This is a genomic window from Microcoleus sp. T2B6 (assembly GCF_036700475.1).
In the GTDB taxonomy this organism is placed as follows: domain Bacteria; phylum Cyanobacteriota; class Cyanobacteriia; order Cyanobacteriales; family Microcoleaceae; genus Microcoleus.
Window position 1 is genome coordinate 1 of record NZ_JAUBOZ010000001.1, and the last position, 57,671, is coordinate 57,671.

47 protein-coding genes are annotated in these 57,671 nt (G+C 45.5%); 17 read left to right on the forward strand and 30 right to left on the reverse strand.

Annotated elements, in window-relative coordinates:
* Nucleotides 1-268 precede the first annotated feature (268 nt).
* Nucleotides 269-1,180 carry a GTPase Era gene (gene era / locus QUA00_RS00005; protein WP_293354472.1) on the reverse strand — a complete coding sequence of 304 codons (912 nt, stop codon included), beginning with the start codon at nucleotides 1,178-1,180 and terminating at the stop codon, nucleotides 269-271.
* A gap of 510 nt (nucleotides 1,181-1,690) precedes the next feature.
* On the opposite strand from era, the gene QUA00_RS00010 reads away from it, so the two are divergent.
* Nucleotides 1,691-2,122, forward strand: a complete 432-nt coding sequence (locus QUA00_RS00010) for a hypothetical protein (RefSeq protein WP_333145306.1) — start codon at nucleotides 1,691-1,693, stop codon at nucleotides 2,120-2,122.
* A gap of 676 nt (nucleotides 2,123-2,798) precedes the next feature.
* Here the strand turns inward: QUA00_RS00010 and QUA00_RS00015 are convergent.
* Complete coding sequence (locus QUA00_RS00015; protein WP_333290507.1) at nucleotides 2,799-3,071, reverse strand: hypothetical protein; 273 nt, start codon at nucleotides 3,069-3,071, stop codon at nucleotides 2,799-2,801.
* Between the two features lie 252 nt (nucleotides 3,072-3,323).
* Here QUA00_RS00015 and QUA00_RS00020 point away from each other — a divergent pair, with 252 nt between their 5' ends.
* The 3 genes from QUA00_RS00020 (at nucleotide 3,324) to QUA00_RS00030 (ending at nucleotide 5,609) form a co-directional block, all read left to right on the forward strand.
* The gene (locus QUA00_RS00020) at nucleotides 3,324-3,881 is read left to right on the forward strand and encodes an NUDIX hydrolase (RefSeq protein WP_333408297.1); all 558 of its coding nucleotides are present in this window, start codon (nucleotides 3,324-3,326) and stop codon (nucleotides 3,879-3,881) included.
* Between the two features lie 184 nt (nucleotides 3,882-4,065).
* Nucleotides 4,066-4,821 (forward strand): ATP-binding cassette domain-containing protein, encoded by a 756-nt coding sequence (locus QUA00_RS00025; RefSeq protein ID WP_333408298.1) that lies wholly within the window; start codon nucleotides 4,066-4,068, stop codon nucleotides 4,819-4,821.
* A gap of 137 nt (nucleotides 4,822-4,958) precedes the next feature.
* A complete protein-coding gene (locus tag QUA00_RS00030; protein WP_333408299.1) occupies nucleotides 4,959-5,609 on the forward strand; it encodes an ABC transporter permease in 651 nt (216 codons plus the stop codon).
* On the opposite strand, the gene QUA00_RS00035 is transcribed toward QUA00_RS00030, so the two are convergent.
* The 9 genes from QUA00_RS00035 to QUA00_RS00075 form a co-directional block, all read right to left on the reverse strand.
* Entirely contained in the window at nucleotides 5,596-6,231 is a 636-nt protein-coding gene (locus QUA00_RS00035) for a DUF1802 family protein (RefSeq protein ID WP_333408300.1), read from the reverse strand. The genes QUA00_RS00030 and QUA00_RS00035 overlap by 14 nt on opposite strands.
* Before the next feature lie 116 nt (nucleotides 6,232-6,347).
* Nucleotides 6,348-7,628, reverse strand: a complete 1,281-nt coding sequence (locus tag QUA00_RS00040) for a glycosyltransferase family 4 protein (protein WP_333101594.1) — start codon at nucleotides 7,626-7,628, stop codon at nucleotides 6,348-6,350.
* Nucleotides 7,629-7,850: 222 nt separating this feature from the next.
* On the reverse strand, nucleotides 7,851-8,567 hold the full coding sequence (locus QUA00_RS00045) for a class I SAM-dependent methyltransferase (RefSeq protein ID WP_333141155.1): 717 nt from the start codon (nucleotides 8,565-8,567) through the stop codon (nucleotides 7,851-7,853).
* The gene (locus QUA00_RS00050; protein ID WP_333408301.1) at nucleotides 8,558-9,571 is read right to left on the reverse strand and encodes a class I SAM-dependent methyltransferase; all 1,014 of its coding nucleotides are present in this window, start codon (nucleotides 9,569-9,571) and stop codon (nucleotides 8,558-8,560) included. Before QUA00_RS00050 ends, QUA00_RS00045 begins: the two co-directional genes overlap by 10 nt.
* Nucleotides 9,528-14,888, reverse strand: coding sequence for a glycosyltransferase (locus tag QUA00_RS00055; protein WP_333408302.1), 5,361 nt, complete (start codon nucleotides 14,886-14,888; stop codon nucleotides 9,528-9,530). The genes QUA00_RS00050 and QUA00_RS00055 overlap by 44 nt, the downstream gene beginning before the upstream one ends.
* Before the next feature lie 42 nt (nucleotides 14,889-14,930).
* Nucleotides 14,931-16,430, reverse strand: coding sequence for a methyltransferase (locus QUA00_RS00060; protein ID WP_333141161.1), 1,500 nt, complete (start codon nucleotides 16,428-16,430; stop codon nucleotides 14,931-14,933).
* A 360-nt stretch (nucleotides 16,431-16,790) separates the two neighbouring features.
* Nucleotides 16,791-18,203: an ABC transporter ATP-binding protein gene (locus tag QUA00_RS00065; protein WP_333408303.1), complete on the reverse strand. Its 1,413-nt coding sequence runs from the start codon at nucleotides 18,201-18,203 to the stop codon at nucleotides 16,791-16,793.
* Between the two features lie 176 nt (nucleotides 18,204-18,379).
* Nucleotides 18,380-19,231, reverse strand: coding sequence for an ABC transporter permease (locus QUA00_RS00070; RefSeq protein WP_445305712.1), 852 nt, complete (start codon nucleotides 19,229-19,231; stop codon nucleotides 18,380-18,382).
* Between the two features lie 181 nt (nucleotides 19,232-19,412).
* Nucleotides 19,413-19,952 carry a hypothetical protein gene (locus tag QUA00_RS00075; RefSeq protein WP_333408304.1) on the reverse strand — a complete coding sequence of 180 codons (540 nt, stop codon included), beginning with the start codon at nucleotides 19,950-19,952 and terminating at the stop codon, nucleotides 19,413-19,415.
* Between the two features lie 71 nt (nucleotides 19,953-20,023).
* On the opposite strand from QUA00_RS00075, the gene ruvB reads away from it, so the two are divergent.
* The gene (gene ruvB / locus QUA00_RS00080; protein ID WP_333290496.1) at nucleotides 20,024-21,112 is read left to right on the forward strand and encodes a Holliday junction branch migration DNA helicase RuvB; all 1,089 of its coding nucleotides are present in this window, start codon (nucleotides 20,024-20,026) and stop codon (nucleotides 21,110-21,112) included.
* 198 nt (nucleotides 21,113-21,310) lie between these two features.
* Here the strand turns inward: ruvB and QUA00_RS00085 are convergent, their stop codons facing one another.
* Nucleotides 21,311-22,642, reverse strand: coding sequence for a TAXI family TRAP transporter solute-binding subunit (locus tag QUA00_RS00085; RefSeq protein ID WP_333408305.1), 1,332 nt, complete (start codon nucleotides 22,640-22,642; stop codon nucleotides 21,311-21,313).
* Nucleotides 22,643-22,927: 285 nt separating this feature from the next.
* Between QUA00_RS00085 and recN the strand changes: the two genes are divergently transcribed.
* From recN to QUA00_RS00125, 8 genes are all read left to right on the forward strand, one after another.
* Nucleotides 22,928-24,682, forward strand: a complete 1,755-nt coding sequence (gene recN, locus QUA00_RS00090; RefSeq protein ID WP_333408399.1) for a DNA repair protein RecN — start codon at nucleotides 22,928-22,930, stop codon at nucleotides 24,680-24,682.
* A gap of 600 nt (nucleotides 24,683-25,282) precedes the next feature.
* The gene (locus QUA00_RS00095; RefSeq protein ID WP_333408306.1) at nucleotides 25,283-28,483 is read left to right on the forward strand and encodes a GAF domain-containing protein; all 3,201 of its coding nucleotides are present in this window, start codon (nucleotides 25,283-25,285) and stop codon (nucleotides 28,481-28,483) included.
* 744 nt (nucleotides 28,484-29,227) lie between these two features.
* Complete coding sequence (locus QUA00_RS00100) at nucleotides 29,228-29,776, forward strand: inorganic pyrophosphatase (RefSeq protein WP_333101576.1); 549 nt, start codon at nucleotides 29,228-29,230, stop codon at nucleotides 29,774-29,776.
* A gap of 161 nt (nucleotides 29,777-29,937) precedes the next feature.
* A complete protein-coding gene (locus QUA00_RS00105) occupies nucleotides 29,938-31,281 on the forward strand; it encodes a serine/threonine-protein kinase (RefSeq protein WP_333408307.1) in 1,344 nt (447 codons plus the stop codon).
* Between the two features lie 149 nt (nucleotides 31,282-31,430).
* A complete protein-coding gene (locus QUA00_RS00110; protein WP_333408308.1) occupies nucleotides 31,431-32,807 on the forward strand; it encodes a serine/threonine-protein kinase in 1,377 nt (458 codons plus the stop codon).
* Nucleotides 32,808-33,072: 265 nt separating this feature from the next.
* Nucleotides 33,073-33,585 carry an inorganic diphosphatase gene (locus QUA00_RS00115; RefSeq protein ID WP_006634582.1) on the forward strand — a complete coding sequence of 171 codons (513 nt, stop codon included), beginning with the start codon at nucleotides 33,073-33,075 and terminating at the stop codon, nucleotides 33,583-33,585.
* Nucleotides 33,586-34,103: 518 nt separating this feature from the next.
* On the forward strand, nucleotides 34,104-35,012 hold the full coding sequence (locus QUA00_RS00120; protein ID WP_333408309.1) for an MBL fold metallo-hydrolase: 909 nt from the start codon (nucleotides 34,104-34,106) through the stop codon (nucleotides 35,010-35,012).
* A gap of 20 nt (nucleotides 35,013-35,032) precedes the next feature.
* Nucleotides 35,033-35,599, forward strand: a complete 567-nt coding sequence (locus tag QUA00_RS00125; RefSeq protein ID WP_333408310.1) for a diheme cytochrome C — start codon at nucleotides 35,033-35,035, stop codon at nucleotides 35,597-35,599.
* Nucleotides 35,600-35,716: 117 nt separating this feature from the next.
* Here the strand turns inward: QUA00_RS00125 and QUA00_RS00130 are convergent, their stop codons facing one another.
* On the reverse strand, nucleotides 35,717-36,397 hold the full coding sequence (locus tag QUA00_RS00130; RefSeq protein WP_333408311.1) for a hypothetical protein: 681 nt from the start codon (nucleotides 36,395-36,397) through the stop codon (nucleotides 35,717-35,719).
* A 134-nt stretch (nucleotides 36,398-36,531) separates the two neighbouring features.
* A complete protein-coding gene (locus QUA00_RS00135) occupies nucleotides 36,532-36,855 on the reverse strand; it encodes a hypothetical protein (protein WP_333408312.1) in 324 nt (107 codons plus the stop codon).
* Between the two features lie 145 nt (nucleotides 36,856-37,000).
* Between QUA00_RS00135 and QUA00_RS00140 the strand changes: the two genes are divergently transcribed.
* On the forward strand, nucleotides 37,001-37,711 hold the full coding sequence (locus tag QUA00_RS00140; protein ID WP_333408313.1) for a Uma2 family endonuclease: 711 nt from the start codon (nucleotides 37,001-37,003) through the stop codon (nucleotides 37,709-37,711).
* 239 nt (nucleotides 37,712-37,950) lie between these two features.
* Here QUA00_RS00140 and QUA00_RS00145 read toward each other — a convergent pair whose 3' ends face one another.
* The 3 genes from QUA00_RS00145 to QUA00_RS00155 are packed head-to-tail and all read right to left on the reverse strand — an operon-like array spanning nucleotide 37,951 to nucleotide 39,060.
* Complete coding sequence (locus QUA00_RS00145) at nucleotides 37,951-38,163, reverse strand: hypothetical protein (RefSeq protein WP_333408314.1); 213 nt, start codon at nucleotides 38,161-38,163, stop codon at nucleotides 37,951-37,953.
* A gap of 44 nt (nucleotides 38,164-38,207) precedes the next feature.
* Nucleotides 38,208-38,768 (reverse strand): Uma2 family endonuclease, encoded by a 561-nt coding sequence (locus QUA00_RS00150; protein WP_333408315.1) that lies wholly within the window; start codon nucleotides 38,766-38,768, stop codon nucleotides 38,208-38,210.
* A gap of 46 nt (nucleotides 38,769-38,814) precedes the next feature.
* The gene (locus tag QUA00_RS00155) at nucleotides 38,815-39,060 is read right to left on the reverse strand and encodes a hypothetical protein (RefSeq protein WP_333408316.1); all 246 of its coding nucleotides are present in this window, start codon (nucleotides 39,058-39,060) and stop codon (nucleotides 38,815-38,817) included.
* A 471-nt stretch (nucleotides 39,061-39,531) separates the two neighbouring features.
* Here QUA00_RS00155 and QUA00_RS00160 point away from each other — a divergent pair, with 471 nt between their 5' ends.
* The gene (locus QUA00_RS00160) at nucleotides 39,532-40,011 is read left to right on the forward strand and encodes an HPP family protein (RefSeq protein ID WP_333408317.1); all 480 of its coding nucleotides are present in this window, start codon (nucleotides 39,532-39,534) and stop codon (nucleotides 40,009-40,011) included.
* A gap of 143 nt (nucleotides 40,012-40,154) precedes the next feature.
* On the opposite strand, the gene QUA00_RS00165 is transcribed toward QUA00_RS00160, so the two are convergent.
* Nucleotides 40,155-40,364: a hypothetical protein gene (locus QUA00_RS00165; protein WP_333408318.1), complete on the reverse strand. Its 210-nt coding sequence runs from the start codon at nucleotides 40,362-40,364 to the stop codon at nucleotides 40,155-40,157.
* Nucleotides 40,365-40,576: 212 nt separating this feature from the next.
* On the opposite strand from QUA00_RS00165, the gene QUA00_RS00170 reads away from it, so the two are divergent.
* Nucleotides 40,577-42,286 (forward strand): ABC transporter ATP-binding protein/permease, encoded by a 1,710-nt coding sequence (locus QUA00_RS00170; protein ID WP_333408319.1) that lies wholly within the window; start codon nucleotides 40,577-40,579, stop codon nucleotides 42,284-42,286.
* 772 nt (nucleotides 42,287-43,058) lie between these two features.
* Here QUA00_RS00170 and QUA00_RS00175 read toward each other — a convergent pair.
* The gene (locus QUA00_RS00175) at nucleotides 43,059-43,397 is read right to left on the reverse strand and encodes a transposase (RefSeq protein WP_333141200.1); all 339 of its coding nucleotides are present in this window, start codon (nucleotides 43,395-43,397) and stop codon (nucleotides 43,059-43,061) included.
* A gap of 45 nt (nucleotides 43,398-43,442) precedes the next feature.
* Between QUA00_RS00175 and QUA00_RS00180 the strand changes: the two genes are divergently transcribed.
* Nucleotides 43,443-43,565: a hypothetical protein gene (locus QUA00_RS00180; protein WP_333408320.1), complete on the forward strand. Its 123-nt coding sequence runs from the start codon at nucleotides 43,443-43,445 to the stop codon at nucleotides 43,563-43,565.
* Nucleotides 43,566-43,781: 216 nt separating this feature from the next.
* Here the strand turns inward: QUA00_RS00180 and QUA00_RS00185 are convergent, their stop codons facing one another.
* From QUA00_RS00185 to QUA00_RS00235, 11 genes are all read right to left on the reverse strand, one after another.
* Nucleotides 43,782-44,822, reverse strand: a complete 1,041-nt coding sequence (locus tag QUA00_RS00185; protein WP_333408321.1) for a phosphodiester glycosidase family protein — start codon at nucleotides 44,820-44,822, stop codon at nucleotides 43,782-43,784.
* 34 nt (nucleotides 44,823-44,856) lie between these two features.
* A complete protein-coding gene (locus tag QUA00_RS00190; RefSeq protein WP_333408400.1) occupies nucleotides 44,857-46,014 on the reverse strand; it encodes a transposase in 1,158 nt (385 codons plus the stop codon).
* Complete coding sequence (locus QUA00_RS00195; protein ID WP_333135348.1) at nucleotides 45,938-46,555, reverse strand: IS607 family transposase; 618 nt, start codon at nucleotides 46,553-46,555, stop codon at nucleotides 45,938-45,940. The genes QUA00_RS00190 and QUA00_RS00195 overlap by 77 nt, the downstream gene beginning before the upstream one ends.
* A 325-nt stretch (nucleotides 46,556-46,880) precedes the next feature.
* On the reverse strand, nucleotides 46,881-50,006 hold the full coding sequence (ppc, locus tag QUA00_RS00200; protein WP_333408322.1) for a phosphoenolpyruvate carboxylase: 3,126 nt from the start codon (nucleotides 50,004-50,006) through the stop codon (nucleotides 46,881-46,883).
* Nucleotides 50,007-50,425: 419 nt separating this feature from the next.
* Nucleotides 50,426-50,650 carry a hypothetical protein gene (locus QUA00_RS00205; RefSeq protein ID WP_333053485.1) on the reverse strand — a complete coding sequence of 75 codons (225 nt, stop codon included), beginning with the start codon at nucleotides 50,648-50,650 and terminating at the stop codon, nucleotides 50,426-50,428.
* Nucleotides 50,651-51,094: 444 nt separating this feature from the next.
* Nucleotides 51,095-51,952 carry a hypothetical protein gene (locus tag QUA00_RS00210; protein ID WP_333408323.1) on the reverse strand — a complete coding sequence of 286 codons (858 nt, stop codon included), beginning with the start codon at nucleotides 51,950-51,952 and terminating at the stop codon, nucleotides 51,095-51,097.
* Between the two features lie 15 nt (nucleotides 51,953-51,967).
* Nucleotides 51,968-53,014 (reverse strand): hypothetical protein, encoded by a 1,047-nt coding sequence (locus tag QUA00_RS00215; RefSeq protein ID WP_333408324.1) that lies wholly within the window; start codon nucleotides 53,012-53,014, stop codon nucleotides 51,968-51,970.
* An 88-nt stretch (nucleotides 53,015-53,102) separates the two neighbouring features.
* The gene (locus tag QUA00_RS00220; protein ID WP_333408325.1) at nucleotides 53,103-53,561 is read right to left on the reverse strand and encodes a hypothetical protein; all 459 of its coding nucleotides are present in this window, start codon (nucleotides 53,559-53,561) and stop codon (nucleotides 53,103-53,105) included.
* Nucleotides 53,562-53,584: 23 nt separating this feature from the next.
* On the reverse strand, nucleotides 53,585-54,730 hold the full coding sequence (locus QUA00_RS00225; RefSeq protein WP_333408326.1) for a hypothetical protein: 1,146 nt from the start codon (nucleotides 54,728-54,730) through the stop codon (nucleotides 53,585-53,587).
* A 603-nt stretch (nucleotides 54,731-55,333) separates the two neighbouring features.
* Nucleotides 55,334-55,957 carry a hypothetical protein gene (locus tag QUA00_RS00230; RefSeq protein ID WP_333408327.1) on the reverse strand — a complete coding sequence of 208 codons (624 nt, stop codon included), beginning with the start codon at nucleotides 55,955-55,957 and terminating at the stop codon, nucleotides 55,334-55,336.
* Nucleotides 55,958-56,034: 77 nt separating this feature from the next.
* Nucleotides 56,035-57,183 carry a hypothetical protein gene (locus QUA00_RS00235; protein WP_333408328.1) on the reverse strand — a complete coding sequence of 383 codons (1,149 nt, stop codon included), beginning with the start codon at nucleotides 57,181-57,183 and terminating at the stop codon, nucleotides 56,035-56,037.
* Between the last annotated feature and the right edge of the window lie 488 nt (nucleotides 57,184-57,671).

Sequence of the window (57,671 nt, forward strand, 5' to 3'; positions counted from 1 at the left end):
GTCCAAAAAGGACGGGCGGGACGCCCATCCCACAATAACAATTAAAATTGTAAGTTATTTAATTCGCGATCCTATGAGCGAAAGTCGTGCTCGATTCTTGATTCAAAAGACCTCTTACAAAAATAATTAGGACGGGCAAGATGCCCATCCCACAAGATTTATTTTTTCTTGTGGGATGGGCCTCTTGCCCGTCCTATCAATTGATGAAAAGGATTTTTTGCAAGAGGTCTAAAGAACGGAAGAACCCCAACTGCCAACTGCCAAAGTTTCACTCTTCCACGCGATAGCCCAATTCCGCCAAACGAGTACGCGACTGCCGCCACTTCGGCTGCACCTTGACAAATAACTCCAAATACACTTTACCTTCAATTAACTTTTGAATCTGTTCTCGCGCCGCACTGCCGATCGACTTAAGCATACTGCCGCTTTTACCGATTAAAATACCTTTTTGGGAGTCCCGTTCGACGTGAATCGTCGCCAGAATCCTAGTAATTTTTGCTTCTTCTTGAACTATGTCGATCGCGATTGCTACGGAATGCGGTACTTCTTCCCGCGTCAGCAGCAAAATCTGTTCCCGAATCAATTCACCCATAATAAAGCGTTCCGGCTGGTCAGTCACCAAATCTGGCGGATAATAATAAGGCCCAACCTCCAAATGTTCGATTAACAATTGTTGCAGCGGCTCGACACCCTCGCCCGTGAGAGCGGAAAATTTCACTACAGGCCACTCAGGATTGACTATTTGCTCGTAAGTTCGATCGATCAACACGGAATCCTCCGGTTGTTCGTCCAACTTATTCATCCCCAAAATCACCGGAACTTTGCAATTGCTGAGAATTTCGATAATATATCGATCGCCCCCTCCCGATTCCACCGAACCATCCACCACAAACAGCACCACATCCACCGACTGAATCGCGGTGCGGGCATTCTGCACCAAAACCTTGCCCAATTGGTGATGCGGCTTGTGAATTCCGGGAGTATCTACAAAAATAATTTGTGCTTCCGGTGTCGTTAGGATGCCCCGCAGCCTGTTACGTGTCGTCTGAGACACCGGCGAAGTAATAGCAATTTTCTGCCCCACCAACTGATTCATCAGCGTTGATTTTCCGACATTCGGGCGTCCGATAATACCCACAAAGCCCGATTTGTAACCCGCCGGAGCCGCGGGAACACCCATAATGTCCGATACGTCGATAAATTTACTATCTTCCACTAAAATCACCTATTTTCAAGCCCCTTCTCTGTCTATTGTCGCCTGAAAATACTCAAACGGCCATCGATGCACTGTAGCATCTTTCTCGCCCTGGTATAGCGCGCAACACTCAAACCTCGATCGAGCCGCTTTCCCAGTGTTAAAACAGGATACGCGATCGGCAAAACTTGATATCTGAGACAAAATTTGATAAAGTTCCAATGACATCGCTCAAAAATGAATCATTCTGGTAAAACCGACTCCCCAATGCTGTAACAACTTCAGATGTGTAAATATCTAACTCAACTGAAACTCTTCTACAGTTTGTCAGGCCAACCAGTTTTAACATTTTTGAAGATGTTTGGTAATAAATTAGGTAAGTTGAACTCAAACTCAAAAGCTCAATATCATGAGGCGCTTTCTCAATAAAAGCTAGTGTCTTTTGAGCATACCTAAATTAGTGCTAATCGTCATAAAGTTGAGGAGATGAATCGAATGAAATCGAAATTATTTTGGAGTGCCTGCACCGTTTTGGTAGCAAGCTTGCCTGTTCCCGCATTGGCTCAAACCAGCCCTCCCACCAGCCCTCAAGCAGGTATTGACTACAAGGGTGGCTCGAAGAATTACCAATTGGTACCGGGCAGAATCCAAGACAGAACCTTGCCCAGAGCATTTGACTTTCCAATTATTACCAATGTTGGTACTGACACTAGCATTACCTCGGATTTCCTAATTACCGATCAGTTTCGCGCCCCAGCGGGTCGTACAGAATACACCGGAGCTCTCACCTCCTGGGCAGCATCAATCAGAGAATGTCTGGCCAAACAACCACTCTTGATTCGAGCCAGCACTAAGAACCCGATTCAGATTAATGGTAGAGTAGGCACGATTGTCAGAAACGCAAATAACCGTGCAGTTTGCAAATAAGCCAGCAATATCACAGGCGCTAAATTGACCGTAATTGCTGTAAGGGCGGGTTCACCAATATCTCCCATGCAAGCATCGATACAGTAAACCCGTCACCGCAGCGATATTGGGGTCAATCGAGGTCAGTTGATATAACTTCCGCTATCTTAAAGATAAAAACTAGAGAGTGTTTTTGAACAAAAAGAGCAATAGAAAACCTATTGCTCTTTTTGTTGGCGAAATTTCAATTAATATCTATTAGGACTTCTATGATATCGGCGGAAACGACATCATATATAGCAATCCTAAATCATTTGTGAATTTCTTACTCCCTCCCCTTAGTAAGGGGAGGGTTGGGGTGGGGTAAAAAGTTTACGACTCATTTAGGATTGCTATAGCAATCCTAAATGATTCAGATACATTTGTAGGGGTAGTGCTACCCCTACTCCCCGTGCCTACCCCCTATCTATCGGGCAACCACGGGGGGATTGCCCCTACAATAATTATGCAAATGATTTAGGATTGCTATATCAGAGGTTTGTAGTGAGGAATGCAAGTCCTTATCAAAGTTTAAGGACTTGCATTCCTCACTGCAAACGAGATAATTACGCAGAAACCAGCTTGTTTCCAAAAAATCCCGTGGAACGCGAGGGATATGGATTTTAACACCTGGTTTATGAAAGTTGGTCTGCGTAATTCACGATTTAGGAGCGCAAAATTCATGTGTACTCAGTAAAATTTCGCCATAATCAGGAATCCAAGCTAGCCACTGTTCTTCCGAAGATTCACACAACAGCCACGCTTCGTCAAAGCTGAATGCGGTTGGCGGATTGAACAATTTAACCCACATAGAAGGAGTCAATTTTGGTGCAGGTACGGCGCAGCCAAATCTTTCCCAGTCGCGGACACTGGCGAAGCTTCCGGGGGTTGGTTGGGATTGCCAAGTACGAATATCTGTTTGCAGTTGCATAATTACTCCTGTCTAGCTAAGAGTCTGCACCAGGGCGCGGTTGAAACAACCCAGAGCGAAGGCGCAGATAAATTTTGATTATGTAGTCTATGTTACGGAATTATCTAGGCGAATGTGTAAGGTTGTAGCAAAAATTTACAATCGAGAGGAAAAAACTGGCTCAAAGCTGAAAAGGTCGATCGGCTATTGTTCAGCTCGGCAACGATCGGCTACCATAGCAAAAAATATCTAATTTATTTCAAAAATTCCGACATGAACCAAACTGCAAAATCCCAGTGGAAAACTCTAGACCGCTTTGTAGAAATCAATTCTCCTTGGGTAAAACTAATCGCCGAACATCTCGAAACAACCGAAGGAAAAACAGTAGAATATTGGCGAGTAGAAAGAGCAGATTCAGTTGTAATCTTGACAATTCAAGCTGACAAATTGCTGTTTCCCACACCGATGTATCGCCCCGGCGTGGCAGAAGCAACCCTCGATTTTCCTGGCGGTCGCGTACCAGCAGAAGCCACGCCAGCAGCAGCCGTGCCAGCTATAATTAAGAGGGAACTAGGCGTGACAGAAAGTGCGATCGCCCGCATCGAACCGATCAACACCATTGGCTGGGCAATAAACAGTTCCTTCTCCAATCAAAAACTCTACGGTTTTGTTGCAGAATTGCTCCCTACAGCAACAGTAAGCCCCGAACTGATCGGTGCTGCATATCCTGTAACCCCAGACGGAATTCGCGACTTGCTAAAAAAATTAACTTGCCTCCAATGTCGAGCCTTACTGCTAGAATGGCAAAATCAAGTCGATTTTAGATTTTAGATTTTAGAATTGGGAATTGTCCCCCGATGCTCGCTGATTTGAATTTTAGGACTTACGCTCATAAACCAGGTTTATCTGACAAATCTTGGGTTAAGCAGCAAATTATCTCAGAAAAAAACCGGGTTTCTAGCCCCTTGTCTGTAAGTTCTAAAATTCCTGAAAACCCAAATCACCGGAACTAATCATGCCTCTCAATAATGAAGTTGCTGTCGAATGCCTCGACGTGACATATCGCCTCAACCGCAGGCATTTAGTAGACAAACTCAATTTCAAAGTGCTACAAGGAGAAGTTTTAGTATTGCTGGGACGCAGCGGAAGTGGCAAAACTACTACCATGAAATTGATTAACAATTTACTAAGGCCCAGCAGCGGCGAAGTTCTTGTCATGGGAAAACCGACAACTCAGTGGAACCCAATTCAACTGCGCCGAAAAATTGGTTATGTGATTCAAGAAATTGGTTTGTTTCCCCATTTTACCGTTGAGCAAAACGTCGGTTTAGTGCCGAAATTGGAAGGTTGGGAGGGCGATCGTATTCAATCTCGCGTCCGCCAACTGTTAGAATTAGTCAACCTCGACCCCCAGCACTTCGCCAAACGCTATCCCCATCAGTTATCCGGCGGACAGCGGCAGCGGGTAGGCGTCGCTAGAGCACTGGCGGCTGACCCTCCGATATTGTTAATGGACGAACCGTTTGGTGCTTTAGACCCGATTACTCGTCTGGAATTACAGCGGGAATTCGGTCAATTGCAGCAGCAACTTGGCAAAACTGTGATTTTTGTGACTCACGGCATTCAAGAAGCTTTTTTGTTAGCTTCTAGAATTGGTTTGATGCAAGACGGACGGTTGGTTGAATTGGGATCGCCCGATGATTTTATGAAATCTCAGCATTCAGAAGCTCAGGCATTTCTTGAATGTTTGCAATTACCCGGGACGGGGTAATAATATGATGTGCGATCGCATCATTGGTTTATGGGTATGGGCGGGGCGGGTTTTTGAAGCTGATGGTTGGGAATTAAAGATATTGGTGAACCCGCCCCTACGAAATTTTTAATTATACCACAATTGCCAATTACCAAATGATAGAATTTTTAAATCGGTATGGTGCGGAGATAATTCGGCGCGCCAGTGAACACTTATATTTAGTAACTGTTGCAATTTTTATCGCTATTATTGTGGGGATTCCCCTGGGGATTTTAGCTACGAGAAAACCAAAATTGAAAAAGCCAATTTTGGGATTTGCTAATATTATGCAAACAATTCCCAGTTTAGCTTTGTTTGGCTTGCTAATCCCGGTGCCGGTATTGGGTGGAATAGGCGATCGCACGGCAATTATCGCCCTCACTCTGTATTCTTTACTGCCAATTATCCGCAATACTTATACTGGTATTGTCGGCGTCGATCCAGCGATTACGGAAGCGGGAAGAGGCATGGGAATGACTGATATGCAACTGTTATGGCAAGTGGAAATTCCCCTGGCGCTGGGCGTGATTCTGGCGGGCGTGCGAGTTGCTGCGGTAATTGCGATCGGACTCGCTACAATCGCCGCTGCAATTGGCGCGGGTGGCTTGGGGGTGTTTATTTTCCGGGGCGTTGCTACCGTTAACAATCAGCTACTTTTGGCTGGGGCAATTCCGGCCGCTTTAATGGCCTTAGCTGCGGATTTTGGGCTGGGTTTCGTAGAAGCGCGCCTCTCGAAAAGTACCTTAAAAACTATTAATGAGGACTAAAATCCTGACTACCTTCCGTCAGCGTTGTCACTCTCTGCGAACCAGAAGCATTCGCAGGATTTGCTATCAGATTGCGGATTTCATTTGAGCGTTCAATGTACTCTCGATCGCTCAAAACAGCTTGGCTTCCCTCCAGGGAAATAGCATCGGCCAAATCGATCCAAGAACGGCAACCGCCGTATTCAGAAATGTAGGGAATTTCGCGGATTTCTGCAAGGCGATAAGCCCGCAGCAATAAAATATAAATTGGCTGAGTTTGTTTCCATTTCAGGCGATCGCTGACAAAATTTTCATTCCAAATATGGTACGGAAATAGCGCAGTAATTGCCGGTTCCCAAGCTACCAAAAAAACATCAGTAATCTCCGCCCAACTACCAATTCTAATAACTTCAGGATGCCAACCAGATTCGACAGTCTTGACTTGATGTGCAAACTCCGGCTTTAATAAATCCGGCTGTTGGTGTTCAAAAGTTGGATACAGCAAAACCTGTTTGTCAGTGACATTGAACTGTCCTGCTTGCTCGCGAATTCCCCCCTTCCGCAACAGCACAATGGTTTGACCTTGTTCCAAAGCATTAACTGCTACATTCCATTCTTTCAGCGCCCTAGTAGTTGATTTCATGGGAATTTAGTTGGGTTTTAACAATAGTAACAAAAATCGGTACTTTCAAGCAAGTACAGCCACTTTTTCCTGTTAAAATTGGCGTAGTCCTGACTATGCAGGACTACCCTTTATTGCTAAATTCTCACTGCAAAAGATGCTGCTAATTCGCGTTCTGGTTCCATACCAACTGTAGGCGGCATGGAACGATTTGCTACTTGCTCGATCAGTTGTAGATGTTGCGGCAGCATTTTAGCTAAACTGTAGCGTTCTAGGGCGGTTTGACGGGCTTTGATGCGAATGTCGGCCATGCGGGTAGGATGGTCTAAAACTTCATCAATGCGATCGGCTACTTGTTTTGGTGAGAAGTAATCGACTAGCAAACCGTTTTCTCCGTCGCGGATAACTTCTCTGACTGGCCCTGTGTCGGAACCGATTACTAAACATCCGGTTGATAGAGATTCAATCATCGACCAAGATAGTACAAAAGGTCTGGTCAAATAAACGTGTACGTCAGATGCTTGAATTACTTTTAGATACAGTCCGTAAGGTAGGGGCCCGACAAAGTGAACTCGCGACAAATCTAGGGGTACTTTTTTGAGCATATAGTCTTTGTAAGACTCGCCGTTGGGTAAAGAACGCCCATAACAAACTCTTTCTGAACCAACGATTACGACGTGACAGTTGGGGCGGCGTTCTTGTACATAGGCGATCGACTCAATGAATTCGGGAAAACCCCGGTAAGGTTCCATTCCCCGCGATACGTAGGTGACAATTTCATCAACGCCAGACAAGTCTAAGTTAGGCAAAATTAGTTTAGCACCGGGGTCGGGTTTGAAGTAATCGGTATCTACGCCGTCGTGGAGTGTGGATAATTTTTGTTGTAATTCGGGCGGAAATTGCGATCGCTGCCAATAAGTTGGTGATAAACCCCAATCGCAAGAGTATAAATCGATCAAAATCGGCGCATTTTTGATTCTAATTCTGGCCATATCGTCAACTGTTAAAGGTTCCGCTGGGTCGAAATCTGCGTCGGAACCAATAGCATGATAAAACCACTCGAAATAGCACAAAAGCGGTGTATTTGGAAAAGCTTCTTTGACAAATAATGTCGGCCCCCAACCGGAATGTCCGCAGATAATATCGGGTACGAAACCGTCTGCTTTGAGTTGTTCTGCCATTCTAAATACGGCTTGTCCGTAGATGACGGCACTTTCTAAAGGGCGGACGTATTGGTGAGTCTGCGCGTGGGGTTCCCGGCTGGGGGTAAATGCTGCTTTCCGCACGCCGGGAATGTTCCACTCTGGGCGCTCGTTTTTAGTGCCGAAAACAATTTGATTTTTGGGATCTGCGCCTAAAGCCGTGATAATGTGGCGGTATTGGGCGGGGAAGTTGGGATGGAGAAATAATGCTTTCATTGTCTGTTGACTGTTGACTGTTGACTGTTGACTGTTGACTGTTGACTGTTGTCTGTTGACTGATAACAATCTAAAATCTAAAATCGATTGACTGTTGACTGTTGACTGTTGACTGTTGACTGATAACAATCTAAAATCTAAAATCTAAAATCTAAAATCGATTGACTGTTGTCTGTTGTTAGTTGGAATAAAATATTTTGAGGCGGCTAAAAAGCTTTGGTTTTATTGATTGGGGGTTGGTGCTTTGCAGATCCAGACACAATCTCGCGGTACTGAAGATGTATTTTTCAGGATAATTTCATAGTTTAAATGATGGAGAAATTTTTCCATAATTGTATCAGTCATAACTGAAAATGCAGTGCCGTCTCTGCGTCCCAGCAGGTTTTTGTCCCACTCGCTGGCGAATTTTTGCCACCCTAATTCGCTGAGAATATTCCCGTGGTGAAAGACGCAAATTCGATCGCCCCGCAGCAGTTTGGGAATTCGAGTCAGGTAGTTGAATATATCTACTGGCTCTACGTGTACCATTGTATCGTAACAAAAGCAGACATCGGCTGAACCTGGAGCGATGCCGTCTAATGTTAAACCGTCGAGTTTGACGTAAGAAACGCGATCGTCTCCCAAGCGCGATCGGGCGGCTTGCAGCATTTGACTGGAAATGTCGGCACAAATTAGTCGATCGCAATATTTCAGCAACAGCGAACCTGTTTTTCCGCCACCGATACCAATTTCTAAAACCCTATGTTCTTTTTTGATGTACGGTGCAATAAATTGCTGTTCTATCAAGGATTCATATTCTGCTAGGGAGTTAGCGGCACCGGCCGCTTTCCCTATCCATTCGTCGCCAATATGGGCAAGTTCGGTATTACTTTTTTGCCACTGTTGGGCGTAACTGTCCCACGCCGTTTCATAATCTACTTTAGGCGGTATTATTTCCATTGTTTTTTTTTCTGTCTCAGAATACACAAACAAAAGTCGCTTGATAGTCCTCCCGGCTGATCCATTAAGATTTGTTCAATCTCCAGCAATAACCTGACGATCGTTTCACTCTTTGGTTCTCCGTCTGAAAGTCGAGCGTGATCTAAAAAAGGGTAAAGTTCGTGAAGTAACCCCCCACCGGCTAGATTCAAGACTTCCACATCAAAGTAGAATTCTAAAAACGGAAGTATCAGCTTTGACCGGACTGCTTCTGAAGGGTCTCTCGCCAATACTTTCTCAATACTTGGACTAGAAAATTTTTCAGTTGTTCCCGACCTTAGCGTGTCGGGAAAACATTTGTAAATGCGATTAATCACATCCACTTGAGCTTGATTATATATATTGTAGCAATCTCCTATGTATTCATTGACAATAAAATATCCATCGGGTTTTAAACATTTCTGAACAATTGATAGACATCGTTCTAGTTCTTTGACGTGATGCAGCGAACCAGAGCAAAAAACTACATCGTATTTTTTATTATCATCAACCGCAAACAAATTAAAGTCATCTTGATAAAAATTAATCTCTACTCCCGCTGCGGCGGCATCTTGTCTAGCAATTTCTAAAGAATTTTCGGAAAAGTCAAAGGCATCAATTTGAGTTGCTAATCCTAATTTAGCCATGAGAATCTCGTGATTTCCCACACCGCAACCAATAGACAAAAGACGATCGAACCGTCGATTTTTGAAATATTTTTTGACTAACCAGGTTAGCCAGTAACCTTGAGTATTACCACCTGACAGCCGATGGTTGATAGTTTTTTCGATAATCGGATTAGACAACCAGTAACCCTGCTTCCCAATTGCGGCTGTTGGGTTAGTCTCCCAGTAATTTTTAGCTGTTAATTCATTGGAGGTGTTCTCTTCCGTGATGCTGGAAATTTGACGCCATACTTTTTTACCATTGAATCTTGAACGATTACTTTTTAGTAGTAAAATAACCTTCTCTAAAAATTTGACCATAAGCTTGAGTCATTTCTGCAAAACTATTCAAAGACTCTAACACATATTTAGCATTTTCTGCTAACCGCTGGCGCAAAGATTTATCTTCCAATAAACTATGCAGTGAGGCCGCTAGTTCTTCTGGGCGATCGGGCGTGTAAAACAAACCATTAATTCCAGGTCGCACTTGTTCTTTAATCCCAAAAACTGGCGTTGTAATAATTGGCAAATCGCAGGCCATCGCCTCCAAAATCACTCTTGGAAAACTTTCGACGCGAGAAGTGCAAACAAAAATATCAGCGGCTTTGTAATATTTTCCCGTCTCCCCAGTTTCCGGGACTACTGTTACCCTTGGCCGCAACTCTGCTGGCAATTCCCCCACCAACTCGGCTAATTTATTGCTGTAAATACTAGGGCGATCGCCCACAATAAAACACCTAATTTTATTGTGCCATTTGTCAGGCAAAAGAGAAAGTGCCTTAACTAAATCCTGCTGTCCTTTGCGTTCGCATACCGTTCCCAGCAGCAAAATCACCACATCTTCCGCTGCAACACCTAAAGTTTTTCTAGCCAATTCAGAGTTCTCCGAATTTTCCAGTTTGCTCAAATCTAAGCCGTTGTGAATCACGGTAAAATTGTGGTGGCTGTTGAGAGGCAAATACCTGTCCCGCGTTGCATCTGCCACAAAAATCACTTTGTAAGGAAAGCGAAAACACTCTAAAGCTCTCGCCGCAATCTCCGAACCAAACCTGTTAAAATAAGTTTGCCAAGGTTCGCTTTCGTGCACGTTCCACACCGCCGGAATTCCGATTTGCCGCGCGGCATCAACTACAAAAAAGTTTTCTAAAGTATTGGCATAAATTGCATCTACTTTTAAACTGGCAATTTCTGTGCTAAAACTGCGGATGGCTTCATCATAAGCATCGCGCTGGTAGATGTGTTCGAGAGGATTGTCGCGCACAATTACTTCAATTCCCTGCTGTTCGTAAGCTTGACGCAGGGGCCCGTCTGTTACGCAAAGTACGATCGGCTTAATCACACCCTCAGCCGCTAATTGCACTGCAATTTCGTACTGATGCAGCGGCGCCCCCGTAAAATCCAGCGAATTGCTGCACATCAAAACTCTGATAGGATGAATCAAATTCTCTGCTTCTGCTACCAACAAACCAGAATCATTAAATTTTACTTCTTCCTTATCTATTACATCCGTTACATCCGTTACATCCGTTACAAAATCCGTTGCCGAACCTTCTTCCTTCATAAAAACCCGTCGAGGTTGAATATGAAAATACTCATCTTCTAAAGACAAGTGAGGACTGTAAAAACTGTCATTTTTGCCCGCATACTTGCGCCGAAAAGCTGCCACTTCTTGAGGATTGTCGGTAAAACCCCTAGAAGTTCCCTCTTTGTGCAACAACTCCGCATCGGGACAATATACGCACCGATAACCCCGTTCTAACAGTCGGTATCCGTAATCTGCATCATTGTAAGCAACAGCAAAATTCTCCTCATCAAAACCGCCCAATTCTAAGAACAATTGACGTGGAGTAATCGTGCAAGCGGCTGTTACCGCAGAGTAATTTCGCGTCACCATCGCTTGAGAAAGATAGCCTCGGTTTTCGCTGTTCATCAGCTTAAAAGCGTGACCCGCCAAACCGTGATGCAGCCCGTGAATTACGCCCGCGTGCTGAATTCTGCCGTCTGGATATAAAAGCCGCGCGCCAACTGCACCCACTGCGGGAATTTGAGCATATCCCACCATTTGACTCAGCCAGCGGGGGTTAATTACTTCAGTATCGTTGTTCAAAAACAAAACATATTCGCTATCAACTTGTTCGACAGCGCGATTGTTAATTGCTGCAAAACTAAACTTGCCCCCAGGATTTTTTATATGCAAAACTTGGCAATTTAATTCCTTTAAGTATTCCAGAGTTTTAGGGTCGTCGCTTTCGTTGTCGATAACGGCAACTTGATAATTTTTGTAGGTTGTAGTTTCTAGAGAATCCAGACAGGCTTTCAGCAATTTTAGCTGATTTTTAGTAGGAATAATTACCGTTACTGATGGGCCGTTATCCGGGAAATCCTGGGCAAATATGCCCAGATTTTCTTTAATCGCCCATGCGTGCTGAGCGACATTGCCGTTAATTTTTCGGCGGTTTAGTGCGTCTTGAATGGCTTTTTGACCTGCGGCAAAACTGGCGGGTTTTGCTGCCCCAGATATGGCTGTAGAACCGGGTGCGGTTCGCCAGTGATACAGCACTAGCGGCAGGTGCGCGACGTGGCGAGAAATTTCGGTGGCTCTCAAGGCAAAATCGTAATCTTGCGAGCCTTCAAAACCGATCCGCAAACCGCCTATTTGTTCAAAAATGTGTTTTCTCACGGCGCACAAATGACCGAGATACATATAGGAAAGCAGCAGTTCCGGCGACCATTCCGGTTTGAATTGCGGGGCGAATCTGCGACCTTTAGTGTCGATTTTGTCGTCGTCGGAATAGAGAAAATCGGTGGCTGGATGCGAGGCAAAATATAAGGCGACTTCGCCTAATGCGTCGGGAGTTAGTTCGTCGTCGTTGTCTAAAAACAGGATGATGTCGCCTGTTGCGAGGGCGGCGGCGCTGTTGGTTGCGGCACTGATGTTGCCGTTTTCTGTACGAAATGTGATGCGGATACGATCGTCCTTTTGGGCCCAGCTTTTCAAATTTTCAGCAACAGTAAATTCGGTGCTGCAATCATCGGCAATGCAGAGTTCCCAGTTTGAATAAACTTGATTGATTACGCTGTCGATCGCACTTTCTAAAAAATCTATCTGGGGGTTGTAAACTGGCATTACTACCGAAATTTTTGGCAGGGGTTCCCGGCAGGATTTTAACCGAGAAATCAAGTAATCGCGCGCGCGATCGTTCCACTGATTCACCTCCAGCCAAGCGTCATACCTATCAATGGGTTGAGCCACCACAAAACCCGCAGGTGGCAGTAATTCCCCAGGCGCACTAAACTGTTTTTGCTGCCGATAAATCTTCCCCAACTGGCGCAGCACTTTCACAATTTCCCAGGGCAGAGGCCAAATTCTACCAAGACGCTGTTTTCTTTCCTTCGCCCGCTGCTGAATTGCCGCTGTAAACCTTGATAACTCCTCAAACTTATCAGCACTTCGCTGCCAGATATGGTAGCGCCGCACTGTCAATATTTTAGGCGCTTGAAAAGACAAAATTTCCCCGGTTTCTAACTCAGCTTGCAGAGAAACGTGCCATTCCCCTGGCGGCAAATCCACAAGGGCCTCAAAACCGCTTTCCGAACTGTTAACCCAGTCGGGAAACACTTCGCCGACATCTTTTCGCCGTAAACCGTAGGCGCATTCTACAGAAGTATCACCGCACAATAAGCTTAATTTAGCAATTTTGCGATCGTGGTGGCAGCACCAACCTGCAAACAAAATTTGACCCTGACGCTGTTCCCACACCACCGGTACATCTAACGATGCTTGAATCGTTGAAACTAACAACGGATAAGCTGCCAACAAATGCCATTTACCTCGCTCGTCTTGCGCTTCCAGTAGCACTTCGTGCCGTCCGGCAGGCGCTTCCAATTGAATTGTAAAACCTGATTTCTGCGCCGCCGGAATATTAGAGTGTGCTAGCGCTATATCACTTCTCTCTATGCCGTAAACGCCTGGGAAACTCTGGTCTTTAATTCGGGCGCGGACTGCTGTAGTCTCTCTTTTTTGGTTGAAAACCCAGCCCACAATTAGCAGGTTGGAATCACAAACTTGCCAAGTAGTGGGTCGATCTAACGAAAAAATAAATTTAGGGAACAAGTCGCGGATTTTGCGCTGAACTTCCCACAACTTTTCTCTCACTTGCCACCATATTGAATACTTGATTATAGCAAGTTCTGCCCGAAAATTTTCATTTTCCTGGCGGTACTGTTCTAATTTTTCCTGAGTTTCCTTTAATTTTTCCTGATTTTGACTTTGTGCTGTTTCTAACTGAAGTAACTCAGCTAACTTCTGCTGCAATATAAATTCAGTTTCTTCAAATTGTACCTGAGTTTGCCCTAATTCGGCTTCTAATTCTAATACTTTCGCTAAAGCTGTTTGAAATTGCGATTCTTTGCCTGCAAGCTGTACCTGAGTTTGTCCTAATTCTGTTTCTAATCCGAGGAGTTTCGCTAACGCTTCTTGAAATTGCGATTCTTTGCCTGCAAGCTGTACCTGAGTTTCCCCTAATTCTGCTTCTAATTTTAAGACTTTTGTTAAAGCTTCTTGAAAGTGCGATTCTTTGCCTGCAAGCTGTACCTGAGTTTGTCCTAATTCTGTTTCTAATACGAGGAGTTTTGCTAAAGCTTCTTGAAAATTTGATTCTTTGCCTGCAAGCTGTACTTGAGTTGCTCCTAATTCTGTCTCTAATCCCAACACTTTCGCCTGGGCCTGGTGAAATTGTTCTTGCCACTGTTTGAGTTCGGAAGAGCTAGTTTTTTGCTGTTTTTCCAGCAAGCGGATTTTTAGCCAATCTTCAAATGGCCAGACTGGAGATGCTGGGAAATTAATAACTTGATCGATCGCATCTTTCGATTCGCTGCTGAGATTGCCAGCTTGGGTTTCCAAAAGTTCATAGAGTTCTAATGCTTCGGGAAAATATTTTTCTATTAAACTCGGTCTGTGACTTTTGACAATATCGTTGACTAATAAAGATTCTTCAAAATTGTCGCCCGGTATCGCACCTAAGTTAACATTAAATTTTTCGTTGACTTGATGGAGGAAAAGTTCAGGAGTGTTGCCGATGGGGTAAACGTTGGCTAGGAGACAGCGATGGGGGAAACGTTCGTAAAGTTCTAAAACTTTTTGATTGTAGTGAATCCACATTTTTACTGCCTTTTCGGGATTTTGCAGCAAGCTGACATCGGTTCCCCGGCGGTAAAGGGAATCGACTACTTCCCAGGGCGATCGATAAACACAGATAAAATTAGCTTCGGGGAGCAAAGTCAGCCAAAAATCCCAAAAAAGGGCTGTTCGCGGGTCTTTCCAACCCCAATGTTTGTGAGGAAGTTGATTTTGGTCGATCGCCCTTTTGGCGATTTCGACGTATTCTGGTGCTACCGGAATCGTTTTTTCCAACGTACATCCGAGTTCATCAATACCGTGCGATCGCAACACACTTTTGTGAAACTCCACAAAATCAACATTCTCGAAATGACCTTTCACATTTCCGTCAGCGGGGCCCACTAACTTTTTGCCAATATCAACCCCGACTTTCTGAAACAAAGAAGCTGTTAAAGACGTACCGGAACGGTGCATTCCGGTAACAATAAAAACCGACGGTTTGCTGTCATTTGTACTCACAATTTCTCTCCCTCGCCCTAATTCCCACACCCAATTTACTCGCTACTCTCCCGCTAAGCCCAGGGATCGCCTGACTTGAAACCACGCGCTTCTCAGCTTCCAAAACTTGCTGGTTTCCATTGCCAAAATCCGACACTTCGCTTGCTCTAGTTCTTGCTTGAGATTAATTAGCTGATTTTCTTTTTTCTCCAACTGTGTTTGCACAGATACTAACTGATTTTGAGTTTGCTCCAATTGCCTTTGAGCAGAAACTAATTTAGTTTGAGTGTCTTGCAACTCCGTTTGAGTAATCATTAACTTACTTTGACTTTGCTCCCCTTCTATCCTAGCCGACTCTAACTGAGTCTCAAGTAATTTGAGTTTAGTCTGACTAGAACCCAATAAAGACTGGGCTTGTTTTTGGTTAATCAGGGAGTTAACAGTGCAAGTTTCCAGAATCCATTCCCCACCGTAGTTATTGATTGCTTTGACGATTAACACATCCTGTGGCGTCACAGTATTTTTGGGTACATAACAGTTCCAACCCGATTGCAAAATCGCATCTTTTTGAAAATATGCAGCCACATCCGGGCGATCGTAAAAAGGCTCGCACCTCTGCACAACCTCACCGTTTACCAGCACTTGCACCTCCTCAATTCGCCCGTCGAGATTCACATCAGCCGCCCATCCTTCCAAATATAAACTACCTTTACTCGTAAAAGCAGCCACATCAATATATCCTCCCGGCTGGTGATTAAATTCCAACTCCGAAAAATCTCTCACTAGCTGATTTGTGACAACATACAAATCCTGAAACCTGCAGATGCCTTTTTTGAGGCGGTGAACAAAAGCTTTGCCTCCGCTAACTTCCTCAACAATTTCTCTCACAAACTTTTCTGTTACATAAGTTGTGCCGTATTCCTCCTTATCTAAAGACTGACTTTCGCTTTGGGGACTAAACAAAATACCGTTGGCAGGCATTTCTATGTGAGACGGCAGCAAACACTGATCGTGAACGCTGAACATTAAAATGCCGCTAGGAGTCAACAAATCATACAAATTTTGGAGCCAATTCGTAAAAGTTCTTTCCGGCATATGGCTGAAAAAAGAATTAGCCAGAATGCAGTCAAACTTTCGGTCAATTAAATAATTTTCTGGTTTTCCCGTCGAGACAATACCGCTGACGCCCAAATATTCACTTTGAAACTTGACCGCGTTAGCATAAATATCAGAAACCCAAATTTTTTCCGGCGGCATTTCCTGAATCAAATACCGCGTAAATCGACCGTAACCGCAGGCAAAATCTAGAAAAGACGGTACATTTTCAAAACTGCCAAAATGCCATTCCACAACTTGTTTAACCGTAGCCAGGACGCTGCGCCCGATCGCATAATAGCGCACCAAAGCCTGATCGAGATCGTCTTTGACGTTGTTCAAGCTGAACAAATACATTTCATCGTCTTCGCAGATATTCAGTTTAAAATTTTCGGGAAACTTAGCTTGATCTTGAATAAATGCTTTGATTACGGGATTTTCTACTAAATCTAAATTGATCTCGCTCATCAGAAATATGGGTTAGAAACCCCGTCCTTTTAGGACGGCTTTACATTGAGTTAAAACTTTTGTGGGGTGGAGGGGTATGGTTGCCCCTCCGGCGAGGTATGGTTGCCTCAATCTCATGAAGGAGTAAAGTTAGCACGCGCCTTTGTTTAGTGAGCTTGTTAGGCCCAAAGCACTGTAAAGCGTGACCTTAGAACTGTTTAACCTTCAGCGACAGAGCAAGGAACTAGCTACGCATTCTCCCGGTGTCGTGACTCAAAAAACGTAGTCAGTTAAGACTTAGGCCCGTCAGAACGGCTTGTCAGATTTCTCTTTCAAGCCTCATGCCTTCAGGCTGAGGTTCCTGACTGTTTTTACAGAATTTTAGATAACCTCTGTTGACTGCTCTTTCACTAGAGTATCAGCATTAACAACAGTTAAACACGGTTCGATCAGCAAGTCAACGATGCCGTTACCGCAGGACTCAGTACAAGACTGAACTCTAAACATCGCCACATCAACGCAGCGATCCAGATAAGTTAAATCTCCATCTACCGTTCCCACAACCCCAGCATTCAGAAAATAAACACCGGGATTCAGCAAACATTTAAAATGAAACTTCACTACAATTGTCGTTCCCGCTTCCACATACCTAACTGACTGAGTAGAAGCCTTCAAAGAAGCACCCGCCAACTCAAAACCGCTAATTGTTTTAATCAACATTCCAAACCTAACTTTGGAAGTTGACCGCGAGAAAGTGACAGAGTAAGTATAAATATAATCTTGACGGCCGATCAAGTGATTTACCACCTTTCCCTTCAGCGTCTCGATGTGGGGGTTGATAATTTCCGCTCCGCGAGACGGATACCTTACCGTATTCGACGGTATCATCCCCGGATCGTAAAATTCATCGTAATATTCCTTGGGTTTAGAGAGATGTTGCTCCGGTTTAACTTCCCTCTTTGTGCTTTCTAAATTAGCATCCTGAAGCTGGTCTTGACTTTCCTGTTTTGTCAGTTGGTTCAGAGTGCGAATATCTGACTTCAACCCCAGAACCTGATCCGGATCGGCATAAATCAGCTTTTGATACTTAGAAATTACCACCTTCGGCGTGTGAGCGAGCAGCAATTCACCGCTATCCATTAAAATCGCCGACGTACAAAGTTGCACCACCGAAGTAGCAGCGTGAGAAACAAATAAAATTGTTCCGCCACCTTCCTGAATGCTTTGCAAGCGGGCAAAACACTTGCGTTGAAAAGCTTCGTCGCCCACCGAAAGCGCCTCGTCTACCACCAAAATATCTGGCTCGACGCTAGTCGCAACGGCAAAAGCTAGCCTGACAAACATACCGCTAGAATAAGTTTTGACGGGCTGTTCGATGAAATCGCCAATATCAGCAAAAGCAGCGATATCGTCAAACTTTTCTTCAGTTTCTTTTTGATTGAATCCCAGTAACTGAGCGTTAAAAAACACATTTTGTCGCCCGGTAAATTCCGGGTTAAACCCGCTTCCGAGTTCCAACAAAGCGGAGACTCGCCCTTTAACCTCGACGCTTCCTGTGGTAGGAGTCAGCGTACCCACAATTATTTGCAGGAGAGTGCTTTTTCCCGAACCGTTGCGACCGACGATTCCCAGAGTTTGTCCTTGAGGAATTTCCAGATTGATGTCGTGCAGGGCCCAAAATTCGTCAGCAAGTTTTTTGCTGGGGTAAATAATTTCCTTTAAGCGGTCTCCGGGACGATCGTACCGCTTAAAGCATTTGGAAACATTTTTTAGTGAAATTACATTTTCTGTCATCCGATTTTAGATTTTAGATTTTAGATTTTAGATTGATATTATGTCCGCTCGAACTAAAAATAGGTTTGTAGTGAGTACGACCGTCCTCGGATTTTTATGAGGACTTGCATTCCGATGCTGCAAACACCTTTATGGGGATTTTAGATTGAAGAATTGACTTTAGCTCTAAAACAAATTTACAGCACGTCAGCAAAAGCGGGACGCAAACGCCGGTAAACCGCCAAACCTCCACCAAATATAGCAGCAGAAATTAGCGTGGCGACACCCCATTCGCCCCAATGCTTAACTTCTCCAAGCAGTATGAGGTCTCGATAAACCTCCGAGATGGCGGCCATTGGATTGAGCCAAAATATCCACGCTCGCCACTCTTGGGGGATGATGGATGCTGGGTAGACGATCGGCGTCAAATAAAACCAAAAATTTAGAATAACACCTAATGTCTGAGGAATGTCTCGCAAAAATACAGTCAAGCCCGCTGTCAAATATCCCAAACCAGCAGTTATCAGCAACTGAGGTATCCACACCAGCGGCAGCAAGCATAAAGTAGCGTTGAGCTTTTGCGACGACACTGCTACTATCACAATCAAAGCTGCTAAACCCAGAGAACTTTCAAGAAAAGCTGTAAAAATCGGCACTAGGGGCAGCAAACCGAGAGGAAATACCACTTTTTTTACTAAATTCGGCTGCCCCACCACCGATACTGCCGACTTGATCAAACCGCTGGTGAAGGCAGTCCAAGGCAGCAAACCTGCAAACAACCAGACTCCAAATGTAATGTCGCTGTTTTCTGGGAAGCCTGCAAGGCTGAGCTTTACCTTGAGGACGATCGAAAATACGTATGTGTAAATCACCAATTGGGATAGCTGATTCAGCAGCGGCCACAAATTGCCCAGAATCGAGCCTTTGTATTGAGATTCCAAGTCCCGGCGCACCAAGGTTGCCAGCAGATTCAGCTTCGCCCACCGCCGGGGCGTACTTGTCGGCCGCCGGCCACCCAGCCTTCGGGCCTTTTGGGCAACTCCTTTCACAGTTCTCTGCAATTTTTTCGCCCTCGTTCACTAGCTTCACACCTAAATCAACTCAAGCTACAATTGTGCAGCTTTTGCTAAACCGCAATTATTCCACAGCCCCGCCGCTTTGATCAAGCATCTGCCACCCTGGCTTGGGCTTCTTCCTTCTTTCTTCTTTCCCCTTCCTTCGGAGGTTATTTTAGCCGATCGCACCCCGCACTGCCGAACCCATCGCCCGTTTTTGCTCGTCATCGTAGCCCCACCGCCGGAAAAATTTTTCATACTCGCCGTTGGCACTCTGCAAACTTTCTAGCATTTGCGACGCTATAGTTTGACAGGCTGGCATTTGCAGGATTTGAATTAAATTGCGCGATCGCTCCTGCACTCTAGCAGAATCGGCCGCCATTTCCTCCTTTTGCTGGCGCGAATGATGTACAACCATTGCCGCCGACATCGCCAAATTTTTCACCAGCAGTTCTGCTACGATCTCAGGAGCCGATCGCAGCGCCTCGACTACTCCGGGTGACGGGTGATCTGCCTCCGGTCCATCGTCCGTTAGATAGGTGACAAAAAACCCCCTAGCACCGTTCTGTGTTTTCACCAGAGATGTAACAGCTTGCTGGATGTCGGCTTGTAAGAGTCGATCGGCCTCCATGAACGACAGTAAAGATTGAGTCAGCTCGATCGCCCCCTCAAAAGTTATGCTTTCCGATGCTAATAAAGAAGATGGAATACTCATAACGAACTCAATAATTGTAAAGATTCTGCTAACAATTGTAAACACTTCCCGCTGCCCGAACGCAGATAAATATGGCTATTATATCCTCCAAACAACAGCCCCCCGACCCAAATCTACCCGAAGACATAGCCCCAGCCCGTCGCAAAAAAGCCGCCAAACCCCAGGCGGAATCATTGCTAGAATCGCAAGAACTACCCGACGAAATTAACAGCAAACAAGACGACAAAATCCGGCCCCAACGGCTAGCTGAATACATCGGGCAAAAAGACTTGAGAGAAGTTTTGGCGATCGCAATTGCAGCAGCCAAATCTCGCGGCGAACCTATGGATCACCTGTTATTATACGGGCCTCCAGGATTGGGAAAAACCACAATGTCGCTAATTCTAGCAGCAGAAATGGAAGTTGAATGCAAAATCACCACCGCCCCAGCCTTAGAAAAACCGCGAGATATTGTCGGATTGCTGATCAACCTCAAAGCAGGCGACGTGCTGTTTATCGACGAAATTCACCGCTTATCTAAAGTTACAGAAGAAATCCTCTATCCGGCGATGGAAGACTGTCGGTTAGATATTACGATCGGGCAAGGAAAAACCGCAAAAATCCGCAGCATACCCCTGAAACCATTTACCTTAGTAGGAGCAACTACAAAAGTCGGATCGCTGACATCTCCATTGCGCGATCGCTTCGGCTTGATCCAAAGATTGCGCTACTACGAAATAGACGAACTTAGTCTAATTGTCCAAAGAACCGCCCAAGTTCTTGACACTCAAATCACCCCAGAAGGAGCCACAGAAATTGCCCGCAGAGCTCGCGGAACCCCCCGGATAGCTAACCGCTTGCTGCGACGAGTTAGAGACTACAGCGAAGTCAAAAATTTAAAGCCAATTGATGCCGAAGTTGCCTCACTCGCCCTGGAATTATTCAACGTCGATCCGCTAGGTTTAGATTGGACAGATCGGCGAATTTTGACAGCAATGATTGAGAACTTTAACGGCGGCCCAGTGGGCTTAGAAACCCTCGCAGCTTCTACAGGAGAAGATACTCAAACCATTGAGGATGTATACGAACCGTACTTAATGCAAATCGGATTTTTGCAGCGGACAAATCGCGGGAGAATGGTAACGGTTGCTGCTAGAAAACACTTGAATTTTATTGAATGAAAAATGGAAGCTGGGCATTAGTTATTGGTCATTCATTATTGGAGCCAAGCCTCAATAACTAATAACTAATGACTTATAACTCCTCTGATAAATCAAGTAGGGTACGCACTGTACACCTTACCGCTATAAGTAGTGTGAAACCACTTTTGGCATCCAGGAATGAACTAATAACCAATAACTAAGAACGGCTCATATAAATTATTTGTCCATCTTTTTTACAGCAGTCAAATCAGATTTTACATCATGGGAAACCAGCGACAAATTCCGCAAAGCTTTTTCTCGGTCAGTCGCAATTTTTAGAGCGGTTTCCCAAGTAAAAGTAAAAGAATGAAAAGAATCCGCATCAATTCTATCTTCATCCAAATCCGCCATGACTTGCTTAAAAATCTCAAACAACTCTTCTTGCAACCGATCTATTTCCTCAAAAGTTCCGGATTGGCGGCTTCTTTGAATCAAATTTAGAATAATTAAATTAAACTTGTCAGCTCGATTTTTTTGTTTCTGCAAAAAGCGCGCTCGCCACTGCCAAAGCCAAGAAACAAAAAGAGTAACAAACGAAAAAGACAAGCCGATAACATCGGAATTTGCTGCAAAAAAATCAGGCTTTTCGCGATCGTAATAAGCCTGAGCGCCCTCATGTACGGGCAAAGCCAAACCGCCGCTTTCCGACGGCTGACTAATCATGGCCGCCAACGAATTAGTAGCTACCAAATTGCGGCGGTGCTCGAACAAAATTCGCGTAATTTCCTTAACTATTACCGGATCGACATCCTCGCGAACCAACAGAGTAGCCTGCACCTCAACGCTAGGCAAATCCACATCTGGTACTGCGGGATCCGCCTTGTAAGTACCCTTAGGAATCAAGTGATCTTCCAGATAAGGCCACTTAATTTTCATCGCCGCCGCTTGGTCGATGGGCACCAATTTGCCCCGCGTATTTTTCAGCAAATCGCTAACCAAATCGCTCCCCAGAGGTTGCACCCGAAAAATAGCATCAACCTCGCCGCTAGCAAACAACTTAGTAGCCTCAGTCCAAGAGCCAGCAGTAAACTGAAAATCGCTTGCTTTCAAACCGTAATGTTTGCTGACCAACCAAAAAGAACTATAAGAACCGCTGCCTTTCTCCCTCAGCGCAATATGTTTTCCTTTTAAATCCGAAACGCTTTTAATTCCCGACTTTTCCGAAACAATTAAATGAAAAACTTCCTTAAACAAAGAAGCAATTACCCGCGCTTCAGGCACTGCCGGCGTATCGTTCAGGGCAATAGCTAACTGAGCCTCATTTGCCTGAAGCCGGCGCATATTTTCGTCAGCGCCTTGAGTCTCAACAACTTTAATCCGCAGGCGCGGATTTTGTTGCATAACTACCTCAGCAATTGCTTGTCCGAAAGGATAATAATAGCCTGTCTTTGTTCCCGTCACTAGGGTTAATTCATGGACTCGCTGGTTGTCTTGGTGCACCTCCCAGCCAAAAACTCCAATCAGGACAACGCTTAATAGAGCAACGGGAAGCAGAAATTTATTTTGCATAGAGGTTGAGACTCGATCGTTAGAATGGCAAAATCAAAAGTATTCTAGTTAAAACTGAAAATTGGAATCGGGAAATTAGACGCGCCCGATAGTGGAGGAGCCAATACCCAATTCCGTGTTTGGCCGATGCTTTTAGGCCCCATCCGAGGGGAGATTTCCCATAGGGGATTTTAGATTAAGATTACCACTCAATCTAAAATCTACAATCTAAAATCTAAAATTGTCCGATGCTTTTAGGGCCCCATGCCTAATTCCCAATTCCCAATTCCCAATTCCCAATTCCCCATGTTAATATCCCTCAGAATTGAAAACTTTGCTCTAATTGACTGCCTGGATCTAGAATTTGGCCCGAGTTTGAACGTATTTACGGGGGAAACCGGTGCCGGTAAATCGATTATCCTAGATGCGATCGATGCAGTTTTGGGCGGGAAAGTCGATCGCCGATCGATTCGCACCGGAGCAGCGCGGGCAATATTGGAAGCTACCTTTGAATTGGACAAAGCCGCAGCTTTGTGGCTGGGCGAGCAAGAAATCGAACCCATAGACGGAAATTTAGTCGTTTGCAGCCGGGAAATTAACGCATCGAGCGGTGCTCTGCGTAGCCGATCGCGCTTGAACGGAATTTTCGTCAACCGCCAGTTAATGGATCAACTGCGCGATCGGCTCGTCGAAATTACCGCCCAAGGCCAAACCGTCCACCTCGGACAAGAAAATCTCCAGCGAGAATGGCTCGATTTATACGGCGGCAAAAAGCTCACTGAAGCGCGATCGATCATCACCTCCGCGTGGCTGGGAGCCAACAGCGCCAAAACCGCCCTCAAACGCAGGCGTCAGTCGGAACAGCAGCGACTGCAAAGACTTGATTTGTTAGAATACCAAGTCCGAGAACTCGGCGAAGCCCACATCGAAGACGCCGACGAACTCGAACAGCTAGAACACGAATCAATCCGGCTAGGCCACGTCGTCGAATTGCAGCAGCAGAGTTACCAAGTCCACCAAGCCCTTTACCAAAACGAGGGCGACAGCGCATCAGCCGCCGACTTGTTGAGCAAAGCCGAAGTAATTTTAAGCGACATGGCAGTTTACGATGTGCAGTTGCAACCAATCCTAGAAATGGTCAGCGATGCTTTAGCCCAAGCCACAGAAGCCAGCCGGCAAATTAGCAGCTACGGCGAACAATTAGAAGCAGATCCCGAAAGACTCGAAGAAGTAGAAGATCGGATTCGCGAACTCAAACAAATTTGTCGCAAATACGGGCCGCTCAAAGAAGCGATCGCCTACTACCAAAGCATTCAAAACGAACTAAATGAACTTTTAGAAGGAGGCGAGTCAATGGAAGCCTTAGAACTCGCATATCAGACTGCTTTAGAGCAATTAAAAGACGCTTGCAACCACCTCACCACCCTGCGACGCGAAGCAGCCCTCAAACTAGAAACGCACCTCGTAGGAGAACTTAAGCCGTTAGCAATGGAAAAAGTGCAATTTCAAGTCGAGATATCGCCTTGTACCCCAACCGCCACCGGTGCCGACCAAATCGCCTTTTGTTTCAGCCCCAACCCGGGCGAACCTTTGCAACCTCTGGGGGCGATCGCCTCCGGGGGAGAAATGAGCCGCTTTCTCCTCGCTATCAAAGCCTGTTTTTCCCAAATAGAAAGCGCCGGTACACTGATTTTTGACGAAATCGACGCCGGAGTCTCCGGGAGAGTCGCCGGGGCGATCGCCAAAAAACTCTACCAACTTTCCGACAAACACCAAGTTCTCTGCGTCACCCACCAGCCGCTGATCGCCGCGATGGCTGATTTTCATTTTCGCGTCAACAAACAGACGATCGAAGCAGAACCAAGTATCGGCGAACCTGCTGCCGACTCCGAACCAGTCGAACGCACAGTAGTCAGAGTTGCCGCTCTCAACAGTGACCAGCGGCGGGAAGAACTGGCCCAACTCGCCAGTGGCCGCTCAGCAACAGAAGCTATCGCCTTCGCGGAATCCCTGCTTGTCGAAGCCGCTGGATTGCGCCAAACTGAGTTGGCAAAACCCTGACGACACACTTGAGCCGATCGGGGGGCCAAAAGGCGGAGTTTTTTCCGAGTCGGAGGTTACACTAAAAATGTCAACCGCAAATTTTACAAAAAAAAGCTGAAAACCCCGTGAATTTAGTGGGCTGAAAGCTAAGAACAGCAAAATAGAGAGAAATTCTAGTTAAAAACCACAATTGTGTAGAGAAGGGCACACATCACTAGCAACAGGTAGTGTCACAATTGCGGCTAGTCCCACCAGGCCACCCCTCTTTCATCAGTCCTCCCGCCAGTACGCATTCATGTTACGGTGGGCGATCGGCTCAAAGATAGGTAGAACTTACTTAAACCAGGCACGCACAATGTCAAAATCAGTTAATAAACCATTTAAACAGGATTCGCATTCTTTCAAAAGAGTGCAGCAATGACACAGCAGCCTTACCGTCGCACCAGCAGTTCACCAGCAATCCCAACTGAATTGGCCTTGCCCTGTGGCCGGAGTTCTGTAAACTGGGAAATACTTTCACACATAATTGAGTTTTGTGCGACAGGTGACTCACTAATGAACTTGCCCGCTCTCCTAGCTTAGAGACTAACCCTTACGCTTAAGATTCTGTAAAGGTCTATGAAATCTGCATCTTCCACCAATTACTCTTCTCTAGACAACGTGATTGATGTCGCTGTTGTCGGCGGTGAAAATCATCATCAGGAACGCTACTCTCCCCCTCCCCCTCCCCCTCCCTCTAGCAGCATTGCAATTATCCCCTACGACGGAAACTTTTCCAGCATTCTGGCCCCGTTAAACCAGCAAAGTTTCACAGTAGTAGTTAAGGAAGTAGAAGAAAAACTTAAGGTTGTTAATGACACCCTCGGAATGCTCGATAACATCCTTGGGAGTGAGGGATTTGACGCTATCCTCAACGATATGTTGCAGTCGATTACCCTCAAAACAGGGGAATTGCTCAATGCCGATCGCACCACGATATTTTTATTAGACGACGAAAAGAATGAACTCTGGGCGATCGTCGCTAAAGACGAAAATGGCAAAAATCTAGAAATCAGAGTTCCTGCCCACATGGGTATTGCAGGAGAAGTAGCCACCGAGAAAAAAGTGGTTAACATCCCTTACGATTTTTACAAGGACCCGCGATCGGCTAACGCCAAAAAAATTGAGGAAAAAACGGGATACCGCACTTATACAATGCTGGCAATGCCCCTGGTAAAGGAAGAAACAAACGAGTTAGTAGCAGTTGTTCAACTGATTAATAAACTTAAACCGGATCACCACAATCACACTACTATTCACGAACAAATCGACAAGAGTGGATTCACGGAAGAAGACGAACGAGTTTTTAAAGAATTTGCTCCCTCGATACGCTTAATTCTCGAATCGTCCAAATCTTTCTTGGCAGCAACTCAGAGACAGCGGGCAGCCACGGCGCTAATGAATGCCGTCAACGCTCTTTCTCAGAGCAGTTTAGACTTAGAAGATACCCTCAAAAGGGTGATGGATCAGGCCCAAGAACTCATGAACGCCGATCGCAGCACCCTGTGGCTAATCGATGAAGATAAAGACGAACTCTGGACGAAAATCCTGATCACAACAGGTCAACTTCAAGAAATTCGCATGCCCAGAACAGCAGGTTTTGCAGGCATCGTCGCCCAATCCGGCGAACCGCTGTTGATTCCCTTTGACGTATACGACGACCCCCGCGCAGAAAATGCAAAAAAAATAGACAAACAAACTGGCTACCGCACTTGCAGTATGCTTTGTATGCCAGTGTTTAACTCAGACAAAAAATTGATTGGCGTCACCCAATTAGTTAATAAAAAACGACCACAAGAAGAATACCCCCCCTACAACCCGGAAGATTGGCCTCACGCCCCCGAACAGTGGAAAGCGAGTTTCAATCGCAACGACATGGAATTTATGAAGTCGTTTAACATCCAAGCCGGAGTGGCGCTGCAAAACGCCAAACTGTTTGCAGAAGTCAAACAGCAAGAACAAAGACAAAAAGATATGCTGCACGCCTTGACTAACGGCGTGATTTCTACAGATAAAAAAGGCAATATAGTAGCGACCAATCCCAGTGCCAAAAATTTGCTGGGTGTCAGCGATGCCGAATTAGCCGAAGGTCAATCTTTGCGCGAGTTAATTAAGTTAGAAAAAGGCGATTTTGCCAAATGGTTTGATGCGTCTTTGTCTCCCGAAGACGATAACGACCGCCAGCAGTATTACCCAGATCAAGTTTTACTCTCCTTGGAAGGAGAAGGGCAGAGTATCAATCTCTCGATTAATTCAATGACTGACGCTACCGACCCCAACAAGGTCAACGGCGCGTTAGTCGTCATGGAAGATATTAGCAGCGCCAAGCAAATCAAAAACTTGATGTACCGTTACATGACTCCCGAAGTAGCCGAAGCTTTGTTAGCTTCAGGGGATACTGGATTGGGCGGTAAGCGCAAAAACGTTTCGGTGCTGTTCTCAGACATTCGCAGCTATACCACACTTACGGAAAAATTGCAAGCCGAAGAAGTGGTAGTGATGCTGAATAAATATTTTGAAGTGATGGTAGATGTCGTATTCGAGTACGGAGGGACTCTCGACAAATACATCGGCGACGCTCTGATGGCAGTTTTTGGCTCTCCAGCGCCCCTAGAGGATCATGCTTGGTGCGCCATGCAAACGGCGGTGAAAATGCGGGAAAAACTGGCCCTGTTCAATCAAGAGCGTAAGGCAAATGGGGAATTGGAGATCGGCATTGGTATGGGCGTGCATTCCGACGAAGTTGTCAGCGGCAACATCGGTAGTAGCAAACGCATGGAATTGACTTCGATCGGAGACGGCGTAAACCTCGCCTCTCGCTTAGAAGGCGCTAGCAAGCAGTACGGCACCGACTTGATCATCAGCGACAATACTTACAGAGATTATGCCGATCGGCTGTACGTGCGAGAACTCGACTTTATTACTGTCAAAGGCAAAAGCGAACCCGTAATCGTTTACGAACTCGTCGGCATCCGCGAGGGATACTCGCCAGTGGGCAAGTCACTAACCGAAACACAGCAACAAATTATAGAACATTACACGAAGGGGCGCGAACATTACAAAACTCCCGTTAGCCAAAGACTTTCAGAAAGTGAGGTGAAAAACATCTTAAAGGATGTCGCCGAAATGCCGGAGGCAGAGATTAAGAAACTGTCCTACAATTTAGAGCAACAGTTGGAACACGAACTCAGGAACCTGTTATATCAACTGAAAAAGCTGTCAGAGTACGACCCGAAAAACCTGTCCGAAGCAGACAAACTCATCGTACTGTTGCAGCCAGAAATCCAACTGCTGAAATTGGAAGGAATCAAAAACCTCTCGGAAGACGAAGCCAAAGTGCTGCTGCAAGCAAAAATCAAGCCCCTATCAGCAGACGATATTAAATACTTGCAAGAAGGCGAAGTCAAAAAGCTCTTGGAAGCAGACATCTTAGAACCATCAAATCCTCAAATCAAGCGGCTGAAACCAGGAGAGATCAGGCAGCTATTGCAGGCGAAAATTAAAAGTCGGGCCTGCGAGACAGTTGCAGAAATGTTAGATGAGGAATTTGAAAACCTGGGACTCGATCGGGTGAAAAAACTGCTGAGCGAGTTTAAGAAAGCCTTAGAACCAAAAGCCAAGCAAGCTTTTACAGACGCCAAACGCGAATTTAACGCCGTTCTGGAAATTGACCCGAAAAACAAGGCAGCTAAATTGCACGTCGATCGCTGTATGTTATTTCAGCATAGTTTTTCAGACGTACTCAACTGGGATGGTGTGTGGAATCTCACAGAAAAATAGCAGTAGCCCACAGCAAATGCTGGCGGTGGCGTCAGGGTTCGGGGTGGGGGCGATCGCGATCGGGGGTGGGCCTCCCATCCCACCACCAATTAACCTTAATCTCCTATTGAGGTAATTGTAAATAAGCTCCAACAGGTATTATGGTTATCAGGAAGATGGGTTTAAAACCCTGTCGTTTTAGGACGGCTTTGTATTAAAATGCTGAATACTCAAAGGATCTTTAGGCTCAAGACACGTTGAAACAGCTACGATGAGAGCAAACTTAAAGACAGCTAGAAGGGCAATGGTTGACTCTAACCCGTCCGGCAAGAGTAAAAGTCGCCATAGGGCATTGGGAGACTTTAAACGGACAGGGAGGGACTGTAAGACTACTCCGGTAGCAAGACCCGATGAACTGTCAAGAATCACCGCTGAAGAGAACGGGCGTGAGTATGTCAAATAACCGGATTTGAATTTGCAAGCGAGATGCCGGGGGTTTCGCCCTAGGTGTTTCGATCGCACTACCTACCGCAACAAACTTAGCACTTCTATTATTTGAAGCGCTTAAAAATAGTTATGACTGGCGGCAGCGTTACCCGGTTTCTGAGAAAAATCTTGGAGAAAGGTGACGAAACATCCGCTCAAAAACCGGGTTTCTCACCCCGCCTGCGTAAGTCTTAATAGCGTTAGCAGCTCGTAAAAAGAGCTTCGTTCGCAGATAGTCAATGTTCTAGTCTTACATATAGAAAACCACTAGCGTCAGTTATGAATAATTGGAATTCGCAATCGGGAGATGTTGAGTGGGTAGATCAGGTTTACCAACTATTGCTGGAGATTGCTCGGAGCTCCCTGTCAGATATCCCCAGAATCCCGGAAAATATCACTGTTAAGGCTATCCCTCTGATCCAGAAGGTACAAAGCATTCAGCAAAGACCTGACGGGCAAGTGTTCAAATCTGGTTCCTTTTCAGTAAACGATCACGAATGGGTCGATCGAGTCTGTCAACTATTGGTAGAACTAACCAGCGCGTCTTTGTCCGAACAGCCCAAAATGCCGGAAAACCTGGCAGGCCGATCTTTAGCCCTCGCCGATCGAGCACAAAAAATTAAAGAAGACATCGAAGAAAATGCAGCCCAAACCCCAGCAGATGAAGATGACAATTCTTTAGAGTCTCCAGAGGCGCTGCTTTCCCTTTTGCACCACAGTTTGAAAGCTCAGCGCGCCAAAAGCTACAACCCCGATGCCCCCGAATGGCAGCAAGTCTTGAGCCTGCTCGACGTAGTGCAGTCAATTTACAAGCAAATCCAAAATTAAATTCAAGGTTAACTCAGGGGCGTCTTCCGCAGTGCGCGATCGCTGGCTTTTAAAGGCAGTTGCTCTTTGACAGAAAAAGTTTTTTGCCCTAGCCCGAACATTTCCGATTCTTGCACTTTTGTCAACTAAACTAGGTTTAATCGGTTCTAGGGCAGGACAACATGAGCGGACAAAACATCGGCGATTTGTCAAAAGAAATATTAGCCGATCGCTATCAGTGCGATCGGCGGCTCGGCAAGCAAGCAGGACGGCAAACTTTACTTGCCCGCGACTTAAAAACGCAACAGCAAGTAGTAGTCAAACTCCTCTCATTCAGCAGCGACTTTAACTGGGAAGACTTAAAACTGTTTGAGCGAGAAGTCGAAACCTTAAAATCCCTATCCCATGTCGCAATTCCCCGATATCTAGACTCCTTTGAAATCGACACCCCCAGCCGCAAAGGATTCGCCCTAGTTCAGAGTTACATCGAAGCCAAATCCCTACAAGAATATCTCTCAGACGGCTGCACCTTCAGCGAAAGCGAAGTCAAACAATTAGCAACAGCATTATTAGACATCCTCGCCTACCTGCACCAGCGACACCCCCCGGTGATTCACCGCGACATTAAACCCAGCAATATTTTACTCAAAAATCGATCGGGTAACAGCGTTGGCGAAGTTTACCTAGTCGATTTCGGTGCAGTTCAAACCCTAGCAACCCAACAAGGAAAAACACTCACCGTTGTCGGAACTTATGGCTATATGCCGCCAGAACAATTTGGCGGCAGGGCCGTTCCTGCTTCCGAGTTGTACGGCTTGGGAGCAACATTAATCGCCTTAATTACCAAGCAGCATCCAGCCGACTTGCCGCAGAAAGATTTGCAGATCGAGTTCGAGCAATTCACCCAACTGACTCCCGCTTTTACCAATTGGCTGGAGTGGATGACCCATCCCAGTTTAGAGCGCCGTCCCGCCTCAGTCCAAATAGCAAAAGAAGTTTTAGAAAAACCACAGGAAATACATAAATATTCCCAGACATTGAGACAGGGAATAAGGGTGAGTGCCTCTAGCTTTACCAAGAAGGCGATCTCGGACAGCACTTGGACAGGATCTCGATCTGTCGGAGTTTGTGCAGCCATTTACAGCACCTTTCTTTTCCCGATCTTGGGAACAATTATCGGAGGAATCCTGGGTCTTCTTCTCGGCTTGCTGGTGGGGTGGGTCAACGGAATAATCGTCGTATTTGTGACGGACTGGTGGTTTGATCCCCTAACTAATCCCAAACTTCACAGACAGGTTTTAACTGCAATTAGTATCGTAATCTGCACCTTGACAAGCATCATCTTCTTTCAGCCGATAGCGAATTGGATTGTGAGTAGTGAATATAATGACGATGGCAGTATTTCTATTATGACCTCAAGTAATTATATTATCTTTGTGCTTGTACCGTCGCTAATTGCAGGACTTTCAATGGGGGCAACTAGCAAGTCTATTGCCCGGTGGTATCAAAAAGAAAGTGGACTGTAAAATTTAAAATAATATCATGTCCTCTTGATTAGTTGTCATTCTGAGTGGTAGTGAAGAATCACAGAATACCCAGATCCCCGACTTCTTGGAGAAGTCGGGGATCTAAAAGAAGACCGTTTAACCTCAAGTTAAAATTAACGTACCAAAATATGACGGCGAAAATATTAGCAGAACGCTACGAAGTGCAGCGGCAATTGGGAAAACAAACCGGCCGCCAGACGCTTCTGGCTCGCGATTTACCAACTCAAAAATTAGTTATCATCAAACAGCTATTCCTCGGCAGCGATTTTGAATGGCAAGACCTCAAGCTATTTGAACGGGAAGCGGAAACTTTAAAAGCACTTTCTCACCCAGCAATTCCGCGCTACATCAACTACCTGGAAATTGATGAACCCAATAGTAAAAGCTTTGCCCTCGTACAGACTTATGTAGAGGGAAAAACTTTGGAAGAGCATTTGCGTTCGGGGCGTACTTTTAGCGAAAGCGAGGTGAAAGAATTAGCTAAATCGCTGTTAGACATTTTGATTTATTTGCACGATCAAAAGCCGCCTGTCATTCACCGCGATATTACACCCAGCAATATTTTACTGCACAGCAGATCCGGTCACTCGGTGGGAAAAGTTTATTTAGTTGATTTTGGTTCGGTGCAGAACCAAGCGGCAAAATTGGGCGGCACAATTACAGTAGTGGGAACATACGGATATATGGCACCGGAACAATTTGGGGGGCGATCCGTTCCGGCTTCTGACCTCTACGGTTTAGGTGCAACTTTAATTTATTTGGTAACGGGTTTGCATCCTACCGAACTGCCACAGCAGGATTTGAGAATTCAATTTGCCGATCGAGTCGCGCACCTCAATCCTAGTTTAATTGATTGGCTGGAATGGATGACAGAACCGAGTTTGAACAAACGGTTATCTTCGGCTGGGGAAGCATGGCGATCGCTCACAAATCCCCGCCATATCGAAAAAAGTCCTGTGACATTGCAGCCACCTGGCAGCGATATTAAATTGACCAAAAGTTCGGAGTTTATAGAAATTGTAATTCCGCCACAGGGACTGAGTTTTAATTTAATGGCGCTGCTTTCGGCAGCAGTTCCCCTGAATTATATTTACTTACTGTTGCTTTATTCTAGTGAATTTTGGCAATTCGCTAGTTCACATATAAATTATTTGTTTGTAATTATATTATACATATTAGTGACTTTATCATCTCCAGTAGTAGTAATATTTATATTGGCGCTATTTCGGAAATGGCGTTTCAGAATCGATAGCCAGAAAATATCCTATACCAGCCATCTCTTGGGGTTGAGATGGAATCATTCCAAGCCATCCCCCAGACCGGACATTTTCTATCTGGAAATTGAAGAAACTGGAGACAAGGTTTTTAACGTGATTATTCGTGCCAACCACCAAAAATATCAACTAGGAGCAAACCAGGGACTAAGCGAATCAGAAATCAAGTGGTTAGCAACAGAACTTAGCCAGTGGTTGGGAGTAAAAATTAAAAAAGTTTGGGCAGACTAAAAAGAATATATGGTTCTGAAAATATCTCCCTCGCCCAAACAAAGCATTCCCCTCTCAAACTGTGGGATGGGCGTCCCGCCCGTCCGCTCTCTCTTTTGTGGGATGGGCGTCTCGCCCGAAAGCGTGTATTCTCCCAGCCGGCGACACACTCCCCCGCTTTCGGTCAATCTCATGGAGCATCGAGCCCGATCGCCCGTAAAATGCTATCAAAGGGATTTGGCAAGTAGCACTCATCCCAATCATCTGTTAACTTGGAGATATTGTTGTGGACTTATCGCTAATTCCGGCACAGCCGAAACCAGGACTGCTCAACGTCCTCATCGAAATTACCGCCGGTAGCAAAAACAAGTACGAATTTGATAAAGACTTACAAGCCTTTGCTCTCGATCGGGTGCTTTCTTCCTCAGTCCAATATCCGTGCGACTACGGCTTCATACCCAATACCTTAGCCGATGATGGCGACCCCCTCGACGGCATGGTCATGATGGATGAGCCCACATTTCCAGGGTGCATAATCGCAGCCCGTCCGATCGGAATGCTGGAAATGATCGACGGAGGCGACAGGGACGAAAAACTATTGTGCGTTCCCGACAAAGACCCCCGCTATGCTCACTATAAGTCCCTCAAAGACGTAGCCCCCCACCGCTTAGACGAAATAGCCGAATTTTTTAGAACCTACAAAAATTTGGAGAAAAAAGTCACGGAAATTCTGGGTTGGCAAGATGTCGATCAAGTCATGCCCTTAGTGGAAAAGTGCATCGCAGCCGATCGCAAATAAGTCCCTAGCCCGCACTCCTCGACTGCAACCCGACTACAAACTCAGGAGCCCGAACTTAAGGCGATGCTGCAGGTCTAGGGATGCAGTCGAGGAACGGGTGGCTACAATGTCAAATCAGTCGTGTTAATGCCGAGTCACCGGAACGGCATTCCTGAAAACCGCGCCCCGACCTCAATCTTGAAAAAAATACAACTCCTATCCTAGAGTAAGATTAAGCGCAAATTCTACCCCTGGAAAATGCGTTCTACGTTTGAGGAAATTTAACCCTAACAACTCTGGTTCGGCGCTATCTTAATCTCAGAATAGAGAACACGATCAACAGCCCGCAGGGTGGAAAAATAATCTCTCAAGCGACATCTCCTACACCAACCGGTACGGTTTAGGCTTGTAATAGCCCAAGTGTGCGGCACTCGAATGGTTTCCCGATCAAGCGCTTTATTATAGTACAGATTGCTAAAAACTAAAAAGTAAAAACTAAGATTTCAACTCCCAAGTTCCTGCCGCCAAAACTAAAAAAAATGCCAGATTCCGCACCCTCTCTAGCCAATCCACAGCCCTCCGATCGCAAAGCCACTATGGAAAATAGTCCTTTGACCGAGTTTGTCGTTCAGTTTTGGGGCGTGCGGGGCAGCATAGCCACCCCCGGCACCAAAACACTGCGCTACGGAGGGAACACCTCCTGTGTAGAAATGCGCTTGGGCAAAAAACGCCTGATTTTTGACGGTGGTACGGGCCTGCGAGTTCTAGGCCTCAATCTGCTGCGGCAAATGCCGGTGGAAGCCCATATGTTTTTTAGTCATACTCACTGGGATCACATTCAAGGGTTTCCGTTCTTTACTCCCGCCTTTATCCCAGGGAACTGCTTTCATATTTACGGTGCGATCGCCCCCAACGGCACTACAATCAAACACCGTCTTGCCGACCAAATGGTGCACCCCAATTTTCCCGTCCCCATCCAAGTCATGCAGTCCGACCTCAAATTCAACGATTTGACGCCTGGGGATATTCTCGAACTCGACGATGTGAAAATAGAAACGGCACTGCTCAACCATCCCAACACCGCGATCGGATATCGAGTCACCTGGGAGGGACACACAGCCGTCTACTGCACCGATACAGAACATTTTCCCGATCGCCTGGACGACAACGTGTTACACCTAGCTCGCAACGCCGACGTGCTGATTTACGACGCTAACTACACCAACGAAGAGTATTACGACTTCAAAACCCCGAAAGTCGGCTGGGGACACTCGACTTGGCAAGCAGGAGTAGAAATAGCGAAAGCTGCTGGAGTCAAAAAGATCGTGATGTTTCACCACGATCCAGGCCACGACGACAATTTTCTCGATGGCGTAGAAGCAGAGGTGCAGGCAGTTTTCGCCAATAGCTGCTTAGCCCGCGAAGGCATGAGCATACCAGTAATTTAACCAAAAATAAATTCAGAATTATGAAACAGGAAAAACCCCGCAAACGTCGCAGAGTAGGCTTGCGGGGGCTTTACTCAACTTTGCTGGTGTTGATAATTATCTGCTGTACCTGCGGCGGATGGGTTGCTGCTCAGACTGCCTACTCTCGCACTCCGGCGCGACTTGCTCAGGTGTCTTCGATCGAGGATACTGGTACGGTCGATCGCATCCCCGAACGCTACCAACTCGGACAGCAACTGTACCTAGAAAACTGCGCCACCTGTCACATCGGTTTACCGCCGCAAGTATTACCTACAGAAACCTGGCGCCGGTTGCTGCAAGATCCCCAACACTACGGACAAACCATCAAACTGCTAGTAGACCCGCCCCGCCTGCTAGTCTGGAACTACCTGCAAACTTTTTCCCGTCCCCAAGCCACAGACGAAGAACTCGCCTATCGAGTCGCCAGTTCTCGCTATTTCAAAGCTTTGCACCCCAAAGTCAAAATGTCACAACCTGCAAATATCAGCAGTTGCGTTACTTGTCACCCCGGTGCATCTAAATACAATTTCCGCAAGCTTACCGCCGAGTGGCAAAACTCTCCGTAGGGAATGCAGGACTTACCCAAAAACTATTGAGTAGGGGGGTTATGCGAGCTGATTGGAGCGTGGGTTTATCGCCCGAAGGCAGATGAGGAGATTTCAGACTTGGTGTTTGTAAATATTTCACGGATTGCTTTTAATTACTCGATAGAACGTAGTCTTACCAGGGTAATGGTCAAAAGCACCTTCAAAGCTCGCATCAGATAACCACTCAAATCGAGTGGTAAAAGGGGAGTTGGATAGAATGAGAGTACATTTATCGTTTGCACAAATTCCGATATGCCAAAGCCCTTTCTCATAGTCCGTACCATTAGCAACCGCGATGTCACCGCGTCTTGTATGACGTTGTTCTACCCGATGCCCGATTCCACCATCTAGAGCCTCAACAACGGATGGAACATAGAGAGGATTTTGGCCAATTTGATAGTTCAATGCTTTCTTCACAGCCATATTAACCATCCAAGCGCAGGCAAGTTTTCCATTACTGGTATGAGGTTCGTATTGACTACTTCTACCTAATAAATCAGGTGAGATCGCAGCCTGGAATATCTTCTCTGGAATGGCGAACTTTACAGGAATAGGTTGGTTTAAAGTCTGACCAGGTTGTTGAGATTGAATTATCGCAAGGAGACGACGATATTCTGTATCTGATGCTGTCAATATTGTTGTGTTTGCTTTGTAAGCATCGTATGTAGCTTTAGCCCATCGCGCAGTTGGTTTTCCTACAATAGCTATGACTAATAGAAATCCGACAGTAACTAAAAACTCAACACTAGGCTTAATTTTTTTCTGGCTAAGGCTCATATGGAATATGCTCTAAAATACCAACTAAACAGGCAAAAACTGTTCTGAAAAACTAATTTCAATCTCAGGAAGCGTAGTGAACGACTCAGAATGACAGACATATAGATGCGTAGTTCCTGTACTAAACAAAACGGTTACGGATGGTTATTGACAAAATTATAAGCTTTATAACCTCCATAGGTTAAAAGTGCCCCTACTGCCAGAATTCCAGCAACTGGGACAGTCACTGGATCACTCACAATAGTTGTTGCTGTCGTTGTCAAGCCCAACAAACCTGCGAGACCAGCAGCAGGCACTGTTGCAGTAGTGGCTATAGGTATGGTGGCAATTTTGAACCAGCCAATGACGAACCACCAAGTGCAGTGATTCCAGCTATCAACTCGTCTTTCATCTCGATAATCCTTATGATAATTGTATATTTTTTTCCGTAAATTACCACATATTTTGTATCCTCTCAATCTCGACTCAAAAAATTTAAGTGCGTAGGTTGGGCGGAGTGGAACGACCCCTCCGTTGCACTCCGCCCAACATTTTCGCTACAATTTTCCTTAACTGAACCGTATTCGGTTATAATCAGATTTAGAAGTCTCTGGTGCTACTCAAATGACTCCTCAACTACAAACTCAGCCACCGCTAACGAAACAACCAGAAAAAGTCCTGTATCCAGACAGCGATGGACAGCCTATGTCAGATAACACGCTCCAATTTGCTTGGATTGTCAAACTAAAAGAAGGATGCGAAGCCTTATTTAAAGACAATCCAACTGTATTCGTAGCCGGGGATTTACTGTGGTATCCCGTCGAAGGCGATAATAAGACGAAGCGCGCCCCCGATGCTATGGTGGTATTTGGTAGACCCAAAGGATATCGAGGGTCTTACCAGCAATGGCGAGAAGATAATATCGCTCCGCAAGTCGTTTTTGAGATATTGTCACCGGGAAATACGTTATCGGAAATGGCGCTGAAGTTGCAGTTTTACAACCGCTTTGGTGTAGAAGAATATTACCTTTATAACCCAGAGAATAACGATCTAACAGGATGGCTGCGAGGGGAAACAGGACTAACGGTAATCGAATCCTTGGATGGGTGGATCAGTCCGCGTCTAGGAGTCCGGTTTGTGTTTGCAGAACCAGAGTTAGAGGTGATTCGTCCCGATGGACAGCGGTTTTTGTCTTACGTAGAGTTAATGGAACAGCGGGATGAACTCGAACAACAGCGGGATGAACTCGAACAACAGCGAGATGAAATCGAACAACAGCGCGATCGCATGGCTGCAAAACTGCAAGAATTGGGTATCGATCCAACTCAGCTTTAAGAATACCTAACAATATAGACTTTCTCAGCTTTCAGGAGGTACTCCCGGCCTCGCGCGAGTACGTCACTTCAAAATAAAATCGCAAACGGTACTATAGCAATCCTAAATCATTCTCATAATTATTGTAGGGGCAATCCGACCCCTACTCCCCGTGGTTGCCCGATAGATAGGGGGTAGGCACGGGGAGTAGGGGTAGCACTACCCCTACAAATTTATCTGAATCATTTAGGATTGCTATATCAGGATTTTTCCCTAATCTGAAAAGTACACAAATGTTCTAACTTGATCGCCCCTCCCACGTCCTCCAGAACCTTTGCATTTGGCGGAAGCTGAGCTAATTCGATCGCACTTTCAATCAAACCCACCGGATACCGAGGTCTGGCTCGATTGTAAGCCGTCGCCGCCGCAGAATACCAACTTCTTCTTGCTTCCAAATCTTTATCTGCGTTCATCAGCGTTCATCCGCCCCCATCTGCGCTTAAAATTAAAACCAAAACTAAACAGGCAAAAACAGTTCGGAAAAACTAATTTCAATCTCAGGAAAAGCTAGCATTCTAATCACAGCATTATCTGCAACAATTATCTCTGATTGATAGCCTCCCGGTGCAGGATTCCGGTAAATATATGCCTCGCGGGCCGCTACATCTAATATCCAATATTCATCGATATTTGCTCTCGCATAAATCGGGGCCTTTTCCCGGCGGTCAATTTGTAAGGTCGAGTAGGAAACTTCAATTAACAGCAAGATTTCGCTAGGATTTGGGTGATGGTCGCGATCATCTCCCGGATCGATACCAACAATAGCTATATCGGGTTCCGGTTCCGAAGTTGCTAAAGTAATTGGCAACTGCACGCGAATTAATGCTAAATCTCTTAGCAGGTGTTGTAGATATCGATCGCTGCGTTGGGTTGTAGCAGCATGGGGTGGAGTTTGTGCGCTCATTTCAACAATTCTCCCATCTAGCAATTCAATCTTATTACCTTCAGTGAGAATGCCAGCTTCAATCATGCGGTGATATTCTTCCACAGTCCAGATTTTTTCTCTTGTTGCTGTCATAATCTTTGCCTGCAAAAGCTTACTGAATATTATATCAATTGCGAATTCAATCAAAAAACACTGATTTGTCCGGCGTTGGTCGAGCACCCTTTTGAAAGCGTTCCCAAGACTGTTTTAATTGAGCAGGATCTGGATATTCGCGATCGTAAACCACCAGGACATTCGTCAAATTCCGTCCCGGCGGCAATAAAATCTGCCCTTGATGAGCCAAACCCACGGAAGCACCACCGTCCAAATTCATCGCTTCAAAACAGCCGTAGCACGGGCGAGGGCGGGACGCCATCGCTTGCATAACTTTAGACCTCTTGCAAAAATCCTTTCATCAATTGATGGGACGGGCTCTGGGGCCCGTCCCACAAGAGTTATTTCTTCTTGTGGGACGGGCCCCAGAGCCCGTCCTAATTATTTTTGCAAGAGGTCTATTGTCAATAAGCCTTTTATGAACGGGCTCTGGGGCCTGTTCCACAAGCAGAAAATCTACTCTTTGTGGAACCGGCCGTCCAGCCTGTTAAGCGAGAATGGTGCTCTGGGCGTGAGTTCCAACCGAGTGGTTAGCTGCTGGAGTGGCATAGAAGTAAAAAATCTGTGCTTTTAACTACTTTTTGACCAATTGTTATGATATCTTAACTTTAGCGAACGCTAGTTCCGACAATTTAAGAAACCTGGTTATCAAGTAACGTGATTTATGATTGACCGTAAAAAAATTCGACTGAAATGGGAAAGTTATTGGTTTAAAACCTTTGGGAGATGGGGATCGTGTCCATTGACCTGCCCAATAGACCGACCTCATCCTCGGCATATTGTTTGGAGTTGGATTGGCAGTTTTTTGGCAATTACTGCAACGTCCTATCTTGCCGTAAAAACTAATTCTCCTTTACTAATGGCTCCGTTTGGCGCTACAAGCGTTCTGATCTTTGGTGTCCCTGACAGCCCCTTGGCTCAACCCCGGAATGTCATTGGGGGCAATTTCTTCGCTGCTCTCACCAGTTTAATGATTCTGCATTTTCTCGGTTCTTCTCCCTGGGCGATGGGAATGGCTGTTTCTACTGCGATCGGAATTATGCAGATTACCAGAACTCTACATCCGCCTTCGGGAGCAGTTGCCTTAGTCGTCATGATGACCCAACCAGACTGGAAATTTTTGCTAACACCTGCTTTTGAGGGATCAATAATCTTGGTCTTGTGCGCCGTCATCTTTAATAATTTAGCGGCAGAAAGGACGTATCCCAACCACTGGTTATAGCATTGTCTCTAATTCTCTCATCCTTCCCTTGGGAGCACCACCCAAAATCTGGATGCTCCCTCGATTCCTTCTTCCTTCTTCGTTCTTTCCTCCATCCGTTACATCCCGATTCAGTGCGCGTTGCCGAACTTCCTTCTGCTAGATCAATCAAAAAACACTGATTTGTCCGGCGTTGGTCGAGATCCCTTTTGAAAGCGTTCCCAAGACTGCTTTAATCGAGCCGGCGCCGGATATTCGCGATCGTAAACCACCAGGACATTCGTCAAATTCCGTCCCGGCGGCAATATCCCTTCGTCAGAATTTAGCAGCCCGTCGAAAAAATCCCGCTGTGTGTTTAGGCGGGGATAATCCATTTTACTGATTTAAAATCAGTAAAATTACTGATGTTTAAGCTTTGTCATCTATCTTAAGATATAAATCCTGAAGCGATCCGAGGATCATTAGGGAAGTACCACGGGAGCATTACCCATACCAGGTATCGCTGATGGACAAGAACGATGAGAATTGCCCCATCCGCTACAGCTAGTTTCCACCAAAGCACAATTTTTCCTACCCATAAGAAAAGATGAATCAATTGAAGCAGTCGGTAAAGCAGTTTTGGTCGATCGCCAACCCCTACTTCTTTTCCAGAGAAAAATGGGGAGCTAGGGGGTTGTTCGCCCTCGTAATGTTATTAATGCTAGGTTTCAATGGTGTAAGCATAGTCCTGAGCTATATTATGCGGGACTTGATGAATGCAGTCACGGGAAAGAATGTTTCAGACTTCTATAAGATGTGGCTGATGCTATTGGGTGTGTTTGCCATATTCACGCCCATTATGGTTTCCTTCTTCTATTCGCAAAATGTACTGCAACTCTACTGGCGAAAGTGGCTAACGAATCACTTACTGAAGAAATATTTTAGCAATCAAGGTTTCTACAAAATTAAGTTCAATGATAAGGTTGATAATCCCGATCAGCGTTTAGCTGAAGACGTTAATTTGTTTGTTAAGCAAAATATTGATATTTGGGGATTATTATTCAACCAAGTTGTCACAATAATTTCTTTTCTAGGCGTTCTCTTTACAATTGACAAGACACTGACTTTAGTTGTATTTATACTGGCTGCTTTTAGAACTGTTTTCACTATCTTTATAGGTAAGAGGTTAAGTAGATTAAAGTTTAATCAGTTACAACGAGAAGCAAATTTTCGCTATAGTTTGGTTCATCTTCGAGACAACAGTGAATCCATTGCATTTTACCGAGGTGAAGAGCGTGAATTTAGTGCAGTATCACAGCGATTTAATGAAGCTTTGAATAATTTCAATAACCTGATTGTCTTGCAGCGTAACCTTGGTTTTTTTACCCAAGGAAGCCAGATGATATTTACAAATTTACCTATAGTTTTTTTAGCTCCTCGATACTTTGCGGGCCAGATAGATTTTGGGCAGGTAACGCAAGCTTCTGGAGCGTTTGTGTCTATTTTAAGTGCCCTGGGCTTTATTGCCGAGAATTTTGATATGCTAACTAACTTTACCACTCAGATTAATCGTTTAGGAACATTTGATCGGGTTCTGTCCGAGCAAATGGCAGCACCTCGAGCGGGCATGGCAACGATTGATGTTGTGGAACAGCACTATCTAGCCCTCCAACAGGTTACCTTAGAGACGCCTAACTATGAGCGAATCTTAGTTAGAGATTTATCTTTCAAGGTGGGGCAGGGTGAAAGCGTCTTGATTGTTGGACCTTCTGGCGCTGGCAAGAGTTCGTTAATGCGAGCGATCGCAGGATTGTGGAATGCGGGTACGGGTTGCATTGTCCGTCCTAAACCGGAGGAAACGCTGTTTTTGCCCCAACGGCCTTATATGCTGCTAGGGGACTTACGCAGCCAATTGCTATATCCCAACACCAGCGGTCAAGTTACTGATAAACAACTGCACGAAGTGCTCGAACAAGTCAATCTTTCCCATTTGCCAGAACGGGTAGGTGGATTTGATGTGGAATTGGAATGGGCTGATGTTTTGTCACTAGGAGAACAACAACGGTTAGCATTTGCACGCCTACTGCTGACTAAACCTCGCTACGCTATTTTGGATGAATCAACGAGTGCATTGGATGTGGCTAACGAGAGACGGCTCTATCAGTTGCTCAAAGAAACAGGAACTGCCTTTATCAGTGTCGGTCACCGTCCGACTTTGGTACAGTATCACGAGCAGGTCTTAAGGCTAGTTGGTAATACCAATTGGCATCTGATATCGGCTAAAGATTACAGCCCCGATCTCGCCGAGTTTGGTTGAAAAATGCAATTGCCGAACTGCAAGTAATGGTCTTTACCGTACCCGCCTCAAAATTCCAGGCGTGCGATCAGGTAGAACAGGAGTAACTGGGACGATCGTAAACGGCAAACTCGTCAAAAAACACTGTATCTTATAGCGGGAAGGGAGTAAGACTCGGATGCTCCCCGCAAAACGTCCTGATCATCAAAAACTCTAAGAATGGCTAAAGCCCATAACGTGACGTAGCCTCCGCACTTCCACGTCCTAGGCTGGGAAAATGGTATTTCCCAGCCTAGGGGTTGAAACCGTTGCAGCTTTATCAGGATAAGGGCATATTTTGACCCAGCGCTTGAAATCGCTACAGCTTCATTAGACTTCTTGCAAAAGTCCTTTCGATCAAATTTTCGGACGGGCTCTCCGGCCCATCCCACAAGATAAAAAACTTTTTGTGGGACGGGCCGGAGAGCCCGTCCCAGCTATTTTTGCAAGAGGTCTATTACGTTGCCTGCAATAAATCCATACAGCACTTCCGGATGTTATGAGGTACAGTAGCAGCAATTAGTAAACCAGTTTTTAAGATGTTTCGGATTAATTAAGTCAAGAGCCACAGCAATTATGGTGTAAACCATTTTAGTGGTGGTTGGTGAAAACTGGATCAATAAAGATTTGAGTTGCGACCACCATAATTCAATTGGATGAAAATCAGGAGAGTATGGGGACAAACACAAGATAAAAGCATCCACCGCTTCAATCTACGGGCTTAATTGAATCTACTTTATGCGCTGGTAAGTTATCAATTCACGTCTACTGCTCCCGACCACAATTGTGGCACTAAACATTGCTCTATAAACACCTCAAATGCTTGGCTATCCATCGAGTTGTCTATGGTCATTAATGCCACTACTCTCTGGAAACTAATTGCACCAATTACTGTGACTTTCTTGCCTCGATAAAAAGGTTTGACTGCATAGGCTCTCGTTCCTCGTTGGAAGCATGAGTTCTGGTTAAACAAGCGTAATACTCCAGTCTCATCTAAAAAGACTAGATTTTTGGGGTCGATATGCTTGACTTTTTCCCAATACTCTAACCTTAATTTCATGACTCTTTCAGTGCCGACTTGGCTACTTCTCACTGTTTTTTTTTACGATTTAATCCCAACTTTTGTAAGGCGTTACACATGGCTGTTCTACCCACCCAATTTCCCGTATTCTGGGCAAATAACTCACACAATTCTACCCTGGTTGCATCGGGATGTGCTGCCACTATTTCTCTCAAAGAAGCTGTGGAATTATTCAAATGACTGTATCTCGGTTTCCCACTCTCGTTTCGGCTGTAAATTTCCCTCTATTTTTTGTTGCTTGACCAGTTTCTGAAAAGAGCTTTTACTGACGGAAAATATCGCTGCTGTTTTTCTGATCGACAGCTTCTGATCTTGATGGGCTGCTACTATTTTTGGAAAGCAAATCTACTGAATATGCTTTCATTGGTGTATTTTTTAATCTATTCTTATTGTACCTCATAACACCCGGAACTGCTGTAAAATCTGCCCTTGATGAGCCAAACCCACCGAAGCGCCCCCGTCCAAATTCATCGCTTCAAAACAGCCGTAGCACGGGCGAGGGCGGGACGCCATCGCCCGCATAACATTAGCTTCTGCTTCCAAAGACAAACTATCAAGAAAAGTCACCAAAAATAACTTATCTCTCGAAGCCGGAAAGCCGATCGCCGTTCTCGAACCCACGCCCAAAACATGAGAATCTTTAAAACCTTCCGATAAAGGAGACAGCCAAACTTTCCCCCCTTTAACCAATCTCGGCCCGCAAGTCAGAGAAAACCAATGTTGACTCCAATCCGGCTTACCTTCAGTTCTAGCCGTCACCATTTCCAATTGATTTCCCGCTTTAATCCCCAAAGTCGTGCCGTAATTTTCCCATCGGCTATATTTCAGAAACTTACCCGCAGCCACCATATTTCCCAGCACAGATTTCTGCTCATCTTTACCAAAAAAAGTCCCGTTAGCAACAACAGCAGCCCGGTAACGCGACACCATATTTTCAAAAGGTTCGTCGCCCCGCGTGACTTTAGAAGTATTTGCCAAGTCTGCATTATTAGCTAACCCCATTGTGATATAAATTTCTGGGTCTGCGAGGTCAATAGTTGTGAGATAAAAACTTGCGCCAGCTACATTTTGGCTGCTGACTTGTACGGGTTTTGCTTGCTTAGCAGAACGTTTGATAATTTGAGGTTGAGACGGCTGCGTAGCAGGAGAAGTTTCGGGCGATTTTACAATAGGATTACTCGGCAGAGGTTGATTGGTTTTTGCCGATTTTACAATGGGATTGCGAGGGAGAGGTTGAGGAGTTTGATTTGATTGTATACTTGATAAAAAAGCGAGTGACTTTTGCCACAGTTGACCCATGAGAGTCAAGAAACTATCTCGGTTTTGGGCGATCGCAAAATAGTCAGCCGCAACCCGCGCCAAAGCGATGGCCGTTAAAAATAAAAAAGTGCGTCGCAGCATCGGGCGACAACCTTCAGACTGTTTGCGTTTAGACATAAAAAATCTCAGCTAGGATAGCGAACAGATACATTTAACCCGGTAAATTCAGGACTAAGCCAGAATTTGCCGTGTATGGCAAGATAGAGAAAGCTGCAAGCTTTTCTATCAGGGAGGTATCTCTCAAAGCTTTCAATAAAATATTGCAAGCGCCATTGAAATCTCTGTCCAGAGTGTGTCCGCATTCTGGACATTTAAAGATTTTAGACCCGTTTAATTTAGTGTGGATATGTCCACACTTTGAGCAAGTTTTCGATGTGTACTCTTCTGTTACGTCTACTACAAAGCCCCCATGTTTAGCGGCTTGATGCTTCAACATTTGTTTAAAACGATAATGACTCAAAGTTACCATCGCTCTAGCTGTTTTAGTTGCCAGTCTGCGCTTGCCTTTCTTGACCATTTGTTGCGTTTCAAAGGTCGGCAACAAAATTAATTTGTATTTGACTGTCAAATGTTTAGCAGCTTTTTTGTGCAATTCATTGACTAAGTTTTTAATCTTAATCCGAATTTTTGCTGCTGACTTTCTCAAGGAATACCTCAACCGCTTGAGTTGCCTTCCTTTGCTCAACCCTATACGTGACATTAATTTGTCTAGATGTCTTGCCAGTCGATAGATACGACCGATATCATTCTTTCCTATTTCGATAAATTCACTGCCGTAAAAGCCAGTAATAAAAGTTCTCACGCCTGGGTCTAAAGCAATAGCTAAATCGCTTTTAATCGCTTCTATTTTAGGTGCATCAACAGCATAGCCAATAAACCATTGCCCGTCGCTCAAGCTTAGTGTTGGTTCGTGTTGCATTTCTTCAATAATAGGCTCCGATGCTTTAAAGCTTAACCCCTTAGTAGACAGCGGATAAAAAGTCCCGGATTTCCAATTACACTTTTGGAACCTGATAGTCTGAGATGCGTCGAAACGGCTTCTAAACTTTGCTATTCCTTTTGACTTCTTAGCTGCTTTATGTGCTTCAAAAGCTTGAAATACTGCCATTTGTCGCGGGTTGTAAGGTTGCTCTGATACCCAAGCAGGAGCCAAGTCCATTACTTTTTTTCTTAAGTCGTACTTGCCAATTCTTTCGTTTTTAACAATAGCAATTGCTTGGTTGTAACACCATCTACTTGCTGCAATCCAAGTCCTCCATTTCGCTGCTAGCCCGATTTCCGGGTAAACTCGGATCTTCTTTGATAGCAGATTTGTATTTTCGGAGTCCGTAGAGTCGGCAACTGAAGACGTGGATGATGGCAAGGATATCTTCAACCATTTCTCGCTCTGGAGACAATTCACTTCTACTGAGAACCATGAGTTCGCAATCGTTCTGCTCGCAGATCCATTTGATGAGGTCGCCACCAAACCTTGCGAGTCTGTCTTGGTGTCCGACCACAACTGTTGAGATAGATCCTGACATGATTTGTCCCAAAAGGGCAAGCAGTGATTTTCTTTTGAAGTTGAGTCCGCCTCCGATATCTTTGAAGACTTTAGCTTGCGGGTAGAGACTTTGGAGGTAGCCAACTTGTCTTTCGAGGTCTTCTCGCTGTTTGTAGCTGCTGACTCTGGCATAGATAGCTGTGACTCGGTTGTGTTTTGTTCCGAGAACGCTGTCAATGTCGTAGCGGCGCTGGTTGGAGGGAGTTCTGATTGCTGATATTTTGTCGGCAAGCTCCCAGTTTCTAAGCGTTTTTTCTGAGACTTGCAGGATTTTGCAAGCTTCTCGCGGTGTGACATATTTGGTCATCGGTGGCGGTAGAATGTTCTTAATCTAAGTTACCACCATCTACCAGCATTTACCGGAAAATTCCGGAAAATTATTTATTTCACATTAACAGTTTTCTATGGCTGTGACTATAGCGGTTCTCGGAAAGATGAGGTATTCACCAATTAATTAAAAATTCCCCAATCCCCCAATCTAAAATCTAAAATCTAAAATCTAAAATCTAAACTTGTACCTCATCTATCTGAGAAAGGCTATATAATGGGGGATCGCCTGAATTCTGCAACTACCAGTAGCAAGGTGCTCCATCGCGCACCTCACCACGAATTCAAAACTCAAAACTATTTCCCTAGCCGGTATTCCGCATCCCCGCAGCAATTCCATTAATCGTCAGCAGAGCTCCCCGCAACAATTCACCCTTGCTATAACGCGAGTGAATCACCCCCGGAACCCCGCCACTACCGTGCTGCCGCAAGCGTTTCAGCAGCGAAACCTGCAACAAACCCAAAGGTACAATCGTCGCATTTCGCAACTGCACCGAACGCTGCAGCGAGGGATCTTCGTCCAACAAACGTTGGTGTCCGGTAATCGTTAAAACCAAATCGCGAATCAAGTGAAATTCTGCCGCAATTTGATCGAATAAAGCCTTAAAACGCTCCTTATCAGCAGGCAAAGCTAACTCCTGCACGTAGTGTTCTGCAATCTGCAAATCCACCTTAGATAAAGTCATTTCCACCTTAGAAATTACCATTCTAAAAAACGGCCATTTCAAGTAAAAATACTGCAAAAGTTTCATGTGTTCTTCCGGTTCCTCCAGCAAAAACTCTTGCAAAGCCGTGCCGACACCGTACCAAGAAGGCAGCAAAAAGCGGCTTTGAGTCCAGCTAAACACCCACGGAATTGCTCGCAAACCGCTGATGTCTTTTTTGCCCCCGCGCCGGGCCGGACGAGAACTAATTTGCAACTGGCTGATTTCTTGAATCGGGGTAACTTGGTGGAAGAAATCGACTAAATCCGGCTGTTCGTAGATTAAATGGCGGTAGTGCGATCGCGATCGCGCAGATAACTCCTCCATAATCTCATTCCAAGGGTCAATGCCATCAAAACCAGTGTGCAGCAAACTAGCTTGAATTACCGCCGCCGCCACCGTTTCCAAATTGTAAAGCGCCAACTCCGGCAAAGAATATTTAGAAGCCAAAACCTCGCCTTGTTCAGTAATCTTAATTCGCCCGCTAATACTCTTTCCAGGCTGAGCCAGAATTGCCTTGTAAGCAGGCCCGCCGCCGCGCCCTACAGAACCGCCTCGGCCGTGAAAAATTCGCAGCTCCACACCGTGTTTTTCCGCTACCATTTGCAAAGCCTTTTGAGCTTTGTGGATTTCCCAATTGCTGCTGAGGAAACCAGAATCTTTATTGCTGTCGGAATAGCCCAGCATCACCTCTTGCAATTTGAGAGTTTCGATTGGGCATTTGAGATTGTCTGCGTTTTCTACCGCTAGTTCCTGCGCGTATCCTCCTGTTAGCAAAGCTCGATAAAGCGGCAGATCAAAGATTTTTTGCATTACTTCCGGCGCTTTTTTCAAATCTTCCACCGTTTCAAACAGGGGAACTACTTGAATACTGCTAATTCCTGTCGCCGGATCGTAAAGTCCCGCTTCTTTTGCTAACAGCAAAACCGCCAGCAAATCGCTGACATCGTGGCTCATGCTGATGACGTAAGTTTCGCAAATTTCCGGGCCAAACTCCTGCTGCATTTGCCGCAATATTCGGAAGGTATTGATCGTCTCGCAAGTTTTGGGAGAAAAGGGCAATTCTGCTGGAATTAAAGGGCGGCGAGTTTGCAGTTCCGTTGCCAGCCAAATAATTCGATCGCATTCCGACATTTGATTGTAAGGCTTGGGCAAAATTTGCAAGTATTCAGCAATTTCGCTCAAAGCCTCGGAGTGTACTGTTGACTCTTGGCGGATATCTAGGTAAGCCAAATTAAATCCGTAAATTTCTACTTGGCACAGCAGATTTTCCAAGTCCCGACAGCTCAAACCTGTTTCCACTAAATTGTGCTCGATGAGCTTGAGCTCGGTCAAAAACTCAGCGCCCGATCGATAAAGGCCGGTCATTCCGGGATTTGCTGACAAAGCTTCGCGCTCCCGCTGCAATTCGTCTCCTTTATAGAGCCGCCAATTACGATCTCGCGTATTTTCCAGTCGCTGCTGCACGTAGGCCAGCTTCAACCGATAAGGTTCTTGCCGATAGCGAATCGCCCACTGCTCGTAAACCTCCGGGAATTCCGATTTGTCGCGATCGAGAGATTCGAGCAATTCCGGCAGCACGTCGCTCCAGTGCAGCGACAAACTCAAAAGTTCGTTCAGTCGCTTCACCGCCGCGATGTACTTCTCTAGCACCAAGTGGCGCTGATAGCAAGCCGTTTGCCAAGTAACTTTTGGAGTCACAGAAGGATTGCCGTCCCTGTCGGAACCCACCCAAGAACCGAACTTGCAAAAATTGTAACTCGGCGGTTTCAGATAAGGATAAGAAGCGTGGAGCGCTTGCTTTAAGCGCTGGTAGAGTTCGGGAATAGCATCAAACAGAACTTCCTCGAAGTAGTGGAGAGTGTACTCCACCTCGTCAAGTACAGTCGGCTTGAATTGGTGCAGTTCGTCAGTGCGCCACCAGAGGCGAATTTCTTCCATCAGTTGCTCTTGGAGAGCCGCTGCTTCCCAGCAAGACACCGGATAGGGGCTTTGAGAGTCGGTTCCGATCGCCTGAAATTTCTCGTCAACTTGGTCTAGCTGTTGGAGAATCTTCGCCATTCGCCGCTGCTTGGTGCGGATCGTGTGGCGGACAATTTCCGTCGGGTGAGCAGTGAATACCAAGCGGATGTCTAACTGATCGATCAACCGCTGGATTTGCTGGCTGGGTACGTTCAAGCGCAGCAGCATCGGGAACAGTTGGTGAAAAGTTCCGGCATCTCGGGCGATCGTCTCGCTGCTGTCTGCACTGCTCAGAGGCGTTTGGGCCGGGCTTGGGCCTTCCCTGTGTCGCGGGCGATCGGGGGCATCCGTTGCTTGTCCTGGCAGCTTAGAAAACATCCGCCCACCAGCATCGTTGCTGCTAGCGTAAGCTAGCTGTTGGTCTCGCTGTTCGTAGTGCTGTTCGACAATGTTGATCAACTGAAAATACAGTGCAAAAGCCCTAGCGGCGCGGATGGCGGCGTTGAGGTCGAGCTTTTCGATTAGCTGTACGACATTCGACTCGCGAAAGTGAGTGGCTTGTCCTTCGGCGGAATTGACCGATCGCATTTGTTGGAGCAAATCCACCAATTCCTGCCCGCACTCCTGTCGCAGCACCGATTCCCACAAGTCCTCTACAACTTTGAGGCGATTTCGCAGAAACAGGTCTGATTTGGAGTAAGCGGGAAAATGGGAAATAGATGTTGCATCAATAGCCTGTTCTGAAGACTGGAGGACTGAACTCATCGGGCTGTTCCTCAATAGCTGCGGGTGTCTGTGAAAGTTGTATTGTTTAGTTTCGCCTAAAACACTTTTGTTTGCAGTCAAATTTGAGACTCTTTTTGCAACGTAGAAAGTAGAAGGCACTTATGTACAAAGTATAAGGAAAGATTAATTCTCACAGCACGGATTGTACCTATTGTCAAGCTTTCAGGTCAGTTAACTTGCTAGTTTGAGATTTTAGACGATCGGCGTGAGAGGATCGGCGAGCGCGAGCGTCGAGTCGCGCTCAGTCGAACGATTTTAGATTTACTCCCAAGATGAATCTGGGAAGTTGAACTAGGGTCGAAAATTTTTATCTGTCCCCGACAGGAGTCGGGGGCTGGTATCCGTTTTTGGGCGGGGTCAAAAAATTTAACTTCTAGCAGCATCCTTCCTTGGGCTTTCTAATCCTGTGATTGAGGAAAGTTGAGTACGGGGAGGCGCGAGCCCCGAAAGACTTCTTCGCTTTCAACGCCGATCGACGCAACAAACTCAGCAGCAGCTTTAGCCACCACCAACCCGCCCAGCATGGGTAAGGCGACCAAGCTCAACAAAATATCTGAGGGAACTGGCAATTTTGGACTGTTAGGTGTTTGAGTTTTGAGCAAGTCTTGGTTTTCCGACGGCATAAATCTTTCCTGCGTATTCTGTTATCCCTAGTTTACAAGCTAGGCCGGGTTTTCTTGCCTCGTTGTATCCTAGATTGGGGCGAGATCCGTGTTCATCCAAGAATTAGTGCCGTGTCATCGCACGCCAGACAGGGGTGCGTGCTGATATCCCCTGAAGGATGTTACACAAAAATCAGAGCGCACGACGATCGCCCGTACAACAGCTTTTTCAAGCCGATCGATCGCCTGCAGGATCGATCATGCAGCGTGTAAAAAAGTGAGAACGCCCGTTTGTTCAATCAGACCGGCCGATCATCGACTGAAAGGAAATTGTATCCTGTGTACGATCGCCATTTCAGCTCAAACTATCGACAATAATTCGAGCGCACAAAATGACTAGCCCGCCCCGGTCGATCGACTCAAAGAAAATTGTACCCGGTGTGCGATCGTTAATCTACGGTCTTATCAGGAGTGGTGGCTTCCGTCAATTGCACTCTCATCTAAAGTAGAAAAGTCAAGTAATGATGGAACATCAAAACAGGGTAGTTCAACTTGCAAATACTTATCTCCACACAGATTTTCTGGGTTACCACCTCTATACAGAATCCGAGCTTGAGCCTGCGCCCACGTTACCACTTCGGAACGTTCCGTGTCATTGAGTCTAGAGGCAATTGTTTGCAAAGCTTTCAGCGTCAGCGCTCGATCGATTACCCCAGATAGGATCGTTGCTTCAAAACAATGTTCCATATATTCGTAGGGGATCTGCTCGTAGTCCGGGGGCGGGGCGACGCGCATCAAATGCTGGTCGATCTCCTTTCTGCGATCGAAATTTACCAGTTCAGCAATAAGAGGCAATATTGGTACTAAGACGGCGGGTGGAGGAACTTTTCGATGATATCGACGGGAATTTGGCGAAAGATAGGCACCCCTAAGAGTTTTTTCCCACTCTCTCATCGCTCTGTCGGCTTCAGGACAGCATACGTGAAACCTGGCCCATTTCTCTAAATCAATTGCCACATTCCGTCCCATCTGCTGTGCTAGCAGCGACAACGCCTTCGTGACTACCTGCCGTACCAGTTCGGCTCGCTCCCCGTGTGTGCCTGTCCAATCTCTCAGGCGATAGCGAGTCTGATGCTCAATAAAAGCCTGGGTATAAATGGACTCCCAGATGGACGGTTGCTCTAATAGAGCATTTGGCAATCCCAGCAACGGTAGGAAAGGAGCAGCCCACGGTAGAGTTGGTAAAGATAAAGCCTCAAAATATTCTCCGCTTTCCCCATCTTTCCAAGATAATTTAAGTTCCAAACAGTTTTCTTTTGTCATAAATGATAGTATTTGTCACTCGTTCAAAAACTGTAAATCTAACCCCAGAAGCAATGCAATTATTTTTAATGCGCTCAGAACAGCTTCTCCTACATTCGATCCTACCCATAAAACACCGTCTATTACCTGTGCGCCAAGCTCAATTGCCCGTGCCAGTAAGTTACTTTTGTTTCTGATATCTGGCTGTTCAGGAGGTTTTTTTACTGAATATTCGAGTGCATCATCATACCCTGTCTGCAGGTTGAAATTAAACGGATCATTGTCATCATCACAATCGTCATTCTTTTGAAACTTCTCGATCAGTTCGTTCAACCTGTCTTGAACTTCTTGATACTTTCTTATGTGTCCTTTCCAAGAACCGGGCTCGCCAGTTACAGTAGTCCTACGACCCGATAAGGGAGGAATTCGCCCGACGGGAGGATCGGTCATTTCATAACGCCGATTATAAAGATCCTGATCGTCTAAACGCAAATCGTCGTAGCGTTTTTTCAACTCTTTACCAAGAGCTACAATTTCCTGTAAGAGTTTATAGCATGGATCGTCGTCATACGGATTACCTCCACCAGACGGATTATTGGCTACATCATCATTCCCACTTCCACCCGAAGCAGAATCACAGCCACTACTACCAAAGACCTCTTTAAACTGAGGCTCCTTAAAAATCACAGTCGGTAATTGCCAAATATCATCACTCGGCTTCGGAGGCTTCACTAAATCCGGTGGCACCTGTTGTTTCGGCGCCTTATTCAACCGCGGCGCTTCCCCAAATGAGGGCAAATTATTCGTCTGGGTCTGTGTTCCTTCTGGGTCAAATGACCCCCTCGTTACCTCCGATTCACTCGGCGCATACTTGCCATCTTCCCAACTATATTTCGACCAACTTTCACTCCAACTATTCCGACCATCATCATACTCAGTCCCGCTGCGAGTCCAACTCCAACTGCTGCCATTACTCGTCGAAACACCCTCTTTCGTCACCGATTCCGAATCGTAACCGCTCACAGTTTCCGTCCAACTGTAACCTCCCTTAAAATAAGACTTGCTGTAACTCTCACTCCACATCGATTGCGCTGGCAAATACGGTAAATTAATCGCATTATTGCTACGTAAAGATTAATTTAGGAGTTGCGATCGCTTTCGTTCCGATTTTTTACCGATGTCCAACTGCTTCCAGAACTGCCAGAGTCCAATTGCAATCTTCTGGGGAAATCACAACCACCTTAAAACCATACTTTTTACCCTCTAATTTTACCCCTTCAGAATCATCCACATGCAAGTCAATACCAAACGCTCGCGGATTTTTGCTGGGCAAGGAATCGCCTGGATAGCGATGCAGATGATCTCTATGGATATTTTGATTGATGACCCCTGCTACTTGAATGCCGTAGCAACGCAACCACAGGCGTACAGAGCAAGGGGAACGGTAGGAAGTTGTATAAATCCATATTTCGTGTCCCCATGTTTTCAATTCCTGCATCAATGCGCGTGTTCCCAGTCGCAATGGTTCGTTAATCCAAGGTTTGAGGAAAAATGGTACCCGATTGGGTTCCCACGGGGCTTCTTTCCGAGCGCAAATTAGAGTGTCATCAAGGTCAAATGAAATCCGCATATTTTTACACAGTATTGCGTGGTCTACTTCGTCATTCTATAAGTTTTGTTTACGTATTCCGGAGAGAATTCAGTCCATCTCCCATGTTCTAGTAAACGCTGTACATATTGTGGATTGCCAGTTTCTTCATACAACTTGAGGGCAGCAGCCATTCTATGATTTCCCTCTGAGATAATATAACGGTTTCCTTGCCTGAAACCAGCGATAGGAGGAATAGCTTCTCCGTTGACCATTGATTGAATCACTCCAGGAACCTGCTGGAACTTACTATCTAAAAGGCTTGGCTGTGCGGATTCCAAAATAATCCCAGGAGGGGCGTTTAGATCGAGTGGGAATTTTAGAACCTGCGTAGCTGTAGTACCTCCTCGTAATGAACGCATTAAACGAGCTGCGAGTTTAAGCGTCCAAATTACCGTAAAGACTCCTACTTCCTTAAGGAAATTATTGAAGTCATTAGCAGCAGCACGTAACCCTTGTTCATCTTTCGCTTGCCATGCTTTGAAGAAAAAGCTACCTAAGCTGTATCCTGCGGAAAAACCACAGAGTAGAATCAGCATAGCATCAATCGCTTGACCTACACCTGGTATAGCTTGCAAAGCTGCAAAAGCAAGCCCTACAGCAATTAATGCAGCCAAGAATTGTGGGTCATTCACGAGTTGCTGAAAAGCAGCTTTAGCATCTCCCACAAGTAACTCCGGTACCAGTTGAATTGCAGCCTTTAACTTCTGAATAAACGTCATGTTACTGACATCAGGTTGTCCACCAATACCCCCAGCACCGGCGAACCAATTATCTGGAGCATTCTCTATTTCTCGTGGAGGAGTAACAGTACGAAGCGGTGGTGTCCAAACATCATCACTAGGCTTCGGAGGCTTCTGTAAATCCACAGGCACCTCCCCCTTCGGCGCCTTAGTCAACTGCGGCGCCTCCCCAAATTGCGGCAAATTATTCGTCTGGGTCTGTGTTCCTTCTGGGTCAAATGACCCCCTCGTTACCTCATATTCACCCGGCAAATACTCCCCATCTTTCCAACTAGACTTCGACCAACTTTCACTCCAACTATTCCGACCATCATCCCATACCGTCCCGCTCCGAGTCCAACTCCAACTGCTACCATTACTCGTATAGACACCCCCTTTCGTCACCGATTCTGAGTCGTAACCGCTCACAGTTTCTGTCCAACTGTAACCTCCCTTAAAATAAGATTTGCTGTAACTCTCACTCCAGCTAGAATACTTGGACACCGAACTAGCTACGCCGTTACTATCGTAAGTGCTTTCACTCGACCATTTCTCGTAACTCGAACTGCCATTTTCTGTTCTTTGGCCATCTTTATAAGTGGTAACTGTCTGTGAATTCCAAGTACGGGAGGTATCGCTACTGTTAGATGAATTGGTATTGTTCCCCTCAGTGCTGCCGTTACTTTTACTCGCGGTTATTGTCGATTCATCGCTGTTGCTTTGAGTAGTATAAGTATCAGCTTTGTACTCGCTGTCCCACTGCTGTTGATTTTCGTAATAGTTTTCAGTTGCGTTTTTGGAACTGGGTTTCCCCGCACTGTTGCTGCTGGAATAATTTGACTCGCTGACTGATGTTTGATAATTTTATTGTAGAGTTTTGATTGCCCGAAACAGAAAATTACCTCAAAACTGGCGATCTACTCAAAGGGAATTTGACCCTATGTACGATCCGCAATCTCAAAAAGTACGATCGCTCACTAATTCTCATTAATTTAGATAAAGTTTGAGGAAAAAAGATATCCACTTAAGTTCTTACGGGGTCTCTTTATTTTCTATATTTTTTTGTCTGAGTGCTTGTACGTAGACATACAAACCAGGACGAGCCAGCTCTTTTCCATCTGAGAGGACATACCCAATATCTAGGCGAGCATCTGACCAAATAATTGCTAATGTCTGCTTGCTCGCTTCACACGAAATTAGAGGATGAAGCTCTGTCAGGCGTTGATACATTATACTCGCGCTCGCAAGTCGCTCATCTCTTCTGCCCGTACTCTGAGCTGTTTCTACTGCTAAGTCAAAAGACTTTTGTTGGATATCTCGTATTTCCAGCTCTACTTGAGAAGTTGTATGTAAGTTAGTCAGAGCTTGGTTATCGACTGGGATTTGAGGAATAGGGCATGGATTCTGAGGATGTGCAACCTCTGGGATAGCTTCTATTGGCCTCATTTCCAATTCATTAGCTTTTACTGGCTTTGTCTCCAATTCAGTTGATTGAGTTGATTGGCACGCACAAATTGATACCATTATCAGTGTTAGACCTAACTTCCAAATATGATATTTAGCTGCTTGGAAAAAACTATGACTCTCGTTTATTAAAAATGGTTTAAAAATTATCTCTGTGTAATGGCTATTGTTGTCTTTGTATAACGATCCCATATTCCGATCTGCTCCTTTGTTGTCAAATTTTAGCTGCCACTGCTTCAGGTGATCTATCTGGAGTGAAAAATGCTCAATTAAAACGGTATTAAACGAATTGCTTCATCAAATTTCCGTTGCTCTATAAGTTGTAGAAAAGTATCAAATAACTTAAACCCAGCAGCTCGATCGAATTCTGTAGCAAGCAAGCCGGGATTGTTGAAGTAGACTTCCTTTAGTGTCCGCGAGCCAAGCAACCGCTCTAGACTAACAACTACTCTTACTTGATCTTTATACCCTCCTGCATCATCCCAAGGGCGTCCCGAAGCCCGGACTGCTTGCATAGCAAGACGTTGAGTAAGACCTTCCATAAGATTTGGGCCCAATGTAGTAGTTAAATTTCGATGTTGATTGATGTGCAACATTTCATGAACCATTGTTTTTAGTATCGTCATATCGTCTGTATTCAAATCAGAATTGATGAATAGCCTACCATTAGTTACGAGACCATACAAATTGCCGTATTGCTGTTTAGCTTTTCCTGATGGCCAATTATTTGCTCTATCCATTGCATCCAGAATGCCTTTACTGTCAGTCACCTGTAGTACACCAGGCTGAATCAATTTATCAGCATCCTCACCATAAAATACCCGCAGTATGGATAGTGCTGATCTCCATATAGCCTCAAATCTGCTAATCGTACTAGGGCTACTTGCATTAAGATAGCCATCTCCATTAATCACCTTCTGAGACTCAAGCTCTTTGTAAATATCAGTTGGGAGCCAAAAAGTCTTGTCTTCAGAAGCATTTTTAGATGCAGCATCTTTAAAAATCACAGTCGGCAACTGCCAAATATCATCACTCGGCTTCGGAGGCTTCATCAAATCCGGTGGCACATCTTGTTTCGGCGCCTTATTCAACCGCGGCGCTTCCCCAAATGAGGGCAAATTATTCGTCTGGGTCTGTGTTCCTTCTGGGTCAAATGACCCCCTCGTTACCTCCGATTCACTCGGCGCATACTTGCCATCTTCCCAACTAGACTTCGACCAACTTTCACTCCAACTATTCCTTCCATCATCCCATACTGTCCCGCTGCGAGTCCAACTCCAACTGCTGCCATTACTCGTCGAGACACCCCCTTTCGTCACCGATTCCGAGTCGTAAGCGCTCACAGTCTCCGTCCAACTGTAACCTCCCTTAAAGTAAGACTTGCTGTAACTCTCACTCCAGCTAGAATACTTGGACACCGAACTAGCTACGCCGTTACTATCGTAAGTGCTTTCGCTCGACCATTTCTCGTAACTCGAACTGCCATTTTCTGTTTTTTGGCCATCTTTATAAGTTGTAACTGTCTGTGAATTTCTCGTGGTTGAGGTGTCGCTACTGTTAGATGAGGTGGAATTGTTGCCCGAGGTGCTGCTGTTACTTTTGCTAGCGGTTATAGTCGATTCGTCGCTGTTGCTTTGAGTAGTATAAGTATCAGCCTTATACTCGCTCTCCCACTGAGCATGATTTTCTGAATAATTTTCTTGCTCGGAATTAGAACTAACTTTACCCGAACTGTTGCTGCTCGAAGAGTTCGACTTGCTGACAGAATAAGTATCTCGATTGTGGCTGCTAGTTGACGGCCCGTTTGTGTAGTTTTGGGTATCATTGGTCTGAGTTACCGAGTAATTATTACCTCGATTGTTTTGCCAATATGATGGGCCGTTGCTGCCCGAAGTTTCCAGAGACT

Bases quoted from the DNA above. Each gene is read 5' to 3' on its own strand.
- QUA00_RS00095 (WP_333408306.1), top strand. From the start codon at position 25,283: ATGAAATCTGCATCTTCCACCAATTACTCTTCTCTAGACAACGTGATT.
- ppc (WP_333408322.1), bottom strand. From the start codon at position 50,006: ATGAGTTCAGTCCTCCAGTCTTCAGAACAGGCTATTGATGCAACATCT.
- QUA00_RS00220 (WP_333408325.1), bottom strand. From the start codon at position 53,561: ATGCGGATTTCATTTGACCTTGATGACACTCTAATTTGCGCTCGGAAA.
- QUA00_RS00205 (WP_333053485.1), bottom strand. From the start codon at position 50,650: ATGCCGTCGGAAAACCAAGACTTGCTCAAAACTCAAACACCTAACAGT.
- QUA00_RS00125 (WP_333408310.1), top strand. From the start codon at position 35,033: ATGAAACAGGAAAAACCCCGCAAACGTCGCAGAGTAGGCTTGCGGGGG.
- QUA00_RS00140 (WP_333408313.1), top strand. From the start codon at position 37,001: ATGACTCCTCAACTACAAACTCAGCCACCGCTAACGAAACAACCAGAA.
- QUA00_RS00195 (WP_333135348.1), bottom strand. From the start codon at position 46,555: ATGACCAAATATGTCACACCGCGAGAAGCTTGCAAAATCCTGCAAGTC.
- QUA00_RS00015 (WP_333290507.1), bottom strand. From the start codon at position 3,071: ATGCAACTGCAAACAGATATTCGTACTTGGCAATCCCAACCAACCCCC.
- QUA00_RS00215 (WP_333408324.1), bottom strand. From the start codon at position 53,014: ATGTGGAGTGAGAGTTACAGCAAGTCTTATTTTAAGGGAGGTTACAGT.
- QUA00_RS00040 (WP_333101594.1), bottom strand. From the start codon at position 7,628: ATGAAAGCATTATTTCTCCATCCCAACTTCCCCGCCCAATACCGCCAC.
- QUA00_RS00030 (WP_333408299.1), top strand. From the start codon at position 4,959: ATGATAGAATTTTTAAATCGGTATGGTGCGGAGATAATTCGGCGCGCC.
- QUA00_RS00045 (WP_333141155.1), bottom strand. From the start codon at position 8,567: ATGGAAATAATACCGCCTAAAGTAGATTATGAAACGGCGTGGGACAGT.
- QUA00_RS00065 (WP_333408303.1), bottom strand. From the start codon at position 18,203: ATGACAGAAAATGTAATTTCACTAAAAAATGTTTCCAAATGCTTTAAG.
- QUA00_RS00010 (WP_333145306.1), top strand. From the start codon at position 1,691: ATGAAATCGAAATTATTTTGGAGTGCCTGCACCGTTTTGGTAGCAAGC.
- QUA00_RS00180 (WP_333408320.1), top strand. From the start codon at position 43,443: ATGGCTGTTCTACCCACCCAATTTCCCGTATTCTGGGCAAATAACTCA.
- QUA00_RS00210 (WP_333408323.1), bottom strand. From the start codon at position 51,952: ATGACAAAAGAAAACTGTTTGGAACTTAAATTATCTTGGAAAGATGGG.
- QUA00_RS00075 (WP_333408304.1), bottom strand. From the start codon at position 19,952: ATGAGTATTCCATCTTCTTTATTAGCATCGGAAAGCATAACTTTTGAG.
- QUA00_RS00105 (WP_333408307.1), top strand. From the start codon at position 29,938: ATGAGCGGACAAAACATCGGCGATTTGTCAAAAGAAATATTAGCCGAT.
- ruvB (WP_333290496.1), top strand. From the start codon at position 20,024: ATGGCTATTATATCCTCCAAACAACAGCCCCCCGACCCAAATCTACCC.
- QUA00_RS00025 (WP_333408298.1), top strand. From the start codon at position 4,066: ATGCCTCTCAATAATGAAGTTGCTGTCGAATGCCTCGACGTGACATAT.
- QUA00_RS00170 (WP_333408319.1), top strand. From the start codon at position 40,577: ATGAATCAATTGAAGCAGTCGGTAAAGCAGTTTTGGTCGATCGCCAAC.
- QUA00_RS00155 (WP_333408316.1), bottom strand. From the start codon at position 39,060: ATGCAAGCGATGGCGTCCCGCCCTCGCCCGTGCTACGGCTGTTTTGAA.
- QUA00_RS00230 (WP_333408327.1), bottom strand. From the start codon at position 55,957: ATGGGATCGTTATACAAAGACAACAATAGCCATTACACAGAGATAATT.
- QUA00_RS00145 (WP_333408314.1), bottom strand. From the start codon at position 38,163: ATGAACGCAGATAAAGATTTGGAAGCAAGAAGAAGTTGGTATTCTGCG.
- QUA00_RS00130 (WP_333408311.1), bottom strand. From the start codon at position 36,397: ATGAGCCTTAGCCAGAAAAAAATTAAGCCTAGTGTTGAGTTTTTAGTT.
- QUA00_RS00085 (WP_333408305.1), bottom strand. From the start codon at position 22,642: ATGCAAAATAAATTTCTGCTTCCCGTTGCTCTATTAAGCGTTGTCCTG.
- QUA00_RS00020 (WP_333408297.1), top strand. From the start codon at position 3,324: ATGAACCAAACTGCAAAATCCCAGTGGAAAACTCTAGACCGCTTTGTA.
- QUA00_RS00060 (WP_333141161.1), bottom strand. From the start codon at position 16,430: ATGAGCGAGATCAATTTAGATTTAGTAGAAAATCCCGTAATCAAAGCA.
- QUA00_RS00165 (WP_333408318.1), bottom strand. From the start codon at position 40,364: ATGGATTATCCCCGCCTAAACACACAGCGGGATTTTTTCGACGGGCTG.
- QUA00_RS00050 (WP_333408301.1), bottom strand. From the start codon at position 9,571: ATGGTCAAATTTTTAGAGAAGGTTATTTTACTACTAAAAAGTAATCGT.
- QUA00_RS00035 (WP_333408300.1), bottom strand. From the start codon at position 6,231: ATGAAATCAACTACTAGGGCGCTGAAAGAATGGAATGTAGCAGTTAAT.
- QUA00_RS00185 (WP_333408321.1), bottom strand. From the start codon at position 44,822: ATGTCTAAACGCAAACAGTCTGAAGGTTGTCGCCCGATGCTGCGACGC.
- QUA00_RS00120 (WP_333408309.1), top strand. From the start codon at position 34,104: ATGCCAGATTCCGCACCCTCTCTAGCCAATCCACAGCCCTCCGATCGC.
- recN (WP_333408399.1), top strand. From the start codon at position 22,928: ATGTTAATATCCCTCAGAATTGAAAACTTTGCTCTAATTGACTGCCTG.
- QUA00_RS00110 (WP_333408308.1), top strand. From the start codon at position 31,431: ATGACGGCGAAAATATTAGCAGAACGCTACGAAGTGCAGCGGCAATTG.
- QUA00_RS00150 (WP_333408315.1), bottom strand. From the start codon at position 38,768: ATGACAGCAACAAGAGAAAAAATCTGGACTGTGGAAGAATATCACCGC.
- era (WP_293354472.1), bottom strand. From the start codon at position 1,180: ATGGGTGTTCCCGCGGCTCCGGCGGGTTACAAATCGGGCTTTGTGGGT.
- QUA00_RS00100 (WP_333101576.1), top strand. From the start codon at position 29,228: ATGAATAATTGGAATTCGCAATCGGGAGATGTTGAGTGGGTAGATCAG.